At 69.8% G+C, this 56,869-nt stretch carries 51 protein-coding genes and 1 pseudogene (2 of these 52 only partly in view); 26 read left to right on the forward strand and 26 right to left on the reverse strand.

All coding sequences use genetic code 11. The features are described 5' to 3' along the window. The 5 genes from ACGFWI_RS17440 to ACGFWI_RS17460 form a co-directional block, all read right to left on the reverse strand. Positions 1-24 carry the 5' end (the start) of a class I SAM-dependent DNA methyltransferase gene (locus tag ACGFWI_RS17440; RefSeq protein WP_393906818.1) on the reverse strand. The gene continues 639 nt to the left of window position 1, outside the view, so the window shows 24 of its 663 coding nt (coding positions 1-24); the start codon lies at positions 22-24; its stop codon lies beyond the left edge, outside the window. 82 nt (positions 25-106) lie between these two features. Beyond that, the gene (locus ACGFWI_RS17445; protein ID WP_393906819.1) at positions 107-619 is read right to left on the reverse strand and encodes a hypothetical protein; all 513 of its coding nucleotides are present in this window, start codon (positions 617-619) and stop codon (positions 107-109) included. Positions 620-824: 205 nt separating this feature from the next. Further along, complete coding sequence (locus ACGFWI_RS17450; RefSeq protein WP_393906916.1) at positions 825-1,655, reverse strand: helix-turn-helix domain-containing protein; 831 nt, start codon at positions 1,653-1,655, stop codon at positions 825-827. Continuing rightward, positions 1,652-2,170, reverse strand: a complete 519-nt coding sequence (locus tag ACGFWI_RS17455; RefSeq protein ID WP_393906820.1) for a DUF6879 family protein — start codon at positions 2,168-2,170, stop codon at positions 1,652-1,654. The genes ACGFWI_RS17450 and ACGFWI_RS17455 overlap by 4 nt, the downstream gene beginning before the upstream one ends. Further along, a complete protein-coding gene (locus ACGFWI_RS17460; protein ID WP_393906821.1) occupies positions 2,160-2,357 on the reverse strand; it encodes a hypothetical protein in 198 nt (65 codons plus the stop codon). The genes ACGFWI_RS17455 and ACGFWI_RS17460 overlap by 11 nt, the downstream gene beginning before the upstream one ends. 389 nt (positions 2,358-2,746) lie before the next feature. Here ACGFWI_RS17460 and ACGFWI_RS17465 point away from each other — a divergent pair, with 389 nt between their 5' ends. From ACGFWI_RS17465 to ACGFWI_RS17475, 3 genes are read left to right on the forward strand one after another with little or no spacing between them, the layout of a single operon-like run. After that, the gene (locus tag ACGFWI_RS17465) at positions 2,747-3,490 is read left to right on the forward strand and encodes a hypothetical protein (protein ID WP_393906822.1); all 744 of its coding nucleotides are present in this window, start codon (positions 2,747-2,749) and stop codon (positions 3,488-3,490) included. Continuing rightward, a complete protein-coding gene (locus ACGFWI_RS17470; protein WP_393906823.1) occupies positions 3,487-4,167 on the forward strand; it encodes a DUF4166 domain-containing protein in 681 nt (226 codons plus the stop codon). The genes ACGFWI_RS17465 and ACGFWI_RS17470 overlap by 4 nt, the downstream gene beginning before the upstream one ends. Beyond that, on the forward strand, positions 4,164-4,802 hold the full coding sequence (locus ACGFWI_RS17475; protein ID WP_393906824.1) for a TetR/AcrR family transcriptional regulator: 639 nt from the start codon (positions 4,164-4,166) through the stop codon (positions 4,800-4,802). The genes ACGFWI_RS17470 and ACGFWI_RS17475 overlap by 4 nt, the downstream gene beginning before the upstream one ends. 196 nt (positions 4,803-4,998) lie before the next feature. Here the strand turns inward: ACGFWI_RS17475 and ACGFWI_RS17480 are convergent, their stop codons facing one another. Further along, positions 4,999-6,672 carry a fumarate hydratase gene (locus ACGFWI_RS17480; protein ID WP_393906825.1) on the reverse strand — a complete coding sequence of 558 codons (1,674 nt, stop codon included), beginning with the start codon at positions 6,670-6,672 and terminating at the stop codon, positions 4,999-5,001. 166 nt (positions 6,673-6,838) lie between these two features. Between ACGFWI_RS17480 and ACGFWI_RS17485 the strand changes: the two genes are divergently transcribed. Further along, positions 6,839-7,720, forward strand: coding sequence for a DUF1707 domain-containing protein (locus tag ACGFWI_RS17485; RefSeq protein WP_393906826.1), 882 nt, complete (start codon positions 6,839-6,841; stop codon positions 7,718-7,720). Between the two features lie 228 nt (positions 7,721-7,948). Then, positions 7,949-8,308: a WhiB family transcriptional regulator gene (locus ACGFWI_RS17490; protein WP_393906827.1), complete on the forward strand. Its 360-nt coding sequence runs from the start codon at positions 7,949-7,951 to the stop codon at positions 8,306-8,308. Positions 8,309-8,443: 135 nt separating this feature from the next. Here ACGFWI_RS17490 and glpX read toward each other — a convergent pair whose 3' ends face one another. Next, positions 8,444-9,475, reverse strand: a complete 1,032-nt coding sequence (glpX, locus tag ACGFWI_RS17495; protein ID WP_393906828.1) for a class II fructose-bisphosphatase — start codon at positions 9,473-9,475, stop codon at positions 8,444-8,446. A 236-nt stretch (positions 9,476-9,711) separates the two neighbouring features. Here glpX and ACGFWI_RS17500 point away from each other — a divergent pair, with 236 nt between their 5' ends. After that, a complete protein-coding gene (locus tag ACGFWI_RS17500) occupies positions 9,712-10,248 on the forward strand; it encodes a DUF4245 domain-containing protein (RefSeq protein ID WP_393906917.1) in 537 nt (178 codons plus the stop codon). 121 nt (positions 10,249-10,369) lie between these two features. Here the strand turns inward: ACGFWI_RS17500 and ACGFWI_RS17505 are convergent, their stop codons facing one another. From ACGFWI_RS17505 to ACGFWI_RS17520, 4 genes are all read right to left on the reverse strand, one after another. Next, positions 10,370-10,963, reverse strand: a complete 594-nt coding sequence (locus tag ACGFWI_RS17505) for a malonic semialdehyde reductase (RefSeq protein WP_393906829.1) — start codon at positions 10,961-10,963, stop codon at positions 10,370-10,372. Positions 10,964-11,216: 253 nt separating this feature from the next. Further along, positions 11,217-11,513, reverse strand: a complete 297-nt coding sequence (locus tag ACGFWI_RS17510) for an exodeoxyribonuclease VII small subunit (protein ID WP_393906830.1) — start codon at positions 11,511-11,513, stop codon at positions 11,217-11,219. 29 nt (positions 11,514-11,542) lie between these two features. Further along, a complete protein-coding gene (gene xseA / locus ACGFWI_RS17515) occupies positions 11,543-12,778 on the reverse strand; it encodes an exodeoxyribonuclease VII large subunit (protein WP_393906831.1) in 1,236 nt (411 codons plus the stop codon). Positions 12,779-12,940: 162 nt separating this feature from the next. Next, positions 12,941-14,398 carry an APC family permease gene (locus ACGFWI_RS17520; protein ID WP_393906918.1) on the reverse strand — a complete coding sequence of 486 codons (1,458 nt, stop codon included), beginning with the start codon at positions 14,396-14,398 and terminating at the stop codon, positions 12,941-12,943. Positions 14,399-14,482: 84 nt separating this feature from the next. Between ACGFWI_RS17520 and ACGFWI_RS17525 the strand changes: the two genes are divergently transcribed. Continuing rightward, the gene (locus ACGFWI_RS17525) at positions 14,483-15,514 is read left to right on the forward strand and encodes a 4-hydroxy-3-methylbut-2-enyl diphosphate reductase (RefSeq protein ID WP_393906832.1); all 1,032 of its coding nucleotides are present in this window, start codon (positions 14,483-14,485) and stop codon (positions 15,512-15,514) included. An 84-nt stretch (positions 15,515-15,598) separates the two neighbouring features. Next, on the forward strand, positions 15,599-16,486 hold the full coding sequence (ppgK, locus tag ACGFWI_RS17530) for a polyphosphate--glucose phosphotransferase (protein WP_393906833.1): 888 nt from the start codon (positions 15,599-15,601) through the stop codon (positions 16,484-16,486). Between the two features lie 61 nt (positions 16,487-16,547). On the opposite strand, the pseudogene ACGFWI_RS17535 reads toward ppgK, so the two are convergent. Further along, positions 16,548-17,066, reverse strand: a pseudogene (locus ACGFWI_RS17535) (DUF6542 domain-containing protein); the annotation flags it as partial. A 345-nt stretch (positions 17,067-17,411) separates the two neighbouring features. Between ACGFWI_RS17535 and ychF the strand changes: the two are divergent. Beyond that, positions 17,412-18,500 carry a redox-regulated ATPase YchF gene (ychF, locus tag ACGFWI_RS17540; RefSeq protein WP_393906834.1) on the forward strand — a complete coding sequence of 363 codons (1,089 nt, stop codon included), beginning with the start codon at positions 17,412-17,414 and terminating at the stop codon, positions 18,498-18,500. 333 nt (positions 18,501-18,833) lie between these two features. Here the strand turns inward: ychF and glpK are convergent, their stop codons facing one another. Beyond that, a complete protein-coding gene (gene glpK, locus ACGFWI_RS17545) occupies positions 18,834-20,348 on the reverse strand; it encodes a glycerol kinase GlpK (protein ID WP_393906835.1) in 1,515 nt (504 codons plus the stop codon). 39 nt (positions 20,349-20,387) lie between these two features. Next, complete coding sequence (locus ACGFWI_RS17550) at positions 20,388-21,155, reverse strand: IclR family transcriptional regulator (RefSeq protein WP_393906836.1); 768 nt, start codon at positions 21,153-21,155, stop codon at positions 20,388-20,390. 164 nt (positions 21,156-21,319) lie between these two features. On the opposite strand from ACGFWI_RS17550, the gene ACGFWI_RS17555 reads away from it, so the two are divergent. Further along, on the forward strand, positions 21,320-21,730 hold the full coding sequence (locus tag ACGFWI_RS17555; RefSeq protein ID WP_393906837.1) for an ATP-binding protein: 411 nt from the start codon (positions 21,320-21,322) through the stop codon (positions 21,728-21,730). 284 nt (positions 21,731-22,014) lie between these two features. Here the strand turns inward: ACGFWI_RS17555 and ACGFWI_RS17560 are convergent, their stop codons facing one another. Then, complete coding sequence (locus ACGFWI_RS17560; RefSeq protein ID WP_393906838.1) at positions 22,015-22,755, reverse strand: carbonic anhydrase; 741 nt, start codon at positions 22,753-22,755, stop codon at positions 22,015-22,017. A gap of 298 nt (positions 22,756-23,053) precedes the next feature. On the opposite strand from ACGFWI_RS17560, the gene ACGFWI_RS17565 reads away from it, so the two are divergent. Beyond that, positions 23,054-23,989, forward strand: coding sequence for a class I SAM-dependent methyltransferase (locus ACGFWI_RS17565; RefSeq protein ID WP_393906839.1), 936 nt, complete (start codon positions 23,054-23,056; stop codon positions 23,987-23,989). Here the strand turns inward: ACGFWI_RS17565 and ACGFWI_RS17570 are convergent. Beyond that, the gene (locus tag ACGFWI_RS17570; RefSeq protein ID WP_393906840.1) at positions 23,986-24,735 is read right to left on the reverse strand and encodes a PIG-L deacetylase family protein; all 750 of its coding nucleotides are present in this window, start codon (positions 24,733-24,735) and stop codon (positions 23,986-23,988) included. The genes ACGFWI_RS17565 and ACGFWI_RS17570 overlap by 4 nt on opposite strands. Before the next feature lie 330 nt (positions 24,736-25,065). Here ACGFWI_RS17570 and ACGFWI_RS17575 point away from each other — a divergent pair, with 330 nt between their 5' ends. From ACGFWI_RS17575 to ACGFWI_RS17600, 6 genes are all read left to right on the forward strand, one after another. Next, positions 25,066-25,818: a GntR family transcriptional regulator gene (locus ACGFWI_RS17575; RefSeq protein WP_393906841.1), complete on the forward strand. Its 753-nt coding sequence runs from the start codon at positions 25,066-25,068 to the stop codon at positions 25,816-25,818. A gap of 246 nt (positions 25,819-26,064) precedes the next feature. Continuing rightward, positions 26,065-27,756 carry an APC family permease gene (locus ACGFWI_RS17580; RefSeq protein ID WP_393906842.1) on the forward strand — a complete coding sequence of 564 codons (1,692 nt, stop codon included), beginning with the start codon at positions 26,065-26,067 and terminating at the stop codon, positions 27,754-27,756. A 232-nt stretch (positions 27,757-27,988) separates the two neighbouring features. After that, positions 27,989-28,168, forward strand: coding sequence for an SPOR domain-containing protein (locus ACGFWI_RS17585; protein WP_129248180.1), 180 nt, complete (start codon positions 27,989-27,991; stop codon positions 28,166-28,168). Positions 28,169-28,219: 51 nt separating this feature from the next. Continuing rightward, a complete protein-coding gene (locus tag ACGFWI_RS17590; protein WP_393906843.1) occupies positions 28,220-28,642 on the forward strand; it encodes a (deoxy)nucleoside triphosphate pyrophosphohydrolase in 423 nt (140 codons plus the stop codon). Between the two features lie 279 nt (positions 28,643-28,921). Next, on the forward strand, positions 28,922-29,383 hold the full coding sequence (locus tag ACGFWI_RS17595; protein ID WP_393906919.1) for an ATP-binding protein: 462 nt from the start codon (positions 28,922-28,924) through the stop codon (positions 29,381-29,383). 278 nt (positions 29,384-29,661) lie between these two features. Then, entirely contained in the window at positions 29,662-32,220 is a 2,559-nt protein-coding gene (locus ACGFWI_RS17600; RefSeq protein WP_393906844.1) for a SpoIIE family protein phosphatase, read from the forward strand. Positions 32,221-32,267: 47 nt separating this feature from the next. On the opposite strand, the gene ACGFWI_RS17605 is transcribed toward ACGFWI_RS17600, so the two are convergent. From ACGFWI_RS17605 to ACGFWI_RS17620, 4 genes are all read right to left on the reverse strand, one after another. After that, positions 32,268-33,065, reverse strand: a complete 798-nt coding sequence (locus ACGFWI_RS17605) for a succinate dehydrogenase/fumarate reductase iron-sulfur subunit (protein ID WP_393906845.1) — start codon at positions 33,063-33,065, stop codon at positions 32,268-32,270. Further along, on the reverse strand, positions 33,062-35,005 hold the full coding sequence (locus ACGFWI_RS17610) for a fumarate reductase/succinate dehydrogenase flavoprotein subunit (protein WP_393906846.1): 1,944 nt from the start codon (positions 35,003-35,005) through the stop codon (positions 33,062-33,064). The genes ACGFWI_RS17605 and ACGFWI_RS17610 overlap by 4 nt, the downstream gene beginning before the upstream one ends. Positions 35,006-35,039: 34 nt before the next feature. Next, positions 35,040-35,867, reverse strand: coding sequence for a hypothetical protein (locus ACGFWI_RS17615; protein ID WP_393906847.1), 828 nt, complete (start codon positions 35,865-35,867; stop codon positions 35,040-35,042). A gap of 107 nt (positions 35,868-35,974) precedes the next feature. Continuing rightward, the gene (locus tag ACGFWI_RS17620) at positions 35,975-36,274 is read right to left on the reverse strand and encodes a hypothetical protein (RefSeq protein ID WP_393906848.1); all 300 of its coding nucleotides are present in this window, start codon (positions 36,272-36,274) and stop codon (positions 35,975-35,977) included. Between the two features lie 403 nt (positions 36,275-36,677). Between ACGFWI_RS17620 and ACGFWI_RS17625 the strand changes: the two genes are divergently transcribed. The 8 genes from ACGFWI_RS17625 (at position 36,678) to ACGFWI_RS17660 (ending at position 47,598) form a co-directional block, all read left to right on the forward strand. Next, positions 36,678-39,101: an ABC transporter family substrate-binding protein gene (locus tag ACGFWI_RS17625; RefSeq protein ID WP_393906849.1), complete on the forward strand. Its 2,424-nt coding sequence runs from the start codon at positions 36,678-36,680 to the stop codon at positions 39,099-39,101. Positions 39,102-39,288: 187 nt separating this feature from the next. Further along, entirely contained in the window at positions 39,289-41,160 is a 1,872-nt protein-coding gene (gene typA, locus ACGFWI_RS17630; protein ID WP_393906850.1) for a translational GTPase TypA, read from the forward strand. A 141-nt stretch (positions 41,161-41,301) separates the two neighbouring features. Further along, on the forward strand, positions 41,302-41,634 hold the full coding sequence (locus ACGFWI_RS17635) for an antibiotic biosynthesis monooxygenase family protein (RefSeq protein WP_393906851.1): 333 nt from the start codon (positions 41,302-41,304) through the stop codon (positions 41,632-41,634). A 305-nt stretch (positions 41,635-41,939) separates the two neighbouring features. After that, a complete protein-coding gene (locus ACGFWI_RS17640) occupies positions 41,940-43,559 on the forward strand; it encodes an ABC transporter substrate-binding protein (RefSeq protein ID WP_393906852.1) in 1,620 nt (539 codons plus the stop codon). A 27-nt stretch (positions 43,560-43,586) separates the two neighbouring features. Continuing rightward, positions 43,587-44,510, forward strand: a complete 924-nt coding sequence (locus tag ACGFWI_RS17645; RefSeq protein ID WP_393906853.1) for an ABC transporter permease — start codon at positions 43,587-43,589, stop codon at positions 44,508-44,510. Then, a complete protein-coding gene (locus ACGFWI_RS17650; protein ID WP_393906854.1) occupies positions 44,503-45,495 on the forward strand; it encodes an ABC transporter permease in 993 nt (330 codons plus the stop codon). Before ACGFWI_RS17645 ends, ACGFWI_RS17650 begins: the two co-directional genes overlap by 8 nt. 11 nt (positions 45,496-45,506) lie before the next feature. Further along, complete coding sequence (locus tag ACGFWI_RS17655; protein ID WP_393906855.1) at positions 45,507-46,547, forward strand: ABC transporter ATP-binding protein; 1,041 nt, start codon at positions 45,507-45,509, stop codon at positions 46,545-46,547. Continuing rightward, complete coding sequence (locus tag ACGFWI_RS17660; RefSeq protein ID WP_393906856.1) at positions 46,534-47,598, forward strand: ABC transporter ATP-binding protein; 1,065 nt, start codon at positions 46,534-46,536, stop codon at positions 47,596-47,598. Before ACGFWI_RS17655 ends, ACGFWI_RS17660 begins: the two co-directional genes overlap by 14 nt. A gap of 68 nt (positions 47,599-47,666) precedes the next feature. Here ACGFWI_RS17660 and ACGFWI_RS17665 read toward each other — a convergent pair whose 3' ends face one another. From ACGFWI_RS17665 to ACGFWI_RS17685, 5 genes are all read right to left on the reverse strand, one after another. Then, positions 47,667-48,806, reverse strand: coding sequence for an ABC transporter ATP-binding protein (locus ACGFWI_RS17665; RefSeq protein ID WP_393906857.1), 1,140 nt, complete (start codon positions 48,804-48,806; stop codon positions 47,667-47,669). Between the two features lie 12 nt (positions 48,807-48,818). Continuing rightward, entirely contained in the window at positions 48,819-49,880 is a 1,062-nt protein-coding gene (locus ACGFWI_RS17670) for an ABC transporter ATP-binding protein (protein WP_393906858.1), read from the reverse strand. 11 nt (positions 49,881-49,891) lie between these two features. After that, positions 49,892-50,863: an ABC transporter permease gene (locus ACGFWI_RS17675; RefSeq protein ID WP_393906859.1), complete on the reverse strand. Its 972-nt coding sequence runs from the start codon at positions 50,861-50,863 to the stop codon at positions 49,892-49,894. Between the two features lie 140 nt (positions 50,864-51,003). Continuing rightward, positions 51,004-52,803, reverse strand: a complete 1,800-nt coding sequence (locus ACGFWI_RS17680) for an ABC transporter substrate-binding protein (protein ID WP_393906860.1) — start codon at positions 52,801-52,803, stop codon at positions 51,004-51,006. Positions 52,804-52,905: 102 nt separating this feature from the next. Further along, complete coding sequence (locus ACGFWI_RS17685; RefSeq protein WP_393906861.1) at positions 52,906-53,940, reverse strand: ABC transporter permease; 1,035 nt, start codon at positions 53,938-53,940, stop codon at positions 52,906-52,908. 485 nt (positions 53,941-54,425) lie between these two features. Between ACGFWI_RS17685 and ACGFWI_RS17690 the strand changes: the two genes are divergently transcribed. After that, complete coding sequence (locus ACGFWI_RS17690; protein WP_393906862.1) at positions 54,426-55,547, forward strand: hypothetical protein; 1,122 nt, start codon at positions 54,426-54,428, stop codon at positions 55,545-55,547. A 33-nt stretch (positions 55,548-55,580) separates the two neighbouring features. On the opposite strand, the gene ACGFWI_RS17695 is transcribed toward ACGFWI_RS17690, so the two are convergent. Continuing rightward, positions 55,581-56,869: the 3' portion of a prolyl oligopeptidase family serine peptidase gene (locus ACGFWI_RS17695; RefSeq protein ID WP_393906863.1), read on the reverse strand. The gene runs 892 nt beyond the window's last position; the window shows 1,289 of its 2,181 coding nt (coding positions 893-2,181); its start codon lies off the right edge, out of view; the stop codon is at positions 55,581-55,583.

Here is a 56,869-nt window from a genome sequence, read left to right on the forward strand (position 1 = left end):
GTCGAAGTTGTGCTGAGCGGCCAACGGGCTTCCTTCGGGGAGAGTTGAACGGGTGATTGGCCCCGCCCCTCGGGAGAGAGGGGGCGGGGCAACTATCGGGGTTTGGTCAGTGGCTGTCGGGAACCTTGTTGTCGCACGGTGAGCAGTCCGAGCCGTCCACGGACCACAGCTCCTCGTCCGGGTTGAACCCCTGCTCGCGGATCACGTCCGCAGTGCGGAGAACGAGACCGTCCCGGCGCCGCTCGATGAGGGGCGCGTGGTGCTTGTACCTGCCGCCGTTGTACAGCCCGCAGAAGGCGAAGTACACGGGGGTGTCGAGGATGATCTGATGGACCCCGATGTCTACCGTCTTGCCGACACCGAGATGAAATTCCGGCCGCTCCATGGCTGTGATCAGGTAGGCTACAGCGTTGCCGAGAATGCGTTCCGCAGTGTCGTCGAGCATGAGCGAGTTGTCCCGCTTGAGAAGCGCGATCTCGCGGTTCCACAGGTCACCCTCGGAACCGGGGCTCTCGAATACGTTGTAGGTGCACTCCTTGACGTGCGGACGTAGCGCGTTCAGTAGCGCCCGAGGATCGCGGTATGTCGTGTCGCTCGGGGCATCGAGCATGACGGTCATACTGGTTGTGGCCCCTTTTCTTGGGATGGGGTGAAACCCGCCCCGGCAGGCTCGACCTGTTCTCTTGGCCGATTTCGGGGCGTCGGGAAGGAGCGATATGCGAACTGGCCGTGCGCTCGTCGCCTTTGTGTCGCCCATGGCTGACTGCCTCCCCGGTTGATTCACTGCCGTGGCAAGCAATGGTTCCGTAGCGGGCGGACTCCGCCTAGCTGGTTTCCTGTTCGTGCAAGAAGCCGTCTCGGATGCTTTCGAGAACTGCGCGCATGGCGTCTCCAGCAAGCGCCATGGAAGCGAATCCCTTGAACTTGTGCACATACAGCGCAACATCTCTGGGCTCGGTCACGATGATCTCTGCGTGAACCGTCTCGATCGTGGCAGTCCTGTCATCCCGGATGACAAAGGAATGATTGGCTATGTCCTGCTGTCGCGCCGACAGGGGGACGATGCGAATGTCTATGTTGGGCAGTCGCGAAAGAGAGACCAGTCTGTCCAGCTGTTCCGCCATCCTGGCGGCTGACACGATGCGCCACCGCAGCGCAGGCTCAGTGATGACGAAGTGGAGTTCCTTGTTCGAGTCGTAGAGGGCCTGTTGCCGCTCTATCCGGGCACTGATTGTCCGGGTAAGCACGTCCTCGCCGAGGTCGTGCCGAGAGAGAATCGCTCGGATGTACTCGGGGGTCTGCAGCAGGCCAGGGATCAAAGCTGGCTGGAAGAGTCGCAGCAACGTCATTTGAGTCTCCAGCGCTCTCGTTTGCTGCTGCGCCTTATGCACCCCCATGCGCCGGACGAGGCGCCAAGCCGTGGCCTCTGTCGCTGCCGCTCTGACCGCCTCTAGATACTCCGCCTTGACTTCACTCGAAACGCCGATAGCCGTAAGAATCTGCTCAACGTCTACGACGGATGGAGCGGCCTTCCCCGTTTCGATCTTGCTCAGCTTGCTTGCAGACATGACAGCACTGCGGGCGACAGCTTTGGCTTCCTTTCCGGATGCTTGCCGTAGCGCCCGCAGCGCGGCCCCTAGTCTCTCCCTATTCACTCGCCGTACTTCGCCCACCATTCCGGGAGCGGGACGGCGTGAGCCATGGCTGTATCCCGGTACGTGCGGAACTCGTCCGCCCGTGCATCGGGGAGTATGCCTGCGCCGAGGAACGATCCATCCTCCGCATAGTTCATGACCGCTGGAGTCAGGCTGTCGAAGCACCAGAAGTCGGGAACCCCTTCCAGGGGGTTCGGTTGTTCGGTGGTGTCGAGGATGAAGAACTGTTCGCCGCCGGTCGCGTTCTTCTGATAGCCCCAGCCTAGTTCGAACCGCAGATACGGAGTCAGGGGTCGAGAGAGAATGTGAACGCGATAGACGCGCTTACCCCTGCTGGTGTGGGAACGGATCTCTGACACCCAGGCTTCGTTGTAGTTGGCCGGCTGAGGCTCCCCGGCGAGAAATGCCTGATAGGCATCCACATTTCCCGACCGGCTGTAGTCATCCAGGGTCTCCAGCCGGAATGCCTCTCGATGGAAAGCGTCGAACAGTTCGCCGAGAGTCTTAGGCACCACGAAGACCCTTCCGGACGAGGTCAAGTACAAGTTCTTCCGGGATCTCTACCACGGTTTCGTGTGCGGGAATCTGTAGGCCATGGTCGGCAGGGGTCTCGCCCTGCACCAGCAGGGTGCCCCTATCGGTGGCGTAGATGGTCGGGCAATCCTTCAAGTCGCAGGTACTCGCAAGCTTGGTGACCTTCATGGATTCCCTCCGTGGCCGCCCGCTCCGTCGTGGACGATGTTCGCGAGCAAGTGGTCAGAGGCGCAAGGGGTTCGAGTTTCCAGGACGGGAAATCGATGCTGCCGGTCATTGCTTCCTGACGGCCTTTGGGGCGCCTGCGAGATGGCTGAGCGGCTTGCTGGGGCGCCGGGCGGTGGCAGTCACCCGTGGGCGGGCCCGGTGAGAGCCGGAGCGGTGCAACGACAAGAGTCCCCGACGGGGTCGCCAGGGGCTCCGTACGGCCGGTTGTCCGTGCCTGATGCCTGGGCTGGCCCAACCTCCCGTCCGGGCACCGGACTTGAGCGACTGCTCAAAACGCTCTACGCTGCGTTTTGAGCAGTCGCTCAAACGTCTGGGGTGGAGGCAGTCGCATGGGGTTGTACGTGGAGGCGCGCATCCGCGCCGGGCTCGACGAGGTATGGGACCGCAGCCAGCTGCCGGACCGGCATCAACGCTGGGACCTGAGGTTCAGCGAGATCGACTATCTGCCGTGCGCGCCGGGGGAGCCACAACACTTCCGCTACGCCACCCGCGTCCTGCCGTTGCTCACGGTCGACGGCACCGGGGTCTCGGCCGGTGAACGCAACCGGCCCGACGGCACCCGGACTTCCGCCCTCCGCTTCTCCTCGGCACACCCGCTGTCGCTCATCGAGGAGGGCAGCGGCTACTGGCGGTACGTCCCGGACGGCGAGGCGCTGCGGTTCCTGACCGGGTACGACTACCGGCCGCGCTGGGGGCGCTTCGGCAAGGTCGTCGACCGGCTCCTGTTCCGGCCGCTCATGGGCTGGGCCACCGCCTGGTCCTTCGACCGGCTGCGGCTGTGGTGCGAGCGCGGGATCACCCCCGAGCGGTCGCTGCGCCACGCCCTCGCGGAGCTGTTCGTCCGTATCGCCGCCGTCGTCGCCACCGCGGCCCTGGCCCCCGTCGCCCCCGCCCCGGTCGCCGTACTCGCCGCGACCGTACCCGCCGTGGCCGCCGCCGCGCTGCTGCTGCCGCCCCTGCCCGTCACCCCCGCGGCCCGCCGCTGTCTGCGCCGCCCGCCGGAGCGGGCCGACGGACGCAGCGGGAGCGCCGCCGCCCCGACCGCCCTCCTCGCCACCCTGGAGCAGTCATGACCTCGATGTTCCAGCGCGCCCTGGGTGCCGACTTCGACCGGCTCCACCCGAAGGTCCGGCGACGCTTCTCCGTCGGGCTCGACAGCGGTGAGGCGTGCGTCGGGCGGGGCACGATGGAGCGGATCTGGCACGGCCGCAGCTTCGTCCGGCCCTTCCTGGCCCTCGGCGGCAGCCGCAACATCCTCGTCCCGCAGACCGGACGGGACATCCCCTTCGTCATCGAGAACGTCCCGTACGCCGACTCCTTCGGCCGCGAAACCGTCACCTTCGTGCGGACCTTCGCCTTCCCGCGCCGGCCCCGCCGCTTCGACGCGACCATGGTCTTCAGCCCCGAGCGCGGCTGCGTCGTCGACTACCTGGGCACGCACCAGCACCTCGCCACCGACCTGCACTTCACGGTCGACGACACCGGGGCCCTGGTCATCCGCTCCGGCGAGCACCGCTTCCGGGAGGGGCCGGTCGACGTCCGGGTGCCGGACCTGATCGGGGGCGATGCCGTGGTGCGCGAGTCGTACGACGAGGCGGCCGGGCGCTTCCGTATCCAGGTGCGGGTCGGCAACCGGCGGTTCGGGCCGCTCTTCGGCTACGAGGGGTCCTTCGACGCCGAGTTCGTGGACGTCGCCGAGCGCGGCGTACGCGCGGGGCTGCGGCCGGTGCGCGAGGAGGCGCGGGCGTGAGTGCCGACACCCGTACGAAACTGCTCGCCGGTGCGCTGCGGACGCTCACCGAACAAGGCCTCGCCAAGACCTCGGCCCGGAGCATTGCCACCGCCGCGGGAGTCAACCAGGCCCTGGTCTTCTACCACTTCGGCAGTGTCGACGAACTCCTTGCCGCCGCCTGCCAGTACGCCGCCGAGCAGCGCGTCGCGCTCTACCGGGAGCGTTTCGCCCGGGTCAACAGCCTGGCCGAACTCCTGGAGCTGGGACGGGAGCTGCATACCGAGGAACGCGCCGCCGGCCATGTCGCCGTCCTTGCCCAGCTCCTGGCCGGGGCCCAGACCCAGCCCCGGCTCGCCCCCGCGACCGTCGCCGGACTCGCCCTGTGGATCGAGGAGATCGAACAGGTGCTGGCGCGGGTGCTGGCCGGGACACCGATCTCCGCATTCGTGGACGTCGCCGGCCTCTCCCGGGCCCTCGCCGCCTCCTTCGTCGGCCTGGAACTCTACGAGGGCGTGGACCCGGACGGGGCGCTGGCAGCCCTGGACGCCCTGGAACAACTGTCCGGCCTGATCGGTGTACTGGAGGACCTGGGCCCGGTCGCCCAGCGGGCCGTACGCACCCGACTCCGGCGCAGTGCGGCGCGGCGGGGGTAGGCCGTGCTCAGGCCCCTTTACGGCATTTCTGACGTGGTGGACGCCCGCGGGCAAGGGACCTGAGGCGCAAGGGGTTCGAGTGTCCGGGACAGGACAGCGGGACCGGCCCGGACGCGGCGGCGTCCGGCGCGGTCCCGGGAGGCGGCAGAAGAGCCCCCGACGAAGCGTCGGGGGCTCTGTGGGTCCTGCGGGCGGGTCAGCTTCCCGAGCGCACCGGAATGCTCGTGAACGTGGGCGCCGGCGCCGGGTCCTGGAAGAAGTCGTTGCCCTTGTCGTCGACGACGATGAAGGCCGGGAAGTCCTCGACCTCGATCCGCCAGACCGCTTCCATGCCGAGCTCCTCGTACTCCAGGACCTCGACCTTCTTGATGCAGTCCTGGGCCAGGCGCGCGGCCGGGCCGCCGATGGAGCCGAGGTAGAAGCCGCCGTGCGTGCCGCAGGCGTCGGTGACCTGCTGGGAGCGGTTGCCCTTGGCCAGCATGATCTTGGAGCCGCCGGCCGCCTGGAACTGCTCGACGTAGGCGTCCATCCGGCCGGCCGTGGTCGGGCCGAAGGAACCGGAGGCGTAGCCCTCGGGGGTCTTGGCGGGGCCCGCGTAGTAGACCGGGTGGTTCTTCAGGTACTCCGGCATCTCCTCGCCGGCGTCCAGGCGTTCCTTGATCTTCGCGTGGGCGATGTCGCGGGCGACGACCAGGGTGCCGGTGAGGGAGAGCCGGGTCTTGACCGGGTGCTTGGTCAGCTCGGCGAGGACGTCGTCCATGGGGTGGTTGAGGTCGATGGCGACCGCGTCCAGGTCGGGGCCGGCGCCCTCGGTCAGCTGCTCCTCGGTGGTCTCCGGGAGGAAGCGGGCCGGGTCGGTCTCCAGCTGCTCCAGGAAGACGCCCTCGGCGGTGATCTTCGCGACGGCCTGGCGGTCCGCGGAGCAGGAGACGGCGATGGCGACCGGACAGGACGCGCCGTGGCGGGGCAGCCGGACGACGCGGACGTCGTGGCAGAAGTACTTGCCGCCGAACTGCGCGCCGATGCCGATCTTCTGCGTCAGCTCGAAGACCTTCTCCTCCAGCTCCTTGTCCCGGAACCCGTGTCCGGTGGGGGAGCCCTCGGCGGGCAGTTCGTCGAGGTAGTGCGCGGAGGCGTACTTGGCGGTCTTCATCGCGTACTCGGCGCTGGTGCCGCCGACGACGATCGCGAGGTGGTACGGCGGGCAGGCGGCCGTACCGAGCGAGCGGATCTTCTGCTCCAGGAACTTCATCATGGAGGCCTCGTTGAGGACCGCCTTGGTCTCCTGGAAGAGGAAGGACTTGTTGGCGCTGCCGCCGCCCTTGGCCATGAAGAGGAACTTGTAGGCGCCGCCGTCCGTCGCGTACAGCTCGATCTGGGCCGGCAGGTTGGAGCCGGTGTTCTTCTCGTCCCACATCGTCAGCGGAGCCATCTGCGAGTAACGCAGGTTCAGCTGGGTGTAGGCGTCGTAGATGCCGCGGGAGAGGGCCGCCTCGTCGCCGCCCTCCGTCAGGACCTGCTGGCCGCGCTTGCCCATCACGATCGCGGTGCCGGTGTCCTGGCACATGGGCAGGACGCCCGCGGCGGCGATGTTGGCGTTCTTCAGCAGGTCGAGCGCGACGAAGCGGTCGTTGGCGCTGGCCTCGGGGTCGTCCAGGATCTTGCGGAGCTGGGCGAGGTGCGTCGGGCGCAGGTAGTGCGAAATGTCGTGCATCGCCTCGGCGGCCAGCTTGCGCAGCGCCTCCGGCTCGACCTTGAGGAACGTCCGTCCGTCGGCCTCGAAGGTGCTCACGCCCTCCGCGGTGACGAGGCGGTACGGGGTGGTGTCCTCACCTACGGGGAGAAGGTCGGTGTAGGCGAATTCCGGCATCGAAGGTCATTCCTTACTCGGAGAGGTCCGGCTGGCATCTACGGCAGCGCCTCCACAGCGTAGAACCCTGGCGCGCGGACGCCGCTGTGAGGTAAGGCTCAGTCGGCGCGAGACCCGTCCCGTCGACCCCTGGTCGCGATCTATCGCGTTTCGGTACGCTGGGGCCGTGGATGCAGACAACGGGGGACGACCGGGCCCCGAGAACCCGCCCGGACCGCTTCAGAAGCAGGACCAGCGCCAGGAGCGACAGCCGGTGAACATGACCAAGCCCGCGTCCGCGCCGCCCGCGGTGGCCGAGGGCGACATCCGGGCGTCCGACGCGGACCGCGACCGGGTCGCCGAGACCCTCCGCGAGGCGCTGGCCGAGGGCCGGCTGGACCCGGAGGAGCACGCCGAGCGGATCGACACGGTCTACCGCGCCAAGACGATGGGCGAACTGGAGCCCGTCGTACGCGATCTGCCCGCGGCGGGCGCCGTCCGCGACCGGCCGGGCCCGGACGGATACGTCTACGGACCCGGCGCCCCGGTGCCGGACCAGAACCTCGTCGCGATCTTCAGCGCCTCGGTCCGCAAGGGCCGTTGGCAGGCTCCCGCGCGGATCAACGCCTTCGCGTTCTTCGGCACCGTCGAAATCGATCTGACCGAGGCGGTCTTCCCGCAGCAGCAGGTCCAGATCAATGTCACGGCCGTCTTCGGCAGTGTGGAGATCCGGGTCCCGGAGAACATCACGCTGCGCAGCAGCGGCTCTGGCATCCTCGGCAACTTCGAGGTCGAGACGCATGACGCCGAGGACGCCAACGCCCCGCAGATCCTGGTCAACGGCTATGCGGTGCTGGGCAGTGTGGAGGCCAAGCCCAAGCGCGGCGCCTGGATCCGCGATCTGCGCGACCGGCTGCGCGACGGGCACCGCGAGTTCCGGCACGAACTGCGTGAGGAGCGGCGTGAGCGGCACCACCAACTGCGCCAGGACCGGCACGAGTGGCATGAGCGGCTGCGTTCCGAGCGCCGCGAACGCCGGGACCGGTTCCGCAAGGGCATGGGTGGCTGAGGCGGCGGACGGCGATCAGTCACCGCACCGCGGCGGGTGATCTGACGGAGGGGGCGGCACCCGCGATTTTCTCGTTGTCGCACGATCGCCACGGTGTGCATAAGCGTGCGCACAGCGGGTAGGGCTGGTGCATCGTCTCTCGTACGGCTGCGGGGTGCGGAAAAAGGCCGTGCGCAGCGAGACGGGCAAGGGTGATTCTCGCGCCGAAGCCGTCGTCAGGAGTAGACCGTGCTGCTACCGCATCAGCCCCTGCAGGATGCCGCTGTCGTTCCGTCCCAGCAAGTGCCTGCTCGTGACGAGGCCGGCCCCTGGCATTCGGAGGCGGTGTGCCGCCGGGACGAAGCCGGGCTGTTCTTCGCCCCGTCCAAGGAGCCGACCGCCGCGCGGCTGGCCAGAGAAGAGGCCGCGAAGCGGGTCTGCGCCCGCTGTCCCGTGATGGTCGAGTGCCGGGAGCATGCGCTGCTCCAGCCCGAGCCGTACGGCGTCTGGGGCGGTCTGACCGCGGCCGAGCGCCGGGTCGTGCTGACCCGTCGGCGGCGCCGGGAGACCGAACTCCAGCGGGCCGCCCATATGCCTGCGGCCGGCTAGGCGGCCGCCCGAGCGGCTTCGGCCCATAGAGCGCACCCCAGGCGTATGGGCCACTTCGCCCCCGCCGGAGACTCTCCGACGGGGGCGAAGTGTGTGTACGGGCGGGCCGGTTGCACGGGCCGGCCGCGGCGCACGCTAGCTGGGGCGCTCGAAGTCCACCGAGCTGTACGCACGCAGCTTGGACAGCCGGTGCTGGGAGTCGATCTGGCGGATGGTGCCGGACTTGGAGCGCATCACCAGGGACTGGGTGTAGGCGTTCTCGGCGCGGTAGCGCACGCCGCGCAGCAGGTCGCCGTCGGTGATGCCGGTGGCGACGAAGAAGACATTGTCGCCGCGGACCAGGTCGTCGATCTCCAGCACCTTGTCCAGGTCGTGCCCGGCGTCCAGCGCGCGCTGCCGCTCCTCGTCGTCCTTGGGCCACAGCTTGCCCTGGAAGGCGCCGCCCAGACACTTCAGCGCACAGGCCGCGATGATGCCCTCGGGCGTACCGCCGATGCCCAGCAGCAGGTCCACGCCGGTGCCCTCGCGGGCCGCCATGATCGCGCCGGCGACATCGCCGTCGGCGATGAACTTGATCCGGGCCCCGGCCTCCCGGACCTCCTTGACCAGGCCCTCGTGGCGGGGCCGGTCCAGGATGACCACGGTGACGTCCTCGACAGCGGACTTCTTCGCCTTCGCGATCCGCTTGATGTTCACGGCCACCGGCGCCGTGATGTCCACGAAGTCCGCCGCCTCCGGGCCCGTGGCGATCTTGTCCATGTAGAAGACCGCGGACGGGTCGAACATCGAGCCGCGCTCGGCCACCGCCATCACGGAAACGGCGTTCGCCATACCCTTGGCGGTCAGCGTCGTCCCGTCCACCGGGTCCACGGCCACGTCGCACTCCGCGCCGGTCCCGTCTCCCACGCGCTCGCCGTTGTAGAGCATCGGGGCGTTGTCCTTCTCGCCCTCGCCGATGACCACGACGCCGTTCATCGAGACGGTGTGGATCAGGGCGCGCATGGCCTTCACCGCCGCGCCGTCCGCGCCGTTCTTGTCACCTCGCCCCACCCAGCGGCCCGAAGCCATGGCACCGGCCTCGGTGACCCGGACGAGCTCCAGGGCGAGGTTGCGGTCCGGGGCCTCGGGGCTGACCTCGAGTTGGGACGGGAGATGATGCTCGCTCATCGAGCGCACCTTTCTGAACGGCGACGGCCGTGAAGGAATGAGGGTGGCTGTGCGGGGGTGCGGGGGTTTCCCCCAGAGGCTCACAGTATCTCCAGGCCGCCAAAATGAGCAGAGGGCCCTTCGCATGAGCGCCCGCAGCGGAGCCGGTCACCTGGGTGTTTGCACAGGTGACGGCCTTGGCCGGGGGGCCTGTCGGGGCCGCGGCGGGCATGGGGGACCATAGGGGCGTGGCAGGTATGCGAGGCAGGCAAACGGTGCGGGACATGGTCCTGTCGCTGGCGGTGATCGGCGTTCTCGTCGGCGCGATCTACATCTTCATCCCGCACGACGAGAGCGCGGACGCGGCGAAGAACGCGGTCAAGACGGTCGACTACCGCGTCGAACTGATCACGGCCCGGCGGGCGGCGCCCTACCCGGTCGCCGCGCCTCAGGGGCTGCCCAAGACCTGGCGCGCCACCTCCGTCTCGTACAAGGCGAGCGAGGACGGCAAGGGCGGTGCCTGGCATCTGGGGATGCTCGACCCGGAGCAGGAGTACGCGTCCATCGAACAGAGCGACGCCCTGCCGCGGAAGTTCATCCAGGAGGTCACGCTCGGCGCGACCAAGGCCGAGGGGAAGCAGGCCGTCGGCAGCAAGAAGTGGGACCGCTACAAGGGCGACAGGTACAACGCGCTGGTCCGCGAGGAGTCCGGGGTGACCACGGTCATCACCGGCACGGCGCCCTACGGGCGGCTCGCCGACCTGGCTGCCGCGCTGGTGGCGAAGAAGGGCTGAACCGCGAAGACACCGATGAGGCCGCCGCACCCGGGAGGGTGCGGCGGCCTCATGCGTGGCGCCGGCGGATTCCCTGCGGGGCCGCTGTGCGACTCCCGCGGGTTTCCTGCGGGGCGCCCGCTCAGACGGAGGCGACGGCCTCGTCGAAGGACAGCCGAGGGGAGCGCGGGAAGAACGCGTCGGCGCCCGGCTTGCCGATGTTGATGACGAGGAACGACTTCTGCTTGCCGTCGCCGAAGAACTCCTTGTCGATGCCGGTGAAGTCGAAGCCGGTCATCGGGCCGGCGGCCAGGCCGGCGGCGCGGACGCCGACGATGAAGTAACCGGCCTGGAGGGTGGCGTTCTGGGTGCCGGCGACCGTACGGCCCGCGGCCTCGGAGAAGAACGTGTCCTTGATGCCCGGGGCGGCCGGGAAGAGCCGCGGCAGCTTCTCGTGGAAGTCCAGGTCCACGGAGAGGATCGCGGTCAGCGGCGCGCTGAGCGTCTTGGGGCCGTTGGCGCCCATGGCGTGGTTGACCAGGCGCGCACGGGCCTCCTGGGAACGGACCAGGGTTATCCGCAGCGGCGACTGGTTGAAGGCGGTCGGGCCGAACTTCACCAGGTCGTAGATGGCCTGGACCTGCCCGTCCGTCACCGGCTCGTCCGTGAACGTGTTGGCGGTCTGGGCCTCCCGGAACAGGAGGTCCTGAGCGGCGGCGTCAAGGGCGAGAGACATAAAGGCACCTCGGTGAGTGAGCTGGGGTTCAGGTTCTGATGGCACTGCAGACATTAGTGATCATGCAGCTGCTACAGGGGTGGTACGGGAAACCACTGTAATCCAGATAGATTAAGTTTCAACTAAAACGAGGGCGTTGTGAGACGGTTCACAGCGATTCGCCTCGCCCTCCGCGGTCGGAAATGACCGGCCCGGGACGGCTTCCCCCGGCGCGCTGCCCCGCTGCGCGCGGTCCCCCGATGTCGCTACGCCGCTACGCGCGCTCCGCCTCCGGTCCGTCCGGTGACTCCGCCAGTGCCGCGTCCAGCCGCGCCCGTGCGCCGTCCAGCCAGCGACGGCAGACCTTCGCCAGTGCCTCGCCGCGCTCCCACAGCGCGAGCGACTCCTCCAGGGTCGTGCCGCCCGCCTCCAGGCTGCGGACGACCTCGATCAGCTCGTCCCGTGCCTGCTCATAGCCCAGCGTGGAGTCCACCGACTCCACCCGGGCCGCCGCGCCGGCCGCCGCACCCTGCTCCGCGTCCGCCGCGCCATCCGTCTTCGCCTTCGCCATGTCTCCCACCCTAAGAGTCTGCCTTTGCACTATTCGGGGGGTGTGACGGCGCCCGGGACGCCGTCCACCCGCACCCTGAACTCGCCCTCGGCCACCCGGGCCCGCAATGCGTCGTCCGCTTCGACCTCGTCCGGTGAGCGCACCGCCGTTCCGTCCGGCCTCTGCAGGACGGCATAGCCGCGCTCCAGCGTCGCCCTGGGGGAGAGCGCGACCACCCGGGCCAGGGTGTGCGTCAGCTCCGAGTCGGCGCGGTCCAGCAGATGCCCCAGGGTCCGCCGGCCGCGCTCCAGCAGCGCCGTGACCTGCTCCTCGCGGTCCTCGACCATCCGCTGCGGCCGCTGTATGCACGGCCGCTGCAGCGCCGCGGCGAGCCCCCGCTCCTCCCGCTGCAGAAAGCCGTCGACGGCGCGCAGCGCCCGCTCCCGCAGCTGCTGGACCCGGGCCAGCTCCTCGCCCACGTCCGGTACCACCTTCTTCGCCGCGTCCGTCGGCGTCGAGGCACGCAGATCGGCGACCAGATCCAGCAGCGGGGTGTCCGGCTCATGGCCGATCGCCGAGACGACGGGCGTCACGGCCGCGCTCACGGCCCGCACGAGCTGCTCGTCGGAGAACGGCAGCAGATCCTCCACGCTGCCGCCGCCACGCGCCACGATGATCACGTCCACCTCGGGCAGCGCGTCCAGCTCCTGGACCGCCGCGACCACCTGCGGGACCGCATGCACCCCCTGCACCGGCACATTGCGCACCGCGAAACGGACGGCCGGCCAGCGGTGCCTGGCGTTCTCCAGGACGTCCCGCTCGGCGGCGCTCGCCCGGCCGCAGACCAGCCCGATCAGCTGCGGCAGGAACGGCAGCGGCTTCTTGCGGTCCGCGGCGAACAGCCCATCCGCCGCCAGCGACTTCTTCAACTGCTCCAGCCGGGCGAGGAGTTCACCGACCCCGACCGGCTTGATCTCGGCGGCCCGCAGCGACAGCTGGCCGCGCGGGGCGTACCACTCCGGTTTGGCGTGCACCACCACCCGGGCGCCCTCGCTCACCACGTCGGCGACCTTGTCGAAGACCTGGCGGTAGCACGTCACGCTCACCGAGATGTCGTACGACGGGTCGCGCAGGGTCAGGAAGACCACGCCCGCGCCGGGCCGCCGCGAGAGCTGGGTGATCTGCCCCTCGACCCACACCGCGCCGAGCCGGTCGATCCAACCGCCGATGAGCCGGGACACCTCGCCGACCGGGATCGGCGTTTCCGGGGACGTAGAAACAGCCATACGGGCGAGACTAGCGGCGGGCACTGACAGTGGCGGCGCTCGCGCGGTGCGTGGCCGGGCGGGCGGCGGTGCGGACGTCCCGCCGAGCCCGCCCGTACCCGTCAGGTTCGTACTCGTCAGTCCGTACCCGGCCCGCCCGTACCCGGCCCGTGCCCCGACCCGTCAGCCCCGCACGCCACCCGCCCGCGCCCGCCCCCGGTACTGAGTCGCCAGCACCACCAGCCCCACCACCAGCCAGGCCCCGCCCACGGCCTGTGCGGCCGCGGAGGCCTCGGCGATCACCGCGACCACCACCGCCAGCCCCAGCAGCGGCACCACCAGATGCCGCAGCACGCTCGGCGCCCCGGCACCTCTGCGGATCCAGAACCAGCCGATCACCGACGCATGCAGCAGCCCGAACGCGGTCAGCGCCCCCACGTTCACCACCGACGACAACTGGTCGAGCCCGTCGTCCCTGCGGGCCGCCCACACCGCCGCCACCAGCGTCACCAGCGCCGCGCCCAGCAGCGCCCGGCGCGGCACCCCGCTGCCCGCGTCCACCGTCGACATCGCCCCCGGCAGCCGCCGGTCCCGGGCCATCGCGAACAGCAGCCGGCCGGCCGCCGCCTGCCCCGCCAGCGCCGCGAACGCCGCGCCGATGGCTTTGCTCACCGCGACCAGGTCGTGCAGCCAGCGCCCCACCGCCGCGTCGACCGTGGCGTAGAAGGCGCCGCCCTGCTCCCCCGGCTCGGCCGCCAGCTCCGCCGCGCTCATCGGCATCAGCAGCGCCGCCAGATACGTCTGCACCGCGAACAGCACACCGGCCACCACCAGACAGCTGAGCACCGCCCGCGCCACCCGGTCCGGCCCGCCGGCTCCCGGGCCGCCCTTGTCGGCGGCCCTCGGGCCCTCGGCCTCCTCCGCGAACGACGCGATCGCATCGAAGCCCAGATACGACAGCACCGCCACCGACACCGCTGCCAGCACCGCCTGCACCGAGAAACCGCCCTCGCCGGTCAGCGGCCCGGCCCAGCCCCGCTGCGCCCCGTGCAAGATCAGCTCGACGACCGCCGACACCACGAACACCGCGAGCACCACGATCTCCATCGCCAGCACCGCGAGGCCCACCCGCGCCGCCGTCCGCACACCCCACAGGTTCAGCAGCGTCGTCACGGCCACCGCCAGCGCCGTCCACACCCACTGGTGCACGGACGGCACCAGCGCATGCAGCGCGATCCCGGAGAACAGATACGCCACCGCCGGAATCAGCAGATAGTCCAGCATCGCCATCCACCCGGCGACGAACCCCGCACCCTCGCCCAGGCCCACCCGGGCGTACGTGTAGACGGACCCGGCCTGCGGGGCGACCCGCACCATCTGGGCGTACGAGTACGCGGTGAATGCCATCGCGACGGTCGCGACGAGGTAGACGGCGGTGACCGCGCCGTGCGACGTGGCCTGCAGCGTGCCGAAGATCCCGACCGGCGCCATCGGGGCGATGAACAGCAGCCCGTAGACGACCAGATCCCGGAACGTCAGCGTCCGCCGCAGCGCACCGGGGTCGCCGGTGCCTTCGGCCCCGGTGGAGCCCGCTCCGTCGCCCGCCCCCTCGCCGCCCGTGCCGCCGACCGTGCCCGGCATCATGCCTCCTCGCTCCGTGCCGCCCTCAGTCTGGGACAAAGGCACGATCTTCCGGGGCGGTGGCACGGCTTTACGATGGGTCGCATGACTTCCTCGCCCAGCCCGACGCCCGCCGCCACCCCGGGCGAAGACGCTTCGCGCCGCAGCGGCCGGCGCAAGGTCCTGCTCGCCGCCCCCCGTGGCTACTGCGCGGGCGTGGACCGCGCCGTCATCGCCGTCGAAAAGGCCCTTGAGCAGTACGGCGCCCCCGTTTACGTACGCCACGAGATCGTCCACAACAAGTACGTCGTGAAAACCCTGGAGAAGAAGGGCGCCATCTTCGTCGACGAGACGCAGGAGGTGCCCGAGGGCAACATCGTCATCTTCTCGGCGCACGGCGTCGCCCCGGTCGTCCACGACGAAGCCAAGCGCGGCAAGCTCGCCACCATCGACGCCACCTGCCCGCTGGTCACCAAGGTCCACAAGGAAGCCGTCCGCTACGCCAACGAGGACTACGACATCCTCCTGATCGGCCACGAGGGCCACGAAGAGGTCGTCGGCACGAGCGGTGAGGCGCCCGAGCACATCACCCTCGTCGACGGCCCCGAGGACGTCGCCAACGTCGAGGTCCGCGATCCGGAAAAGGTCGTCTGGCTCTCCCAGACCACCCTCTCGGTCGACGAGACCATGGAGACCGTGGACGCCCTCAAGGGCCGCTACCCCAACCTCCTCTCGCCGCCCAGCGACGACATCTGCTACGCCACCCAGAACCGCCAGATCGCGGTGAAGCAGATGGGTGCCGAGGCCGATCTCGTCATCGTCGTCGGCTCCAAGAACTCCTCGAACTCCGTGCGCCTCGTCGAGGTGGCGCTGGGTGCGGGCGCCCGCGCCGCCCACCTGGTCGACTACGCCGAGGAGATCGACGAGGCCTGGCTGGAGGGCGTCGGCACGGTCGGTGTCACCTCCGGCGCCTCGGTCCCCGAGGTTCTCGTCCACGGCGTCCTGGACTGGCTCGCCCAGCGGGGCTACGAGGACGTCGAAACCGTCACGGCCGCCGAGGAGTCCATCGCCTTCTCGCTGCCCAAGGAGCTCCGCCGGGACCTGCGCGCCGAGGCCAAGGCAGCCACCGACAGCTGACCCCGCCGCTTCCGCTTCGCTCTCCGGGCCACCGGTCGGTGCATCCCGGGGGCGAGCGGCCCCGCCGACGCCTAGCCTTTTCCCATGAAGGTCTTCGGTGTGGACATCGGCGGATCGGGCATCAAGGGTGCCCCGGTGGATCTGGAGCGCGGCGAGCTCGCGGAGGAGCGCTACAAGGTGCTGACCCCGCATCCGGCTACCCCGGAGGCGGTCGCGGACGGCGTCAAGGAGGTCGTGGACCACTTCGGGTGGTCGGGGCCGGTCGGTGCGACCTTCCCCGGTGTGGTCACCGGAGGGACGACCCGTACCGCCGCCAATGTCGACAAGGGCTGGATCGGCAGGGATGCCGCGGCCATGCTCACCGAGCGGCTCTGCGGCGAGTCCGGCGGCAGCCCCGTCACCCTGCTCAACGACGCCGACGCGGCCGGCCTGGCCGAACTGCGCTTCGGCGCCGGCCGCGGCCGGACCGGCACGGTCATCGTGCTCACCTTCGGCACCGGCATCGGCAGCGCCGTCTTCACCGACGGCCGCCTCGTGCCCAACTCCGAGCTCGGCCACCTGGAGCTGCACGGCCATGACGCCGAGAAGCGCGCCTCCACCAAGGCCAAGGAGGACGAGGAGCTGAACTGGCAGCACTGGGCGCACCGGGTCCAGAAGTACCTCGCCCATGTGGAGATGCTCTTCTCACCCGAACTGTTCGTGATCGGTGGCGGGGTGAGCCGCAAGGCGGAGAAGTTCCTGCCGCTGATCGAGGGCATCAGCGCGGAGATCGTGCCGGCTCAGCTTCAGAACAATGCGGGGATCGTGGGGGCCGCGATGGCTGCGTACGCCGCTCGGGCTGGCGAGCCACCTGCCGTGGACGGTTCGGCCGCGGCTGTCCCCGGTCGGGCGTCCGCGTCGGCCGGTCCTGCGGACCGCGCGCTCCGCTCTGCGGTCGACTCGCCGGTCGGCTGGCCCGACGCCGGGCGATGATCAGCACCCGGCGGACGATCGCGAGCAGCGCGCAGACCAGCGTGCCGGCATAGAGCCAGCCCGCGTTCAGCGCGAGGACGGTGAAGACGCCCATCAGCAACCCGTCGAACCCGCCCGCGCCGCGCTGGATCGGCAGCGCACCGAGCGTGAACGCGATCGGCAGCGTGACCGGCGCGATGACCAGGTCGTACGGCCTGACCCACAGCGCGGCGCCGATGCCGACCAGCAGATAGCAGACGCCGTACAGGGTCTGTGCGCCGCCGAAGAGCAGCCGGTCCAGGAAGGCGAAGCCCAGCAGCGCCAGCGTCGCCAGCAGCCAGCAGCCGAGTCCGGTGAGCTTGGCCGCCGGCATCCGGCGCCGCGGGGCGGGCGGCGGGGAAGGCGCGGGGCGCTGCGGGCGCGCCCGGTACACGGTGGCGGACGCCAGGCCCTGCGGTGGGGCAGGGGTGCGTCCGGGGGCCGCGGAAGCGGGTCCACGGGCGGGCGCGCGGGCCGGCCCGGCCGGTGCGCGACCGCGCGCCGCGGCATGGACGACCGCCGGTGCGGATGCCGGTACGGACGCGAACCCGGAGGCCCGCATCGCGGTGAGGAAGTCGTCGTCGGGATCGGGGGCCACTGCCTCCGCGGGGCGAGGGAGCCGGGCGTCCTGGCCCACGGGCGGACCTGCGGACCGCGGCGGGCTGTGCTGGGGGGTGCGCGCTTCGTGTTGCTCCACTCGGCAACGGTAGGCCGCTAAGTGGGATTAACCGGTTACGGGACACGCCCTTTGGGCCGAGCTCGGTGCGGATTCGTTCCGGGCCCGGAGCCGGACGGGGCAGGGCCGGTCCCGGTGGCGGCGGCTGGGGCCCGGCCGCCCCGTAGACTGGTGGATCGGCCCTCCCGGGGCCGTGCCCACCACCTCTCGCTCGGAAGTCGAGTCGCCACCGTGTCGCTCACGATCGGAATCGTCGGTCTGCCGAATGTCGGCAAGTCGACCATGTTCAATGCCCTGACCAAGAACGACGTGCTGGCGGCCAACTACCCGTTCGCCACCATCGAGCCGAACGTCGGCGTCGTCGGCGTCCCCGACCCGCGTCTGGCCACGCTGGCCGAGATCTTCTCCTCCCAGAAGATCCTCCCGGCAACCGTCGACTTCGTCGACATCGCGGGCATCGTCCGCGGCGCCTCCGAGGGCGAGGGCCTGGGCAACAAGTTCCTCGCGAACATCCGCGAGTCCGATGCGATTTGCCAGGTCATCCGCGCCTTCAAGGACGAGAACGTCGTCCACGTCGACGGCAAGGTCTCGCCCAAGGACGACATCGAGACCATCAACACCGAGCTGATCCTCGCCGACCTCCAGACCATCGAGAAGGTGCTGCCGCGGCTCCAGAAGGAGTCGCGCATCAAGAAGGACGTGGCCCCGAAGGTCAAGGCCGTCGAGGAGGCCAAGGCGATCCTGGAGAGGGGCGACACCCTCTTCGCCGCCGGAATCGTCCAGGGCTCCGGCAACGAGGAGCTGCTGCACGACCTCCATCTCCTCACCACCAAGCCCTTCCTCTACGTCTTCAACGTCGACGAGGACGAGCTGACCGACGAGGACTTCAAGAACCAGCAGCGCGCCCTGGTCGCCCCCGCCGAGGCGATCTTCCTCAACGCCAAGCTGGAGGCCGACCTCGCCGAGCTGGACGACGACGAGGCCCTGGAACTCCTCCAGTCCGTGGGCCAGGAAGAGCCCGGTCTCGCGACCCTCGCCCACGTCGGTTTCAACACCCTCGGCCTGCAGACCTACCTGACGGCCGGCCCCAAGGAAACCCGCGCCTGGACCATCAAGAAGGGCGCCACCGCCCCCGAGGCCGCCGGAGTCATCCACACCGACTTCCAGAAGGGCTTCATCAAGGCCGAGGTCATCTCCTTCGCCGACCTCGTCGAGACCGGCTCGGTCGCCGAGTCCCGCGCGGCCGGCAAGGCCCGCATGGAGGGCAAGGAGTATGTGATGCAGGACGGCGATGTGGTGGAGTTCCGCTTCAACGTGTAGTGCCCGCCCTGGCATCGACATAGCGCTCTGGAAAATGTGCAGGTCAATCGGGGTCGGCCTCCTTCGAGGCCGACCCCGCTGTCGTGCCGGTTGCTGAATTCGCGGTGGATTTCCTGACGTATCGTCACCCGTCGTCATCCCTGGTCGTCCGTACCGCTGCCGGATCGGCGGCCGGCGGGGCGTCAGCGGGATCGGGTGCGTCCGTCCGGATTCCGTCGCGGGGGAGCGAAGGCTGATGGCGCGGACGTGGGTCGTCTTCCCGGAACGCCGGTCGCGGTGGCTGCTGACATGGCCGGTCGGTGACCGGTTCGACCGCGCCTTGGGAGACGGTCGTCAGGGTGGGTTCGGTGGCGTGATCCAGCTGAGTGAGCGCTCGACCGCCCGCTTCCAGTTCTCGTACTCCGACTGCCGCCGCTGGGGGTCCATGTCCGGCAGCCACTGGGCGGCCCGGTGCCAGTTGCGGCGCAGGACCTCCAGGTCGGGCCAGTAGCCGGCGGCGAGCCCGGCGGCGTAGGCGGCGCCCAGGGAGACCGTCTCGACGGCCATGGGGCGCACCACGGGCACGTCGAGCACGTCGGCCAGGAACTGCATGAGCAGGTTGTCGGACGTCATGCCGCCGTCCACCTTGAGCACCTTCAGGGCGAGCGAGGAGTCGGCGTTCATGGCGTCGACCACCTCCCGGGTCTGCCAGCCGGTGGCCTCCAGCACGGCTCGGGCCAGGTGCTCCTTGGTGATGTACGAGGTGAGGCCGACGATGACACCGCGGGCGTCGCTGCGCCAGTGCGGCGCGTACAGGCCGGAGAACGCCGGGACGATGTAGCAGCCGCCGTTGTCCTCGACGGTGCGCGCGAGGGTCTCGATCTCGGGGGCGCTGCTGATCAGACCCAGCCGGTCGCGGAACCACTGGACCAGCGCGCCGGTGACGGCGATCGGGCCTTCGAGTGCGTAGACCGCGGGCTGGTCCTCGATCTTGTAGGCGACGGTGGTGAGCAGCCCGTGCCGGGACCGTACGAGCTCGGTGCCGGTGTTGAGCAGCAGGAAGCTGCCGGTTCCGTAGGTGCACTTCGCCTCGCCGGGGGCGAAGCAGGTCTGTCCGAACAGCGCCGCCTGCTGGTCACCGAGTGCCGCGGTGATACGGACACCCGGGAGGACGGAACGGGCGGTTCCGTAGATCTCGGCGGAGGAGTGGATCTCCGGGAGCATCGGGCGGGGGACCCCGAAGAAATCCAGTAGCTCCTGGTCCCAGTCGAGGGTGCTGATGTTCATGAGCATGGTGCGGCTGGCGTTGGTGACGTCGGTGAGGTGCATACCGCCGGCCGGCCCGCCGGTGAGGTTCCAGATCAGCCAGCTCTCCATCGTGCCGAACAGCACCTCGCCGTCCTCGGCGCGCTGCCGCAGCCCGTCGATGTGGTCGAACAGCCAGCGGATCCGGGGGGCGGAGAAGTACGTGGAAGGGGGCAGGCAACAGCGCCGGAGGAAGAAATCGTCCCCAGGCCGGTCTCTGAGCTCCTGGACCAGCGGAGCCGTACGGGTGTCCTGCCAGACGATCGCCCTGCCCAGCGGGACGCCCGTGCGCCGGTCCCACAGCACGGTCGTTTCGCGCTGGTTGGCGATCCCGACGGCGGCGACTTCAGCGGGGCTGACATCGGCGTGGGAGAGCGCCTGCGGGACCACGCGCTGCAGGGTGTGCCAGATCTCGACGGCGTCGTGCTCCACCCACCCGGGCCGGGGGAAGTGCTGCTGGTGTTCCCGCTGGGCGACCGACACCAGCCGCCCCTGGTGGTCGAACAGGATGCATCGGGTGGAGGTGGTGCCCTGGTCGATGGACAGCACATACCGCTCAACCATGATCAGCCTTCCGTTGCGGGTGCACGAGGGCGGCGGGGCTCACCAGCGGGAGGCCCCCAGATCTCTGGAGATTGCCCGGGCGGCGTGGCGGACCTGGGTGACCAGGTCCGGCTGCGGGACCCCCTTGGAGTCGCAGATCCGCTCGACCGTGCCGGAGACGCCGATGGCGCCCACGACCAGGCCACCGTGGCCCCGGATCGGCGCGGCGACGCCGGCCTCGTCCGTGATCATCTCTTGTACTTCGGCGGCCCACCCGAGCTCCCGGACCTCGGCGAGCGCCCGGGTCAGGCGCTCCGGGGCGACCAGGGTGTGCCGGGTGTACGCCTCCAGCCCGGCCTCCACGGTCGGCTCCAGGGGCACGCTGCCGAAGGCCAGCAGCACTTTGCCGAGCGAGGAGGCGTGCAGGGGCAGCAGCGCGCCCACGTCCAGGGTCTGGAGGGTGTCGTCGGGGCGGAAGACGTGGTGAACGATGAGCACCTTGCCCTCCAGGGGGGTGCCCAGGCGGACCGCCTCCCCGCTGCGGGCGGCCAGGGCGTCGGCCCAGTTGATGGAGCGGGACCGCAGCTCGTTCACGTCGAGGTAGCTGGTGCCCAGGTGCAGTAGCGCGGCCCCGAGCTGGTACTTTCCGGTCGCCGGGTCCTGCTCGACGAAGTCGATGTTCTGCAGGGTGCGCAGAATGCCGTGGGTGGTGCCCTTCGCCAGTCCGAGCGACGCGGCCACCTCGCCGAGTCCGAGTCGACGGGGCCCGCTGGCGAGCAGACGCAGAATTGCCGCCGCCCGTTCGATCGACTGGACCGGGCCGGCCATGAGGCAATCGTAGTCCCGCGGTCGGCATCTGCCGAAGGGATGGCTCCTCCACAGGCAGGCGTTCGGTAATGCCGACCGGTGTTCATTGACCCCCTCCGCCGTCCCCCCATAGCGTCCTTTTCAAGCCCGGCGTCCAGCCGGTAAGGGGCCTCGGAGGAGGCGGCATGACGGCACAGCTTGACGCGGTGGTTCGGGAGGCGGCCGAACATGTCTGCCCGCTTCCGCACATCCCCGAGGCCGTCTCGGTCGTGCGCCGGCGGGTGCGTACGGTCCTGGCCGACTGGAACCTGGCCCCGGACCTCGCTGAGGACGCCCTCCTCGTGATCTCGGAGCTGATCACCAACGTGGTCGTCCATGCCCTGCCGCCGGCGGAGCTGCGGCTGTCACGGGTCGGGGCCGCCCTGCGCGTCGAGGTCACCGACGCGGGGCCCGCGGCGGCGGACGGGCGGTCGCCCGTCGAGCCCGCGGACGAGCACGGCCGCGGGATCGGCATCGTCACCGCCCTGTCGGCCCGGTGCGGCACGCTGTTCCACGCGGGCGGTGTCACACGGTGGGCCGAGCTCCTCGCGGCGTGAGCCGGTAGGCCCCACGGCCGGCCCGGGTCAGCGCACGCACGACGAGGCGTTTGCGGGCGGCGTTCCCCGTCCACGGCGGGCGGGACCACCGCTCCAATAGGCGGCGGTGATCCGCTTGAGGTGGTCCGGCAGATGTGCAGGCCGGAAGGGGCCGGGCTCGATCGAGCCCGGCCCCTTCCGGGTCTTCCGTGCCGAGGTGCCGGCCTTCCGCGGCGGGGTGCCTCGGGGAGCGGTCGCGCTCGTGCCCAGCGGCCTGAGCGCGCTCGTCCGGCCCGTCGGAGCGGTCAGTACGGGGCGCCGGTGAGGATTTCCACCTTGCCGGTGTCGAGCGAGTAGTAGGCGCCGACCACGGCAAGGGTGCCCTTGCGCACGAACGGGGCCAGGTCCCGGTTGGAGCGCAGGTCGGCCGCGGTCAGCGTGACCTGGGCACGGGCCATGGTGTCGACCGGGTCGGCACCGCCCTTCCGGACCGCCTGGTCGTACGCCGGCCGCAGCGCCCTGGCGATCGCCTCCAGGTTGCCGGGCAGCGCTTCGCCGCCGCGGAGCGACTTGTACGCCGCCTCGACCGCGCCGCAACGCTGATGCCCGAGGACCACGATGAGCGGTGTGCCACTGGTCATGGGCCCGTACTCCACGGAACCCGTGACCACCGGGCCGACCGCCTCCCCGCCCGTGCGCATCACATAGAGGTCGCCCAGCCCGGTGTCGAAGAGGAGTTCCGGCGGCACCCGGGAGTCGATGCACGCGAGGACCGAGCCGAAGGGCTCCTGTTTCTGGGACACGAACTCGCGCCGGTCCGGATCCCGGTCGGGGTGCTGGAGGTCCCCGCTCACCCAGCGCTTGTTGCCTTCGATCAGGCGCGTGAAGGCCGCTGCGGGCGTGCTGGGCCGCGGCTGCGGCTGCGGCGAAGCGCTGGCCGCCACCGTGGCGACGCTCTTCGATGAGCACCCCGCAAGTGCGGCCGTGGCGACGGCAAGTCCGCCGGCGAGCAGAGCTCTGCGATCCGGATGTCTCGCTCGGTCCATCGGTCGTTCCCCTCAGTCCGCTGAGATCCGTGCGTACGTCTTGGCCAGGGCGATTGTTCAGCGCGGCGGGGGAGCTCGACGGTAGGCGCAAGCGGGCACGGCCCGCTGTGCCACCGACGGCCCACAGAATCGGTCCGGTCGGCGGCGCCCCGCCTGTGCTGCCGCGGTGTGCACCGGGCTCCCGGCGTAGCATCAAAAAGCGGGCAAGGGGGATGAAAAGAACCAACAGGGCAATGCGGCCGGTGGCGGCAGGGTGTGCCCGCGTCGCGCCGTTCTCCGGGGGCGGGAGGCGACCGCGATGACGGAACGGTCCCAGGACCCGGTGCGCCAGGAGGAGTTCGCGGGCCGGATGATCCAGGTGCTGAACGACTCCTGTCTGGGGCATCTGTGCAGCCTCGGCCATCGGGCGGGGCTGTTCGATGTGATGTCCGCTCTGCCGCCGTCGACCAGTGCGCAGATCGCCGGGGCGGCCGGGCTGGAGGAACGCTACGTACGGGAGTGGCTCGGCGGGATGACGGTCGGCGGCATCGTCGAGTACCCGCCCGAGGACGACGGCTACCGGCTCCCGCCCGAGCATGCGGCCGCACTGAGCAGGGACGCGGGACCGGACAACATGGCTGCCGTGATGCAGTACTTGGCGATGATGGGCGATATCGAGGACGAGGTCCTGTCGGCCTTCCGCGCCGGCGGCGGGGTGCCGTTCTCGTCGTATCCGCACTTCCAGGAGCTGCAGGCCGAGGAGACGGCGCGGGTGTACGACGCCGCGTTGGTCGACACGATCGTGCCGCTGGTGCCGGGGCTCGCGGAGCGGCTGCGCGCGGGCATCGACGCCCTGGACATCGGTACCGGGCAGGGGCACGCCGTCAATCTGCCGGCCCGCGCCTTCCCCGCCGGCCGGTTCCTGGGCAGGGACATCTCCGAGGCGGGCATCGGCGCGGGACGCGAGGAGGCCGCGCGGTGGGGGCTGGGCAACGCCCGCTTCGAGGTGGCCGACACGGCCGAACTGACCGGCTCCTACGACCTGATCACGGCCTTCGACGTGATCCATGACCTGGCGCGTCCGGCACGTACGCTGGCCGCCGTCGCGGACGGGCTGCGGGACGACGGGGTCTTCCTGATGGGCGACTCCACGACCGCCCGCGGCCCGGCCGACTCCGCGAACGCCCGCGCCGGCACGCGGCCGGGGCGTCACCAACGCCGGGACGGCCCCAGGATGCGCAAAGACGCCGCCTAGCGGGGAAAGAGCTGGAAGAGCGTGGCGGGGTGGCCGCGGTAGCGTTCGCCGCCGGCGCGCAGCATCTGCTCGATGAAGGTGCGGGCGTAGGTGTGCGGGTCCTGTTCGGCGCCGCGCAGGCCCCTGATGTACGCGCCGTGTGCCGCCAGTGAGGCGACCGCGCGGTCGATGCCGGGGCCGACCTCGGCGGCGTGCGTGGGGTGCGGCGAGCCCGCCACGGCCACCCAGCGGACGCCGTTCCAGGGCGCCAGGCCCTTCGCGCCGGCGAGCTCGGGGAACACCCATCGGTTGCCGGCGTCGCCCGCCGCGTCCAGGACGGCGCGGCCGACGACCCGGTGGTCCGGGGTGTTCCAGTGGCCGCCGCCCCATGTGTCGTGATGGTTGAGGGTGAGCAGCAGCTCGGGGCGGTGGCGCCGGACGGCCGCGGACAGATCGCGGCGCAGTGCCAGGCCGGGCTCGATGATGCCGTCGTGATGGTGGTCGAGGAACTCGACGGTGTGGACGCCGACCAGCGCGGCGCCGGCCCGCTGTTCGGCCTCCCGGACCGTGGCGGCCTCCGCCGGTGCGAGCCCGTCGATACCGGCCTCGCCGTGGGTGACCAGGAGATAGCTGACCTCGCGCCCCGCGTCGGTCCACTCGGCGATGGCGGCCGCTGCGCCGTATTCGAGGTCGTCGGGGTGCGCCACGACGGCGAGCGCCCGCTGCCACTCCCTGGGCATCGGGGAGAGCTGGGGTTCGGCGGGCATGGGATCCCTTCCTTCCCGTCCTGATACCGCGTGCCGCGTTCGGTGTGCCGGGTTCCTCCTGCTGCCTTCCGTCCGGCGTCTGCCGTTCCGGGCGTCGCTTCGAGGGTGCTCCCTTTTCGATCGTGACATGTATGGATGGCGGCTACCGGGTGGAAAGAAAGGGTGGGGTGGCGCGGGGTGGGGGTGCAAGGGCCTCTGGTGCCCGGTGTCGGCCGTTTACACGGGCTGAGCTGGGTTTCATCACATCAGGTGAATATTTGGCCCAAGGTTGCGGTTGGCAACGCGCGGTTGCCACGCTGTTGCTGACTGTCAAGCTGTTGGGAGGGGCATGTGCCTTTCGGTGAGCAGCCCGCGTACCTTCGCGTCGCCGGCGACCTGCGCCAGAAGATCGTCGACGGGGTGCTGCCGCCGCACACCCGCCTTCCTTCTCAGGCGCGCATCAGGGAGGAGTACGGCGTCTCGGACACCGTCGCCCTGGAGGCGCGCAAGGTCCTGATGGCCGAGGGGCTGGTCGAGGGCCGCTCAGGGTCGGGCACCTATGTACGCGAGCAGCCCGTCCCGCGCCGTATCGCCCGCGTCGGGTTCCACTCGGCCGGCGGCTGTACGCCGTTCCGGCAGGAGCAGACGGACGAGCGGGTGCGGGGCACCTGGGAGTCCAACAGCGAGCAGGAACCGGCCGGTTCGGCGATCGCGGCCCGGCTGCGCGTCCCGCAGGGCGCCAGGGTGATGCGGACGCGCTATGTCTTCCGGGCGGAGGGGGAGCCGTCGATGCTCTCGACCTCCTGGGAGCCTCTGGAGGTGACCGGGCGGACGCCCGTGATGCTGCCGGAGGAGGGGCCGCTGGCGGGGCGCGGGGTGGTCGAGCGGATGGCGGCCATCGATGTGGTGGTGGACAACGTCGTCGAGGAGGTCGGGGCGCGGCCGGCGCTGGCGGAGGAGGCCATGACGCTGGGCGGGGTGCCCGGCCATGCGGTGCTGGTCGTCTCGCGGACGTACTACGCGGGCGGCAGGCCGGTCGAGACGGCCGATGTCGTCACCCTCGCTGACCGGTACCGGATCGCCTACCACCTGCCGGTGAAGTAGCCGGCAGGTGTTCGCCCCTCCCTGCGCGCGTTGCGATGGACGCCCTGTGGGAGGCCGTGGTTCTCGGATTGATGTCCCATTTGCCTCGCTCTGTTGGCAAATGGTGGCTAGATCTTGATGTTGGAAAGATCACACAGTCTCAACTGGGCGGCTGTTTTGGGCAGCTGTGGGAAGCCGATCTCCCGAATCGCTCTTACGATGGCGAAGTTTGTGCACGGCACGGGGGAAGACCAGGAGACCAAGCACGTGAGCACGACGAAGACCCCGAGCGCGGAGCAGGGCTCGCACTCGAATTACCGTCGGTCCCTCGGGACCATCGCCCTGACCGCCACGGGTCTCGGGTCCATCATCGGCTCCGGCTGGCTCTTCGGAGCCGAACGCGCCGCCGCCATCGCCGGCCCGGCCGCGATCCTCGCCTGGATCATCGGTGCGCTCGTCGCTCTCACGATCGCGCTCACCTACACCGAACTCGGCTCGATGTTCCCGAAGGCCGGCGGCATGGTCCGCTACGGCCAGTACTCCCACGGCTCGCTCGCCGGATACCTCGCGGCCTGGGCGAACTGGATCGCGATCGTCTCGGTCATCCCGGGTGAGGCCACCGCCTCCGTCCAGTACATGAGTTCCTGGGACTTCGGCTGGGCGCATGCGCTCTACGACGGCAAGGAGCTGACCGGCACCGGCGTCGGGCTCGCCAGCATCCTGCTGCTCGTCTACTTCTTCCTCAACTGGTTCGCGATCTCGCTGTTCGCGAAGACCAACACCGCGATCACGGTCTTCAAGGTCGTCGTCCCGGTGCTGACCGCGACCGCGCTGATGGCGGCGCACTTCGACACCAGCAACATCGTCCACCACGGCGGCTTCACCCCCAACGGCTGGAGCTCGGTCTTCACCGCCGTCGCCGTCTCCGGCATCGTCTGGGCCTACAACGGCTTCCAGTCCCCGCTGAACATGGCCGGTGAGGCCCGTAACCCCGGCAAGTCGCTGCCGAAGGCCGTCATCTGGTCGATCGTGATCGCGCTGGTCATCTATGTCGCCCTGCAGGTCGCCTTCCTGATGGCGGTGCCCGCCGACAAGCTGGCCGCCGGCGGCGGCTGGGCCGGTCTCGGCTTCAACTCGCCGCTCGCCGACCTCGCGGTGGCCTGGGGCCTGAACTGGCTGGCGCTGCTGCTGTACGCGGACGCCTTTGTCTCGCCGTCCGGTACCGGCATGATCTACGCCGCCACCACCTCGCGCATGATCCACGGCGTCCAGGAGAACGGCCATCTGCCCGGCATCTTCGGCAAGGTGGACAGGAAGACCGGTGTGCCGCGCCCGGCGCTGCTGCTCAACCTCGCGATCGCCTTCCTGTTCCTCGCGGTCTTCCGCGGCTGGGGCTCGCTCGCCGAGATCGTGTCGGTCGCCACGGTCATCTCGTACATCACCGGCCCCGTCGCGGTGATGTCGCTGCGTCGGCTGTCGCCGGACCTCACGCGCCCCGTCAAGTTGCGGGCGATGCCGGTCATCGCGCCCATCGCCATGATCTTCGGTTCGCTGGTGCTGTACTGGGGCCGCTGGCCGCTGACCGGCAAGGTCATCCTGATCATGGCCGTCGGACTGCCGGTCTGGGCCTGGTACGAGATCGGCAAGCCGCTGACCCAGGGCCGCAAGCCGTGGGCCGAGCTGGGGCCGCACCTCAAGGCCGGTGCCTGGATGGTGGCGTATCTGCTGGTCATGGCCGCCGTTTCGTACCTGGGCGGCAAGGACTTCGGCGGCAAGGGTTATCTGCCGGAGGGCTGGGACATCGTCCTGGTCGCCGCGATCGGTCTCGCCTTCTACTACTGGGGCGTTCGGAGCTCCTGGCGTAACCCGTCGCTGGTCCGGGCCGAGGCCGAGATCCAGGCCGCGGAGAAGGACGACGCCGCGGAGGCCGAAGCGTCCAAGGAGTCCGTCGGCGCCTGAGCCGCGACCGCACCACCTCGTACATCGCCCGAGTTCCTCGGGTCCACCGGCCACTCGCAGGCCGCTTCCGGTACGCCGGGGCCCGCGGGTGGCCGGTTCGGTACCTCTTTGTGTAAATCCATATCCGCTGAGTAAAGGTCGGGCGTAGGGTCGGGCATATGCGGATTGCGTTTTCGGCATCAGCAGACCAGGGGCGTGCGACGGCGCGCTATACGGCGGATGGAGGGGCGCAATGACCGAAGGTGGAGCCGTGCTCCCCTGGCTCGTCATCCGCCAGGACGAAGGCGGCAACCGGTATCGCGTGGGCCGCTATGCCACCCGAGCGGAGGCGGAGCGGGTGGCCGACCGGCTCGGAACGCGCGGCCACCAGCAGCTTTATGTGGTCGAGAAGGCCGACCGGGCGACGACCTGAGGGGCGGCGAGCGAGAAGCGGGACGAGGGCGGGGGACGTAGGCTGCCGCGCATGACGACCGTGCGCGTAGTGGTGGGCGGAGCGGTGTGCGAGCGCGGGCGGCTGCTGGCCGCACGACGCAGTGCACCGCCCGCACTGGCCGGCCGCTGGGAGCTGCCCGGCGGCAAGGTGGAGGACGACGAGTCACCCGAGCAGGCGCTGGAGCGCGAGCTGCGCGAGGAGCTGGGTGTCGAGGCGGCGGCCCTGGAGCGGATTCCGGGGGAGTGGGTGCTGCGGCCCGGCTATGTCCTGCAGGTGTGGACGGCCCGGCTGGTGTCCGGGGCGCCGCGGCCCCTGCAGGACCATGACGAGTTGCGCTGGCTGCTGCCCGGCGAGGAGTCCCAGGTCGACTGGCTCGACCAGGACCGCCCGGCGGTGGCCGAGGCGATGCGCCGGCTGGCGGCGACGGCCGGGGCGCCGGGCGTACGGCCGTAGCCGCCGCCCCGGGCCGTAGGCGGCCCGCACGCGCCCGTGCGCGGCCCGCGCCGGCTCGCGCGCCCGTGAGACCGCGCGCTGCCGTGCCCCTTGCCCGTACGGCCTCCTTCGGCGCACCTGCGCGCTCGCCCGTCTTTGCCGCTCCGCCGTAGCGCGCCGCTATGTTTCATTTGTGCCACAGTGCACCGTTGCAGGCGGTACTGAGGCATGGATATCGGGTATGTCCTGATTGACCCCCTCGACGCAGACAAGACGACGGGGATGCCATCGGGCTGGGATGTGATCGGCGTGGGCGAGAGCGCAGCGGCAGGGGTCCCGGAGCCGGACCCCGGGACCGTCCGCAGGCGCGCCAAGGCCTCCGGTCCGCCCACTGCCGAATGGAGTTTTCCGGCCGATCCCGGGGCGGTGCGCACGGCCCGCAGGGCGGTCCGGCGGGTGCTGGCCGACTGGGGGCTGAACGGCGCTGCCGATATGGCCGTACTACTCGTGAGCGAGCTCGTCACCAACTCCCTGCGTCACGCCAGCGGGCCGATCGGTGTCCGTATGGTGCTCCTGAACACCGACGGGCTGCTCGTCGAGGTCTCCGATCCGCTGCCCGACCCGCCGCAGGAGCGCGACGCCGCTCCCGATGACGAGGGAGGCCGTGGGTTGCAGCTGGTCGCATGCAGTTCGCGGCGCTGGGGGACCCGTCGCGGAAAGAGTGGCAAGACAGTGTGGTTCGAGCTGTCGGTGGCTGGTTAGGAGACAGGTGGGTCCTGATCGTTGCCAATTCATCGACATCCTGTAGATGGGCTGCGATCGAGACTGTGCTGTGATCGTGAAGACCGTGTTCCGGATCGCCGAGGTGCTGGATACTCAGGCGAGTCCGGTCCGGGCACGATGAGCTGGAGGGGACGGGGCTCGTGAGCGAGATGTCATCTGGCGGGGCAGAACCCGCACAGGCCGAGGGGCAGGGCGGTGCAGACGGCTCCGGCGACCCAGGTGGGCGTCCGCACGCGCGCGAACCGCACGGTCCGCCCGTGTGGCAGAGCAGCCGGCCCGGATCGATCTATGACTACATTCGCGTGGCCTCCTTCTCGCTCGGCCCCGACGGGCGGATCGCCCAGTGGAGCGAGCGGGCGGAGCACATGCTCGGCATTCCCGCGCGCTACGCCCTCGGCAAGGACCCCGTCGAGGCGTTCGTCCCCCGCGAGTTGCGGGCGACCGGGCGCCGCAAGGTGTCCGAGATCCTCGACGGCCGGGAGTGGACCGGTCTGGTGCCCTACCGCAAGGAAGAGGGCGCGGACGCCGACGGGCTCGCCGAGATCTATGTGATGCCGTCGCGCGACGAGAACGGTGAGCGGGCCGCGGTCTGTCTCGTCGTCGATGTCCGGGCGCTGCGCGGCATCGAGACCGACCTCGCCGCCTCGCAGGCCGTTTTCGGTCAATCTCCCATGGGCTTCACCCTGTTCGGCACGGATCTGAAGCTGCTGCGGGTCAACGAACGGTTCGCCACCGTCTTCGGCGGCCCGGCGAGCAAGTACCGCGGCTGCGGGCCGCACGACTTCCTGCCGCGCTCCGAGGCCGAGCGGATGAGCGTCGCGCTGCGCCGCGTCCTGGACACCGGCGAGCCGGTCGCCGAAATGCAGTTGGTCGGGTTGGCGCCCGGCGAGGACGACCGCCGCCGCTGGTCGGTGTCGCTCTACCGGCTGCACGGCGCCAGCGGCCGCCCGATAGGCGTCGCGGCACTGGCCGCCGATGTGACCGGCCGTCGCCGGGCGGAGCGCGAGGCCGCCAACGCCCGGCGCAACCTCGCCCTGCTCAATGAAGCCGGCGCCCGGATAGGTAACTCCCTCGATCTGGAGACGACCGCCCGCACCCTCCTGGACGTCGCCGTCCCGCAGTTCTGCGATCTGGCCTCGGTGGACCTCTATCAGGGCCTGCTGTCGGGTGACGAGGCCCCGCCGGGCATGAGCGACGGCAGCGCGGAGCTGCGCCGGGTCGCCTTCGCCAGCGCCGTGTCGGACGCCCCGCTCGCCACCGCCCCCGGTGTCCCCGGGGACGCGCCCGGCCCGGTCGCGGTCGGCGCCGTCCACCGCTACCCCTTCAACTCCCCCTGCGCGGGCGCCCTGCGGACCGCCCATGCACAGATCATCCCGGGCCGGGAGAGCGACGACGGGCCGGAGCTGGGCGCGGTGGTGCACTCCACCCTCGCCGTCCCGATGGTCGCCAGGGACACCGTCGTCGGACTGGTGCAGTTCTCCCGTACGAAGGGCAGCGAGCCGTTCGGGGAGCGCGACACCGCGCTCGCCGTCGAGCTGGCCGCGCGCGCCGCGGTCTGTATCGACAACGCCCGCCTCTACCGCCGTGAGCACGAGCGCGCACTGATATTGCAGCGCAGCCTGCTGCCGCCCGGCGACCCCGAGGCGGCCGGTCTGGACATCGCCTGCCGCTATCTGCCCGGCACCACCGCCACCGAGGTCGGCGGCGACTGGTTCGACGTCATCGAACTCCCGGGCCACCGTACGGCGCTGGTGGTCGGCGACGTCATGGGACGCGGGCTGCGCGCCGCCGTGGCCATGGGTGAACTGCGCACCGCCGTACGGACCTTGGCGCTGCTGGACCTGGAGCCGGCCGAGGTGCTCTCGGCGCTGGACGAGATCGCCCGCGGGCTCGGCGGTGACGGCGACGGCAGGTCGTCCACCGCGCGCTCGGCCCGCAGCCGGTCCGAGGGCGCGGGGGAGCCGCGGCGCTCCGCCCGTACCGCCGATCTCTCCGAGGTCTACCTCGCCACCTGCGTCTACGCCGTCTACGACCCGATCACCCGGCGCTGCACGATCGCCAACGCCGGACATCTGCCGCCGGTGCTGGTCGAGGACGGCGAGGACGCGCTGCTGCTCGACGTACCGCCGGGGATGCCGCTCGGCGTCGGCGGCGAGCCGTTCGAGGAGATCGAGGTCGAGCTGCCGGACGGTGCGCTGCTGGCGCTCTACACCGACGGCCTGGTGGAGTCTCGCCACCATCCGCTGGAGGAGGGGCTGCAGGCGTTCCGGACGGCTCTCTCGCACGCCGACCGCCCGCTGGAGGACGCCTGCGACCAGGTCCTGAGCGCCATGGACACCTCGCACGGCGAGGACGACATCGCGCTGCTGATGGCGCGGGTGCACGGGCTGCCCAAGGACGCGGTGGGCGACTGGAGTCTGGCGCCGGAGGCCCGTTCGGTGGCCCGCGCCCGCGAACTCGCCCGTGACCAGCTGACGGACTGGGATCTGCAGGGGCTGGTCGACACCACGGAGCTGCTGGTCAGCGAGCTGGTGACCAATGCGCTCCGGCACGGCCACGGCGAGATCCGGCTGCGGCTGCTCCTGGACCGCACGCTGGTCTGCGAGGTCTGGGACGCCGATCTCGCCCAGCCGCGCCGCCGCCGCGCCCGGGACACCGACGAGGGCGGCCGCGGACTGCAACTGGTCGGCCTGCTCAGCCATGGCTGGGGCAGCCGCCGTACCCCGCGCGGCAAGACCGTGTGGTTCGAACTCGCCCTGCCGGACGGGGAGTCGGTGGCGGTGGACCCGGCGGAAGCGCTGCTGAGTCTGTTCTGAGGACGCGGGCGGGGCCCGGGGACGCGCCCCGGGCCCGCCCCGCCCGGCTATTCGCTACGGCGCCGGATCTTGTTCCCGAGCCACACCAGCGGGTCGTACTTACGGTCCGCGGCGCGCTCCTTCAGCGGGATCAGCGCATTGTCGGTGATCTTGATGTGCTCGGGGCAGACCTCGGTGCAGCACTTGGTGATGTTGCAGAAGCCCAGGCCGTGCTCGTCCTGCGCGGTGCGCTTGCGGTCGATGCCGGACTCCGGGGCCGCGTCCAGCGGATGCATATCGAGCTCGGCGATCCGCATCAGGAAGCGCGGACCGGCGAAGGCTTCCTTGTTCTCCTCGTGGTCCCGGACCACATGGCAGGTGTCCTGGCACAGGAAGCACTCGATGCACTTACGGAACTCCTGCGACCGGCTCACATCCTCCTGCTGCATGCGGTACTCGCCGGGGGCCAGCTCCGGCGGCGGTACGAAGGACGGGACCTCGCGGGCCTTGGCGTAGTTGAAGGACACATCGGTGACCAGATCGCGGATGACCGGGAAGGCCCGCATGGGCGTGACGGTGATCGTCTCCGTACGGTCGAAGACCGACATCCGGGTCATGCACATCAGCCGCGGCCGCCCGTTGATCTCCGCGCTGCACGAACCGCACTTGCCGGCCTTGCAGTTCCAGCGCACGGCGAGATCGGGTACCTGGGTCGCCTGGAGGCGGTGGATGATGTCCAGCACCACCTCGCCGTCGTGCACCTCGACCTTGAAGTCCTCCAGGTCCCCGGCGTCCGTGTCGCCCCGCCACACCCTGAAGTGCGCCTGGTAGACGCCGGACTGCTGCTCTTCCTGCGACACGCTCACCGGCTCAGCTCCTCGTCGGTCAGATACTTCGCCAGCTCGTCCTTCTCGAAGAGTTCCAGAAGGTCGCGGCGGATCGGCGGGGTCTCGCGGCGGGAGAGCCGGATCTGGCCCAGCGCCGCGTCGGCGGCCCGCGCATCGCCCTGCGGGTCGGCGACTTCACAGACCAGATTGATGTTGCGCCAGGTGCGGTCCATCGCCGGATGGTCGTCGCGGGTGTGCCCGCCCCGGCTCTCCTCGCGTTCCAGCGCCGCCCGCGCCACACACTCGCTGACCAGCAGCATGTTCCGCAGATCGATGGCCAGATGCCAGCCGGGGTTGTACTGCCGGTGCCCCTCGACGCCGGCCCGCCGGGCCCGTACCCGCAGATCGGCCAGCCGTTTCAGGGCCTCGAACATCTCGCTTTCCTTGCGGATGATGCCGACCAGGTCGTTCATCGCCTGCTGGAGCTCTTGGTGCAGGGTGTACGGATTCTCCGCCGGGCCCGGCTCGCGACCGGTGTCCGCCTCGACGAGCTCGGCGCTGAAGGGGCGCAGCGCCTCGGCCTCCGCCGCGTCGATCTGCAGTGGGTCGACGGCCGGCCGTTCGGTCTGCGACGCCGCGTACTCGGCCGCGTGCAGCCCCGCCCGGCGGCCGAAGACCAGCAGGTCGGACAGCGAGTTGCCGCCGAGCCGGTTGGAACCGTGCATCCCGCCGGCCACCTCACCGGCCGCGAACAGGCCTGGTACGCCGGTCGCCGCCGCGGTGTCCGGCTCCACGGCCACCCCGCCCATCACGTAGTGACAGGTCGGGCCGACCTCCATCGGCTCGGCGGTGATGTCCACATCCGCCAGTTCCTTGAACTGGTGGTGCATGGACGGCAGCCGACGTTTGATCACCTCGGCCGGCATCCGGGTGGAGACATCCAGGAAGACCCCGCCGTGCGGGGAGCCGCGGCCCGCCTTGACCTCGGCGTTGATGGCGCGCGCGACCTCGTCGCGGGGCAGCAGTTCGGGCGGGCGGCGGTTGTTGTCCGGATCCTCGTACCAGCGGTCGCCCTCGTCCTCGGTCTGGGCGTATTTCTCCTTGAAGACGTCCGGGATGTAGTCGAACATGAAGCGCTTGCCCTCGCTGTTGCGCAGCACCCCGCCGTCGCCGCGGACGGACTCGGTCACGAGGATGCCCTTCACCGACGGCGGCCAGACCATGCCGGTGGGGTGGAACTGCACGAACTCCATGTTGATCAGCGGCGCTCCGGCCAGCAGCGCCAGCGCATGCCCGTCGCCGGTGTACTCCCAGGAGTTCGAGGTCACCTTGAAGGACTTGCCGATACCGCCGGTGGCCAGCACCACCGCCGGGGCCTCCAGCACGAAGAAGCGGCCGGACTCCCGTTCGTAGCAGAAGGCGCCGGAGACCTTGCCGTCCGTCTTGAGCACCCGGGTGACCGTGCACTCCTGGAAAATCTTCAACCGGGCGTCGTACGCGCCGAACTCCCGCTCGTCCTCCTGCTGCAGCGAGACGATCTTCTGCTGGAGGGTGCGGATCAGCTCCAGGCCCGTACGGTCGCCGACGTGCGCCAGGCGCGGATACTCATGGCCGCCGAAATTGCGCTGGGAGATCCGGCCGTCCGCGGTGCGGTCGAAGAGCGCGCCCCAGGTCTCCAGCTCCCACACCCGGTCCGGGGCCTCGCGGGCGTGCAGCTCGGCCATCCGCCACTGGTTGAGGAACTTCCCGCCGCGCATGGTGTCCCGGAAGTGGACCTGCCAGTTGTCGTGCTCGTTGGCGTTGCCCATGCTGGCGGCGATGCCGCCCTCGGCCATCACCGTATGCGCCTTGCCGAACAGGGACTTGCAGATCACGGCCGTCCGCATGCCGGCCTCGCGGGCCTCGATGGCGGCACGCAGCCCGGCGCCGCCGGCGCCCACCACGACCACGTCCCATGCCTGCCGGTCCACATGCGCCATCAGAGGGCACACCTTTCCTTAGGAGATGCTGTTATCAGAAGAAACGCGGGTCCACGATTGCCCCGCTGGCCAGCAGGAAGACATAGAAGTCGGCGACGGCCACGCTGATAAGCGAGGACCATGCGAGCAGCATGTGCCGCTCGTTGAGCTTGCCGACCCAGCCCCACAGCCGGTAGCGCACCGGGTGCTTGGAGAAGTGCCGCAGCCGGCCGCCGACGATGTGCCGGCAGGAGTGGCAGGAGAGGGTGTACGCCCAGATCAGCACGATGTTGGCGAGGAACACCAGGGTGCCCAGGCCCATATGGCCCCAGGCGTAGTGCTCGTCGCGGAAGGTGAGCACCGTGTCGTAGGTCAGCACGCCCGCGACCAGCAGCGCGAAGTAGAAGAAGTAGCGGTGGATGTTCTGCAGGATCAGCGGGAAGCGGGTCTCACCGGTGTACTTCTTGTGCGGCTCGGCGACCGCGCAGGCCGGCGGCGAGGCCCAGAAGCCGCGGTAGTAGGCCTTGCGGTAGTAGTAGCAGGTCAGCCGGAAGCCCAGCGGGAAGATCAGGATGAGCAGCGCGGGGGACAGGCCCCACCAGCTGCCGAAGATCTCCCAGTTGGGGCCGCCACGCATGGTGTGGCAGTTCTCGGCGAGGCAGGGCGAGTAGAACGGCGAGACATAGGGCGCGTGGTAGTAGTCGGCGTTCGCGAACGCCCGCCAGGTCGAGTAGACGATGAACGCGAACAGCCCGGCGGCGGTGCCCGCGGGCGCCAGCCACCAGCGGTCGGTGCGCAGATGACGGGCGGGGATGGCGGCGCGCGAGGTGGAGTGCACACCGGTCGCGGGGGCTGGTGGGGAGGGTTCGGTGCCAGTGGCCAACGTCGGTCTCCGTGAAGGGCGCTCCGTCGGGGCGGGGGCGGCGAAGGCACCGCCGGGGCGGGGCGGGACGGGTTGAGGGGCGGACGGCGGGTCTCTTGTCTATGTCGTCAGGGCGCGTGGCCGTTCCTGGAGCCGAGACCTTCGTCCTCGGCGTCGGTCCACAGCGCGGAGTTGTAGGGGGCGTCGGGGATCGTCACCATCTCCTCGATGACGGCTCCCGGACGGCGGGGCGGACCGGTCGCCACACTCTGTTTGAGCAGGGTGAGGCTTTCGCGCAGATGCTCCGCGTCGCTGCGGACCCGGCGGATGTCCAGACCGGCGTCGAGCTGCGCCTCCAGCCTTCCCACCGACCGGACCAGGCCGTCCAGGCTGCGTTCAACCGCCGTCAATTCGTCCTGAAGGGACATAACGTGCCCTCACTTTTGAAGGTGTGGTGGGCGATCTCATGCGCCCGAGAGTGTCGCGCGTCACAGTAGGCGTTGGGAAGGGGTCGGGCGTGATTACGACTCGAACCGGTGCGTTTCGGCAACCATGCGCCTCGGCGTAGGTCGAACGCCGATACGGGAACGGCAGGTACACGGAGCTGCCCGCACTCGCGCGCACCCCGTTTCCGGCCCCCTCAGGGGCCCTGTGTTGGGCCGGGCGGGTGGCCTTGGGGTACTGGCCGACGTGTCGTGCGGCCGGTCCGCACAGGGTCGCTTTCAGTAGGGGTGCCATAGATGTGATGAGCCGCAAAGTCGGCCGAACGTGGTGCGCCGGTCAGGCCCCAGGCGGCGAGCGGCGGCGCGGGTGAGCCCGGAGGTAACCGTCATGACCGACCACGATCACCCCTCAGGCAGTCGCGCGGCGTGCCGCAGACGCCGCTGCGCCGCGCTTGTCGCGGCGGGGGTGCTGCTCCCGCTGCCGGTCCTGACCGGATGCAGCGACGCGGCCCGGGAGACGTCCATCGCGACGTCCCAGGACATCGCCCCCGCGCCCCGCGGCGAGCTGAAGAACGGCGGCACCCTGCGCTGGGCCGTCGATTCGATGCCCGGCACGCTGAACGCCTTCCAGTCCGACGCCGACGCGACCACCACGCGGATCGCCGGCGCGGTGCTGCCCAGCATGTTCACCGTCGACGCGAACGGCAGGCCGCAGCGCAACGCCGACTATCTGGACGCCGCGGACATCAGCACCCGCGACCCCAAGCAGATCGTCACGTACAAGATCAACTCCAAGGCGCGGTGGAGCGACGGCAGGGCGATCACCGCCGCCGACTTCATCGCCCAGTGGACCGCGCTGCGCGGCAAGGACAATGCGTTCTGGACCGCCCGCAACGCCGGTTACGACCGGATCGGCAAGGTCGAACAGGGCGCGGGCGCCCACGAGGTCAAGGTCACCTTCGCCCGGCCCTATGCGGACTGGCGCTCCCTGTTCACCCCGCTCTACCCCAAGAGCGTCATGGCCGACGCCGACGCCTTCAACGACGGTGCCCGCGAGCAACTCAAGGTCGGCGCCGGGCCGTTCCTGGTCCAGAAGCGGGACGCCGAGGAGAAGCGCGTCGTCCTCGTACGCAACCGGAAGTGGTGGGGCGAGCCCGCCATGCTCAAGAAGATCGTGCTGGAGTCGCTGCCCGGCGACAAGCGGGCCGCGGCGCTCGCCGACGGGAGCATCGATGTCGCCGCGGTCGACCAGGTCGCCGCGAAGCGGGTCGCCACCGCCCGCCGCGCCGCATCCGGCGCACCCAAGAAGTCCGGCGACGGCAACGCGGGCCCGCAGGGCGAGGGGAAGCGGGCCCGCCGGTCCGACGCCAAGACCGTCGCCACGCAGAACGCCGTCCTGCGCGGCTACACCATCCGCAAGGCCCTGGAGCCCGCCTACACCCAGCTCGCCCTCAACGGCAGCAGCGGGCCGCTGGCCGACGACCGGGTGCGCCGCGCGGTGGCCCGTGCCATCGACCGCCAGGCGCTCGCGGACACCGTCCTCAAGCCGCTCGACCTGCCGTCCAGGCCGCTCGGCAGCCATCTGCTGATGGCCGAGCAGTACGGCTACCAGGACCACAGCGACGCGCTCGGCGGCCAGGACACCGGGGCGGCCCAGGCGCTGCTCGCGGAGGCCGGCTGGAAGAGCGACGGCGCCGACCGCCAGCAGGCCGGCGAGAAGGCGGGCGCACCGGCGCCCGACGCGGAGCGCGCCGCCGACGAGGACGAGAACGGCTTCGACCCGTCGGAGGACCGCGACGGGGACGAGTCCGCCGGTGACCGGCCGGACGGCGGCTTCGACGCCGATGCCGATGCCGATGCCGACGACCGCAACCCGGCCCGCTCCGGCCGCGGCCACGCCGCCCCGCCCGCCAAGGACCACGAAGAAGGCGTCAGGCCCGCCGCCGCCGAGGCCCCGCTGTCCTTCAACGGCGCGGTCGGCTCCGAGGTCCAGCAGGCCGCCCTGCTGCGGCAGAGCGCGTCGTTCTACAAGGAGGCGGCCGCCGGCGAGAAGGACGAAGCGGACGGTGACACCGAGTCCGCGGCGTACGCCAAGTACAAGCGGTACGCGAAGCGCGCGGCACAGACGCTCGGCGCGGCCGAGCTGATCGAGACCGGACAGGGCCCGAATCTGCCGGGGTCCGGCGGTCACCCGGGCGCCCGGCACGCGGCCATCGAGCGGCCCGCCGACGCGGCGGCGGCACCGCGGCCGGCCGGCCACCAGGGAGCCCGGGTCGCCGCCGTCAAGAAGAACGGCAGGCCGCTCACCCTGCGCTTCGTGCTCCCCGACGGCGCCGGCTCCGCGCAGCTGCGCACCGTAGGGCGGCGGATCGCCGAGATGCTCGGCAAGATCGGCGTACAGACCTCCATCCAGCGGGTCTCCGACGCCAGCTACTTCCAGGACCACATCGCCTCCGGCGACTACGACCTGGCGCTGTACTCCTGGCCCGGCACCGCCTACCCGGCGACCGACGCCCGGCCGATCTACGCCAAGCCGCAGCCCGCGCCCGACGGCTCGCTGACCGTCGAGCAGAACTTCACCCGGGTCGGCAGCGACCACATCGACCAGCTCTTCGACCAGGCCGCCTCCGAGCTGGACGAGGGCGCGGCGCACACGCTGGTGGAGCAGGCCGACGCCCGGATCTGGGCGGCCGCCGGGTCGATTCCGCTCTACCAGCGGCCCGAGCTGGTGGCCACGAAGAAGTCGCTCGCCAACATCGGCGCCTTCGGCTTCGCCACGCCCCGCTTCCAGGACATCGGCTACCAGAAGTAGCAGGACTGGCGTTCTGGCGAATAAAAGGTAAGAAACCGCAGGCCAGAGGGCATATGTACGGGCTGCGGCGGCCAATGCCGCCGCAGGCCCGTACGATGGGGTGAGGCCGTGGCTTGGTTATGCCCGGCAGGCGCGCGTACCGAATGGACGCGTCGCCACCCACGATTCCGGGAGAAGCGCCGCCAGTATGCCCACGCGCCACGACATTCGTAACGTAGCCATCGTCGCCCACGTCGACCATGGGAAGACGACCCTCGTCGATGCCATGCTCAAGCAGGCCGGTGCGTTCGCCGAACACGCCGCCGAGAAGCTCGACGACCGGATGATGGACTCCAACGACCTGGAGCGTGAGAAGGGCATCACGATCCTCGCCAAGAACACGGCGGTGAAGTATCACCCCAAGGACGGCGGGGACCCGATCACGATCAACATCATCGACACCCCCGGCCACGCCGACTTCGGTGGCGAGGTCGAGCGCGGTCTGTCGATGGTGGACGCGGTCGTCCTGCTGGTCGACGCCTCCGAGGGCCCGCTCCCGCAGACCCGCTTCGTGCTCCGCAAGGCCCTCACGGCCCGGATGCCGGTCATCCTGTGCATCAACAAGACCGACCGCCCCGACTCCCGGATCGACGAGGTCGTCAACGAGACCTACGACCTCTTCCTGGACCTGGACGCGGACGAGGACCAGATCGAGTTCCCGATCGTCTACGCCTGCGCCCGTGACGGCGTCGCCTCGCTGACCAAGCCGGAGGACGGCACCGTCCCCGCCGACAGCGAGAACCTCCAGCCGTTCTTCACCACGCTGCTGGAGCACATCCCGGCGCCGGAGTACGACGAGGACGCCCCGCTTCAGGCCCACGTCACCAACCTCGACGCGGACAACTTCCTCGGCCGTATCGCGCTGCTCCGTGTCGAGCAGGGCGAGCTGAAGAAGGGCCAGACCGTCGCGTGGATCAAGCGTGACGGCACCATGGCCAACGTCCGCATCACCGAGCTGATGATGACCGAGGCGCTCACCCGCAAGCCCGCCGAGAAGGCCGGCCCCGGTGACATCTGTGCGGTCGCCGGTATCCCGGACATCATGATCGGCGAGACGCTGGCCGACCCGGAGAACCCGATCGCGCTGCCGCTGATCACGGTCGACGAGCCGGCCATCTCGATGACCATCGGTACGAACACCTCGCCGCTGGTCGGCAAGGGCGGCAAGGGCCACAAGGTCACCGCCCGCCAGGTCAAGGACCGCCTCGACCGCGAGCTGATCGGTAACGTCTCGCTGCGCGTGCTGGACACCGAGCGCCCCGACGCCTGGGAGGTCCAGGGCCGTGGTGAGCTGGCGCTGGCGATCCTCGTCGAGACCATGCGCCGGGAGGGCTTCGAGCTCACCGTCGGCAAGCCCGAGGTCGTCACCAAGGAGATCGACGGCAAGACGCACGAGCCGATCGAGCGGCTGACGATCGACTCCCCCGAGGAGCACCTCGGCGCGATCACGCAGCTGATGGCGTCCCGCAAGGGCCGTATGGAGACCATGACCAACCACGGTTCCGGCTGGATCCGCATGGAGTGGATCGTGCCGTCGCGTGGCCTGATCGGCTTCCGTACGGAGTTCCTGACCCAGACCCGCGGTACGGGCATCGCGCACTCCCTCTTCGAGGGCCACGAGCCGTGGTTCGGCGAGCTGCGCACCCGCCACAACGGTTCGCTGGTCGCGGACCGCTCCGGTTCGGTCACGCCGTTCGCGATGGTCAACCTCCAGGAGCGCGGCGTGATCTTCACGGAGCCGGGCACCGAGGTGTACGAGGGCATGATCGTCGGTGAGAATTCGCGCTCCGACGACATGGACGTGAACATCACCAAGGAGAAGAAGCTCACCAACATGCGTGCGGCTTCGGCGGACACCACCGAGAACGTCGTCCCGCCGCGCAGGCTCTCCCTGGAGCAGTCGCTGGAGTTCTGCCGCGACGACGAGTGCATCGAGGTCACCCCGGAGACGGTCCGTATCCGCAAGGTCGTCCTGGACCAGAAGGAGCGCGGCCGCACCGCGTCGCGCGCCAAGCGGTAACACCGACGCCGTTCCGGGCCGGGCAGCCGGTCCGACGTGATGGGGCGCCCCTCCGCGTGAGGGGCGCCCCATTGCTGTGCCGTGCGAGCGCTACCGGGCCTCCGCGACGGCGATGTCAGTGGTCGGCGGCAGACTGGCGGTATGACAGCAACGACGCAGATCGAGGCCGGGCGCGAGATCGCCACGCTCATCAATGTGTTCACCGTGGTGCCGGAGCGGCAGGCGGAGTTGGTGGCGGTGCTGAGCCGGGCCACCGAGGAGACGATGAAAGACCGGCCGGGGTTCATCTCGGCGAACATCCACGCGAGCGCGGACGGCGAACGGGTCGTCAACTATGCGCAGTGGGAGAGCGAGGAGCACTTCCGGGTGATGCTGGCCGACCCGGCGGCGCAGGAGCACATGACGCAGGCCGCCGCGCTGGCGGAGGGGTTCGATCCACGGCTGTACGCGGTGGAGTCCGTGCACCACATATAGGGATCTGCCGGCGCCGTCTCGGGGATGTCCCCAGGGGGCCCGTGGCGGGCCGTCCGTGGCGGCCCGTCCGTTCGGGGCCGTCCCCTCGGGCTCGCCTGCCTCGGGGGCGGCGCCGGGGCCTCACCCGGTTCCGTCCCCGTGCCCCTCACCGTCCCCCCGCCGTTCCCCCTCCCGTTCCTTCCCCGCTCGGGCATCCGAGGGGTTTCTCAGGTCTTCGGAGCAGTGGCGGTCGTCGCCGAAGTGCGGTACGTCCCCCTTTGCGATCTTATGTGGGCTAGGCATGATCCCGGACCTGAGGAGGCGTCATGCGGAGAGCCACGCGCGCGAAGTGGGGCGGATGCGCCGTCGCCGTCGCCCTCGTGGCCACGGCATGCGGGGGCGGGGCCGGTGCAAGCCGTTCCGGGGTGATCAGCTCGTCCTGGGGCGATCCGCAGAATCCGCTGGAGCCGGCGAACACCAATGAGGTCCAGGGCGGCAAGGTTCTGGAGATGCTGTTCCGCGGGCTCAAGCGCTATGACCCGAAGACGGGCGCTGCGGAGAATGTGATTGCGGACCGGATCGAGACGTCGGATTCGAAGAATTTCACGGTCACGCTGAAGAAGGGCTGGACCTTCAGTAATGGCGAGAAGGTCACCGCCAAGTCTTTCGTGGATGCCTGGAATTATGGTGCGCTGCTGAGCAACAAGCAGAAGAACGCGGCGTTCTTTCAATATATTGACGGCTTCTCGAAGGTGCATCCGGACAGCGGGAACCCCCGGGCCAAGACCCTGTCGGGGCTGGTGGTGATGGACGACCGGACCTTTACCGTCAAGCTCAACCAGAAGTTTTCCAGCTGGCCGGACACGCTGGGCTACTCGGCCTTCATGCCGCTACCGCAGGCATTCTTCCGGAATCACGACGCCTGGATCCGCAAGCCCGTCGGGAACGGGCCGTACCTCGTGGACTCCTACGAAAAGGGGTCCGTGCTGCGGATGCGGAAGTGGGCGAAGTATCCGGGTGACGACCCGGCGCACAACGGCGGTATCGATCTGCGGGTCTATACGGACAACAACACCGCCTATACCGATCTGCAGGCCGGCAACCTCGATCTGGTCGATGATGTGCCCGCCGCGCAGCTCAAGCATGTGAAGACGGACCTCGGGGGGCGCTATATCAATCAGCCGGCCGGGATCATTCAGACCCTGACCTTCCCCATGTACGACAAGAGGTGGAACCACCCGGGCGCGGAGAAGGTGCGGCGCGGCCTCTCGATGGCGATCGACCGGGACCAGATCACCCGGGAGATCTTCCAGAAGACCCGGACGCCCGCAACGGACTGGACCTCGCCGGTGCTGGGCGCGGACGGAGGCTACAAGGCGGGGCTGTGCGGCGATGCCTGTGTGTTCAACGCGGCCAGGGCAAAGCAGCTGATCAAGGAGGGCGGCGGCATTCCCGGCGGCAGGACGATGCTCACGTACAACGCCGATACGGGGTCCCACAAGGACTGGGTCGACGCCGTCTGCAACAGCATCAACAAGTCGCTGGGGGACGACAACGCCTGTGTCGGGGACCCGGTCGGGACGTTCGCCGACTTCCGGAACAAGATCACGGCCAAGCAGATGACCGGGCCGTTCCGGGCCGGCTGGCAGATGGACTATCCGCTGATTCAGAACTTTCTGCAGCCGCTGTACTACACCAACGCCTCTTCCAATGACGGCAAGTTCAGCAATCGCACCTTCGACAAGCTGGTGAACGAGGCGAATGCGGCAACGGACACCGGTCAGGCGGTCGCGAAGTTCCAGGACGCGGAGAAGATCCTCGCCCAGCAGATGCCGGCCATTCCGCTGTGGTACCAGAACGGCAGCGGCGGCTATTCGGACCGGATCAGCAATGTGTCACTGAATCCGTTCAGTGTGCCCGTCTACAACGAGATCAAGGTCAACTGACTGCGGTGTGAGGGAGGTTGACGCTTCATGGGACGCTATGTGATCCGGCGGCTGCTCCAGATGATCCCGGTGTTCATCGGCAGCACATTCCTGATCTTCTTCATGGTCTATGCGCTGGGCGACCCCGTGGCCGCGATGTTCGGCGACCGGGCCCCCGACCCCGCCACCGCCGCGCAGATCCGCCGCGATCTCTTCCTCGATGAGCCGCTGTGGAAGCAGTATGTGCATTACATGGGCCAGATCTTCCAGGGGAATTTCGGCACCGCGTTCAACGGCCAGTCGGTCACCGAGCTGATGGCCTCCGCCTTTCCCGTCACGCTCCGGCTGACCATCGTCGCCATCGTGATCGAGATGGTGGTGGGCATCGTGCTGGGGGTGTTCAGCGGGCTGCGGCGCGGCCGGGACATCGACACCACGGTGCTGGTCCTCAGCCTCGTCGTGGTGTCCATCCCGACGTTCGTCAGCGGCTATCTGCTGCAATTCCTGTTCGGGGTGCAGTGGGGCTGGGCCGCGCCGTCCGTGGCTCCGGAAGCGCCACTGAACGAACTCCTGCTGCCGGGGCTGGTGCTGGCGCTGGTCTCGCTCGCCTATGTGACCCGGCTGACCCGGACCTCGATCGCGGAGAACGCCCGCGCCGACTACGTCCGTACGGCCATCGCCAAGGGCCTGCCCCGGCACCGGGTCATCACCCGCCATCTGCTGCGCAATTCGCTGATCCCGGTGGTCACGTTCATCGGCACGGACATCGGCGCCCTGATGGGCGGCGCGATCGTCACCGAGCGCATCTTCAACATCCACGGCGTCGGATTCCAGCTCTACCAGGGCATCCTGCGGCAGAATTCGCCGACCGTCGTGGGCTTCGTGACCATCCTGGTGCTGGTCTTCCTCCTGGCGAACCTCCTCGTCGACCTGTTGTACGCCGTCCTCGACCCGAGGATCCGCTATGCCTGAGTCCTACGTCCCGAAGGAAGCCATCGGCCATGGCGACGGCGGCCCCGCCGCGCTGGCCATCGGCGAGGCGGAGTCCCTGGAGCGACGGCCCGGTGCCGCCCCGCCGGGCGCCGGCCCAACCGGCGCAGAGCCCCTCGGCAAGCCCCGCAGCCTGTGGAGCGACGCCTGGCACGATCTGTGCCGCAACCCCGTGTTCGTGGTCTCCGCGCTGGTCATCGTCTTCCTGGTGATCATCGCGATCTGGCCGCAGCTGATCGCCACCGGCAACCCGTACCGCGCGGACCTCGCCAAGGCGCAGCAGGGCTCCCAGCCCGGCCACCCCTTCGGCTTCGACACCCAGGGCCGGGACGTCTACACCCGGGTGGTCTACGGGGCCCGTGCCTCCATCACCGTCGGTGTCTGCGCCACGACCGGTGCGGCGCTGCTCGGCAGCCTGCTGGGCGGGCTGGCCGGCTTCTTCGGCGGCTGGGGCGACACCCTGCTCTCCCGGCTCGCCGATATCTTCTTCGGCATCCCGGTGATCCTCGGCGGCCTGGTTTTTCTCTCCGTCGTCACCAGCACCACGGTCTGGCCCGTGGTCGGCTTCATCGTGCTGCTCGGCTGGCCGCAGATCTCCCGTATCGCCCGCGGCTCCGTCGTCACCGCCAAGCAGAACGACTACGTCCAGGCCGCACGGGCGCTCGGCGCGGGCAACGGCCGGATGCTGCTGCGGCACATCGCACCGAACGCCGTCGCCCCGGTCATCGTCGTCGCCACCATCGCGCTCGGTACGTACATCGCGCTGGAGGCGACGCTCTCCTACCTGGGCGCGGGCCTGAAACCGCCCACCGTCTCCTGGGGCATCGACATCTCCGCGGCCTCCACGTACATCCGCAGCGCACCGCACATGCTGCTGTGGCCCGCGGGCGCGCTGAGCATCACGGTGCTGGCGTTCATCATGCTCGGCGACGCGGTGCGCGACGCCCTCGACCCCAAGCTGCGCTGAGGAGCCGGAAGATGACGAACCACGAGGCGGAGCCCGGGCCCGCGGGCGCCGCGACGGCCGTCGCCGAACCCCCGCTGCTCGACGTCCGCGATCTGCGGGTCGAGTTCCGCACCCGGGACGGCGTGGCGAAGGCCGTCAACGGCGTCAGCTACCACGTCGCGCCAGGGCAGACGCTGGCGGTGCTCGGGGAGTCCGGCTCCGGCAAGTCCGTCACGGCACAGGCCGTGATGGGCATTCTCGATTCACCGCCGGGGTTCGTCACCGGCGGCGAGATCGTCTTCCAGGGGCGCGATCTGCTCACCCTGCGCAAGGACGAGCGGCGCAAGATCCGCGGGGCGAAGATGGCGATGATCTTCCAGGACGCCCTGTCCGCGCTGAATCCGGTCCTCACCGTCGGCGCACAGCTCGGGGAGATGTTCCAGGTCCACGAGGGGATGTCCCGTAAGGAGGCCCGCGGCAAGGCCGTGGAGCTGATGGAGCGGGTCGGCATCCCCGCGGCCCGACAGCGGGTGGGCGACTATCCGCACCAGTTCTCCGGCGGGATGCGCCAGCGCATCATGATCGCGATGGCGCTGGCCCTCGGCCCCGAGCTGATCATCGCGGACGAGCCGACCACGGCGCTGGATGTCACCGTCCAGGCGCAGGTGATGGACCTGCTCGCGGAGCTGCAGCGCGAACTCACCATGGGGCTGATTCTGATCACCCATGACCTCGGGGTGGTCGCGGACGTCGCGGACACCATCGCGGTGATGTACGCGGGCCGGATCGTCGAGACCGCCCCCGTCCACCAGCTCTACAAGGCGCCCGCGCACCCGTACACCCGCGGTCTGCTGGACTCCATCCCGCGGCTGCACCACAAGGGCCGGCCGCTGTACGCCATCAAGGGCCTGCCGCCCAACCTGACCGCCATTCCGCCGGGCTGCCCCTTCCACCCGCGCTGTCCGCTGGCCCAGGACGTCTGCCGTACCGACCTTCCGCCGCTCTACGAGGTCGGACCCGGCCGGGCCAGTGCCTGCCACTTCTGGAAGGAGACCCTCGATGGCGCACGGTGACGAGGGCGCCCCGGCGGTCGCCGCCGGGGAACCGATCCTGGAGATCCGCGATCTGGTCAAACACTTCCCGCTCACCCGGGGCGTGCTCTTCAGGAAGCACGTCGGCGCGGTCCAGGCCGTCGACGGTGTCTCCTTCGACCTCCGCAAGGGCGAAACGCTCGGCATCGTCGGCGAATCGGGCTGCGGCAAGTCCACGGTCGCCAAGCTGCTGGTCGGCCTGGAACGGCCGACGGCGGGCCGGATCCGCTACCGGGGCGAGGACATCAGTGCCCTGTCCGGCCGGGCGCTGAAGGCCGTACGGCGCAACATCCAGATGGTGTTCCAGGACCCCTACACCTCCCTGAACCCCCGGATGACCGTCGGCGACATCATCGGTGAGCCGTACGAGATCCACCCCGAGGTGGCCCCCAAGGGAGACCGCCGCAGAAAGGTCCGGGAACTCCTGGACGTGGTCGGGCTCAACCCCGAGTACATCAACCGCTATCCGCACCAGTTCTCCGGCGGACAGCGCCAGCGCATCGGCATCGCCCGCGGCCTCGCGCTGCGCCCGGAGATCATCGTCGCCGATGAACCGGTCTCCGCGCTGGATGTCTCCGTCCAGGCCCAAGTGGTCAATCTGCTGGAGCAGTTGCAGAACGAGTTCGACCTGTCGTACGTCTTCATCGCCCACGATCTGTCCGTCGTACGGCATATCTCCGACCGCGTCGCGGTGATGTACCTGGGCCGGCTCGCCGAGATCGGCACCGAGGAGCAGATCTACGACCACCCCACCCACCCGTACACCCAGGCCCTGCTGTCCGCCGTGCCCGTCCCCGACCCGGACGCCCGCACCCACCAGGACCGCATCCTGCTGGCGGGCGACGTCCCCTCGCCCGCCGCCCCGCCCTCCGGCTGCCGCTTCCGCACCCGCTGCTGGAAGGCCCGGCAGCTGTGCGCCGACGTCGTGCCGCCACTGGACGTGCCCGCGGAGTTCCGGGAGGCGGCGGGACCGGCCGCGCACGACTCCGCCTGCCACTTCGCCGAGGAGCGGCAAGTGGTGCCGAGCGAGTGAGAGAAGCCGGAGCCCGCCTCCCGTAGGGGAAGCGGGCTCCGGCTTCGAGCGGCGGCTGCGGCGGCCGTCTAGTCGGTCTTGCCGACCTCGCCGGCCGCCTCGACGTCCTCCATCGCGGCCAGCGCCGGGTCGAGGATGATGTCCTCGTCCCGGGCCGCGGTCGTCGGCTCCTCGGGGAAGTGACAGGCCGTGAGATGGCCGGCCTTGTTCCCGGTGATCTGGACGAGTGGCGGCTCCTCGGTCGCGCACTTGTCCTGCGCCTTCCAGCACCGGGTACGGAACCGGCAGCCGGAGGGCGGGTTGACGGGGGAGGGGACGTCACCGGCGAGGCGGATGCGCTCGCGGTCCTCCTCCTCGCCTTCCACCAGCTTGGCCTCGGGCACCGCCGAGAGCAGGGCGTGGGTGTACGGGTGGCGCGGCCGGTTGTAGATCTCGTCGCGGGCACCCACCTCGACGATCTTGCCGAGGTACATCACCGCGACCCGCTCGCTGAAGTGCCGCACGATCGCCAGGTCGTGGGCGATGAACAGGAACGCGATGCCCAGCTCACGCTGCAGCTTCTGGAGCAGGTTGACGACCTGCGCCTGGATGGAGACATCGAGCGCGGAGACCGGCTCATCGGCGATGATCAGCTTCGGCTCCAGGGCGAGCGCCCGGGCCACGCCGATGCGCTGGCGCTGGCCGCCGGAGAACTCGTGCGGGAAGCGGTTGTAGTGCTCCGGGTTGAGACCGACGGTCTCCAGGAGCTCACGGATCCGCTTCTCCCGGCCACCGGGCGGGTTGATCCCGTTGATCTCCATCGGGCCGCCGATGATGGTGCCCACCGTCTGCCGCGGGTTCAGCGAGGCATACGGGTCCTGGAAGATCATCTGGATCTCGGAGCGGATCGGCGCCAGTTCCTTGCGGCCGGCGTGCGTGATGTCCTGCCCCGCGTACGTGATCTTGCCGGAGGACGGCTCCATGAGCCGGGTGAGCAGCCGTCCGGTGGTGGACTTGCCGCAGCCCGACTCGCCGACCAGGCCGAAGCTTTCGCCGGCGTGCACGGTCAGGTCGACGCCGTCGACCGCCTGGACCGCGCCGACCTTCCGCTTGAACGGGAATCCGCCGTAGATCGGGAAGTGCTTGGTGAGGCCCTCGGCGGTCAGCAGCGGCTCGCCCGGGACGGGCGCGGCGTCGCGAGGCGCCGGGAGGGTGACGTTGTCTGTCATGGTGGTCGCTCCCTAGCCCAGCCGGGGCTTGATCTGCTCGGTGAAGAGGGTCTGTTTCTGCTCGGCGCTCAGGTGGCACGCGGCGGCGCGCCCCAGCTCCAGCAGCGGCCGCTCGTCGGTGCAGCGCGCACCGCCGACCTCGCCGGTGAAGCCGCAGCGCGGATGGAAGGCGCAGCCGGAGGGCGGGTTGAGCAGGCTCGGCGGCGACCCGGGGATCGGGTGCAGCGCCTCGCTGACGTCCGAGGAGAGCCGCGGCATGGAGCTCAGCAGGCCCCAGGTGTACGGGTGCCGGGGCTGGGTGAGGATCTCCTTGACGGAGCCCCGCTCCACCGCCCGGCCCGCGTACATCACCAGCAGGTCGTCCGCGGTGTTGGCGACCACGCCGAGGTCATGGGTGATCAGGATGATCGCGGAGCCGAACTCCTGCTGCAGGTCCTTGAGGAGGTCGAGGATCTGCGCCTGGACGGTGACGTCCAGAGCGGTGGTCGGCTCGTCCGCGATCAGGAGCTGGGGGTTGCAGGCCAGCGCCATGGCGATCATGGCGCGCTGGCGCATACCGCCGGAGAACTGGTGCGGATAGTCGTCCACCCGCAGAGTCGGCTGCGGGATACCGACCTTGGTCAGCAACTCGATGGCGCGCTGCCGGCCCTCGCGCTTGCTTGCGCCGGTGTGCTTCATGAACGGCTCGGCGATCTGCCGGCCGACCGTGTAGTACGGCGACAGCGCGGTCAGCGCGTCCTGGAAGATCATGGCCATCTTGTTGCCGCGGAGCTTTTCCAGGGTCTTCTCCCGGGCTCCGGTCAACTCCTGGCCGTCCAGGACGATTTCGCCACCGATCTCGGTGGCCTTCGGGTTGTGCAGCCCCAGGATCGCGAGGTTGGTCACCGACTTGCCGGAGCCCGATTCGCCGACGATGCCGAGGGTCTGGCCGCGTTCCAGATCGAAGGAGAGACCGTCGACCGCCTTGACGATGCCGTCCTCGGTGGAGAACCGCACATGCAGGTCACGGACGGACAGGAAGGGGTCGGACCCGGCCGGCACCGTGGTGCCTTCGGTCTTGGTGAGTGTGGTCACTTCAGGCTCTCCTAGGACAGGCGCACGCGCGGGTCGATGAAGGCGTACGTCGCATCCACGATGATGTTGAACACCAGGATCAGGGCGGCGCTGAAGATCAGCACGCCCATGACCATGGGCAGATCGAGGGTGGTGACGGAGTCGATCGCCAGGCGGCCGATGCCCGCCAGCTGGAAGGTGAACTCGGTGATCATCGCGCCGCCGAACAGCGAGCTGAGGTCCATGCCGAGGATGGTCACGATGGGGATCAGCGAACCGCGCCAGGCGTAGCGCAGGAAGACGTACGAGCTGGACATGCCCTTGGCCTTGGCCGTCCGGACGTGTTCCTCCTGCAGCTGCTCGATCATCGTCGAGCGGGACATACGGGTGTACTGCGCGGTGAAGATCGTCGACATCACGATCCAGGGGATCAGCAGTCCCATGAACCACCCGGCGGGGTTCGAGGTGAAGTCCACGTACTTGGGGGAGTCCAGGAGACCGCTGTAGACGAACAGACCGAGCGCGATCGGACCGAGGATGTAGATCTGCGCCGAGCTCAGCACCATCGAGACGGAGGTGAGCACCTTGTCCAGGGCCGAGCCGCGCTTGTAGGCGGCCAGCAGGCCGGTGCCCAGACCCACGGTCAGGAACACCGCGGCACCGCCGATGGCCAGCGACGCGGTGGTGGGCAGCCGGTCGAGCAGCGTCGAGAACACGTCCTGCTTGGTGGCGAAGGAGTAGCCGAAGCACGGGGCGCTGCAGTGGCCGATGGAGTAGTCGCGGCCGGCGAAGATGCCGACGAGGAAGTCCCAGAACTGCGTCGTCAGCGGCTTGTCGAGGCCGAGGTTCTGATGGATCAGCGCGATGTTGTCCGCGGTGCAGTTCTTTCCGCAGGACATCGTTGCCGGGTCACCGGCACCGAAGAACATGAAGAAGGTGAAGGCGCTGAGCAGAAAAAGGATGACAACAGCGCCGAACGTCCGGCGAAGTAGGAATTGAAGCATGGCAGTTCGCTGCTCTCAGGACGGCGGCGGCTGTGGGCGTGAGGGGTGGGTGGGAAGGCCCCGGAGGGCGCGCGTTCCGCCGTGTGCGCGCCATCCGGAGTGCCTTCGTCAGGTGGTGGCCTGGTGGGCCACCGCTGCAGCTACTTCTTCAGGTACAGGGTGTTCGGGTCGAGGTAGCTGACGTCCAGGTTGTAGCGGACGCCACCGACGTTCGAGCCGTACAGCTGGAGCACCTTGGTGTAGAAGGCCGGTGCGGCCGGGTTGACCTTCTCCACGATGTACTGGTGCAGCTTCTGCCACTCCGCGGTCGCCTTCTTGACGTCGGCGATCTTCGAGATCCGGGCGATCTCGGAGTTCACGTGCTTGTCGTTGATGTGGGAGTAGTTGGAGGCGCCGTCCTGGATGGTGGTGCCGTCGTACGAGGGCGGGATGACCGTCGAGGCGTCCGGCCAGTCCTGGCCCCAGCCCGTCATGTAGATGTCGAAGCCGTTGTCGACCTTGCCCATCTGCTCGTACCAGGAGGCCGCGTCGACCTCCTTCTTCTGCACGTTGAAGCCGGCCTTGGTCAGCGCGTCCTCGATGGCGACGGCTTCCTTCTGGCGCGACTCGGTGTTCGAGAAGGCGTAGACGAGCTTCATGCCCGTCTTGCCGGCCTCCTTGAGGAGCTTCTTGGCCTTCTCCGGCTCGCCGTTGGGGTGCGAGAGCTTGCCGTAGGGGTCGTAGCCCTTCTTGTAGCCCGCCACGGTCGGGGCGAGCAGACCGCCGGCGATCTCACCGCCGTAGCTGCCGCCGTTGAGCCGGACGAGCTGCTGGTCCGGCAGCGCGTAGGTGATCGCGTCGCGGATCTTCTTGTCCTTGAGGCGGTCCATGTTGAAGTTCATCTGCCAGACGTAGGGCTGGTAGCCCTGCACCATGCGCTTGCTCGCGCTCCGGTTGTCCAGCACGTTCTTCGTCAGCGTCGGGTCGACCGAGTTGGTGAAGCTCACCGCGTTCTTGGCCTCACCCTGGTCGGCCATCAGGCGCTTGGTGGAGTCCGACGCCTGGTGGTTGAAGGTGATGTTGAAGCCGTCCGGGTACTGGTGGTGGACCGGGTCCGTCTTCGCGTCCCAGTTCTTGTTGCGCACCAGCTGCATGGACTTGCCGGACTTGAACGCCGCGATCTTGTACGGGCCCGAGGTCACCGGCTTGACGTCGTAGGCGTCCTTGGTGTCCTTCGCACTGTCCGGGACCGCGCTGTAGCCAGGCATCGTCAGCGCGTAGGGCAGCTGCGAGTTCGGCTGCTTGAAGTGGAAGATGATGGTCTTCGCGTCCGGCGTGTCCAGCACGCTCTTGGGCAGGTGGTCGCCCTTGTACGGACCGTCCGGCAGCGCCTTGCGGTACGTGGTGCCGGCGCCCGACAGCCAGGTCTGGATGTAGGTGGGACCGTCGGTGATGAACTTGGCGTAGAGCCGCTCGATGCTGTGGCGGATGTCCTTCGAGGTGATCGGCGTACCGTCCTCGAACTTGATGCCGTCCTTGAGCGTGTACTTCCAGGTCTTGCCGCCGTCGGACATCTGGCCGGCGTCGGTGGCGAGGTCGCCCACGACCTTGGCGTTGCCCTTGTCGTCCTGCTTGAAGCTGGTCAGGCCGCGGAAGATCAGCTGGGACAGCGCCTTCATGTCGCTGACGTACATCTGGCCCGGGTCCAGGTGGTTGTAGCTGTCACGCTGGTAGACGCGGAGGGTGCCGCCGGAGTGGGCGCCCTTGACGGCGACCGCCGGGCCGGTGGAGTCGGAGGTCGTGCCCATCGGGATCGCCTTGGCCTGGGAGGCGGCGTCCTTGTCGGTCTGCGACTTGCTCTCGTTGGAGCCGCTGCCGCCGCTGCAACCGGTGAGCGCGAGCGATCCGGCCGCGAGGGCCACGATCGCCGCGCGTGCTCTGCGCGTAGATAGTGCGTTCATGGGTTTCCAAGCACCTGCCTGTCAGTTGGTGTCCAGATGTGCTGTCTGACGCATCCCGGGCGGGCCCGGCAGGGGTGACAGCAAGCCCCCTCAAGTGGACGATCAGCGCCCGGACTTGGGATCGAAGGCGTCGCGTACCGAATCTCCGAGCAGGTTGAAGCAGAGCACGAAGATCACCATGGCCACGGCGGGGATGAGCAGGAACGCAGGGTCGTTCTCGTAGAAGCGCGCACCTGCCTGGAACAGCGCACCCCAGTCGGGGGTCGGTTCGACGATGCCGACGCCCAGGAAGGACAGGCCCGCCTCCGCGGTCACGAAGAGGGGGAGCATGTAGGTGCCCTGCACCAGCACGGGAGTGACGACGTTCGGCAGCAGCTCCTTGCGGATGATCCGCCAGGGCGAGGCGCCGGTGATCTTCGCGGCTTCGACGAATTCCCGCTCCCGCAGGGAGAGCACCTGTCCTCGCAGCAGCCGGGCCAGACCCATCCAGCCCAGGGACCACTGCACGATGATCAGCGCACAGACCCGCACATAGGTCGGGGTCTCGTCGCCCGGCGGCACGAAGAGCGCCACCACGACCGGCATGAACGCCACAAAGGTCAGCTGGCTCGGGAAGGCCAGCAGGAAGTCGATCACCCGGCTGAGGAAGTAGTCGGTCCTGCCGCCGATGAAGCCGGCGGTGATGCCGATGATGATGCCGGTGACCACGGTCAGGAGGGTCACCGCGACCGAGATGCCGAGCGACATTCTCATGCCGTAGATCAGCCGCATGAACACATCGCGGCCCAGCTGCGGCTCGATGCCGAACCAGTGCTCGGGGGAGATCCCGCCGTTGGTGCCCGCCGGGTATCCGAACTCATCGAGGAGATTGGGATCGTCACTGCCGTAGAGCGTGTACGGGTCCTTGCCGTACAGGGCGCTGATCACCGGGGCCAGTGCCGCGATGACGAAGAAGGCGAGCACGATGATCGCGCAGAGCATGCCGGTGCGGTCGCGTTTGAAACGCGTCCACATCAATTGGCCGGGGGAACGGCCGACGAGCTCACCGCCCTTGCCTGCCTTTTCCTTCTTCAGACCGTCGGGGCCAGGTCCTGGGGTGTCGGACGTGGTAGCCGCGGTCTGGGATGGACTTGTCATCGCGAAGTGCCCCCGCGCCGAGTTCTCTTGGAACATGAAGCGGCACCGAATGCACCGCTGGATGAGCGGACTTTCGCAAGTGATTTATGGCGGAGTCAAGGGGATCGGGTGTGCTCGTGAACAGGTCGTCTACTTCTTGAGCGAACATTACGCAAGTTGACGCCATGGCGTGCTTGACAGGTGGGCGGGATATACGGCATGGGGGACATATCGATACAAACGTCTTTAACATGAAGGCAACTTCACTGTCGCAACACCGATATACGGACGCGCCATGATGAACAACGTACGGCCGTGCGGGTGCCGTAGACCGGCCGGGACGCCAGGTGGCGTCCCGGCCGGTTGTCGTTTGCGGTCATTTCGTCCACCGCTCGCTGCGGGCTGTGTTGTCCCTGCGCCGGGTCTGGAGTAGACCTGCGGTAGGCACCCCCTCACCTGGGGGGTGCCAGGACCACCCAGTACATCGACACGGACGGGGGCTGGCCGTGTCCACAACGCGGGACGGCGTTCTCACCCGCGGCGCACGCGGCATCGGCGCGCTGGTCTGCTTGCTGCTCGCGCTGCTCACCGCGGGCTGGATCATCCGGGATCTGACGATCGCCCAGCACGGCGCGGATGTGGGGTGGACCTGGCTCGGCGAGGCACGCCGGCCGCGGGAGTTCACCGCCTGGGCCACCTCGGCGTTCGACCCCCTGCTGGTACTCGGGGCGCTCATCGTCGCGGTCGTCGCGGTACGCAGCGCCGTCACCCCGTCCGTGGCCGCGGGCGCGCTGCTCTCGCTGGCGGCCGTCACCGTACTGCTGCGGGTTCCGCTGGTGTGGATACTGGGCGCGGGCTGGCTCCAAGGGCTGGACAGCGGCCTCACCGAGCGGGCGCGGCTGACCGCCCTCACCCAGCTCGCCCTGGCGGTCGCGCTGATCGTGGTGGTCGTGGCGGGCCGACGGCGGGCCGGGGCGGGCCGGCACGCCGGTCACGGTGCGCGCGGGCTGCCGGCGGTGGCGTCCTCGGCGTACGGAGTGGTCCACGCGGTGCACTACCGGGCGGATCCCGAGCGGCCCGGCCGGCCGTACAAGGGGGCGGCCGTCGCCGCCGCCGTCTTCCTGGGCACCGCCGGACTCGCCGTGGCCGGCTGGGAGGTCCACTGGCAGGTGCGGCTCGGCGGGGACGTCTACCGCAAGGGGCTGCTCGGGGATGCGTCCGTCTTCCGTGCCCTGCTGCAGCCGCCGGTGCACTGGCAGGCGGTGGCGCTCGCGCTGCTGGCCCTGGGGGCCGCGGCCGCCCTGCTGCGCCGCGCGCCCTGGGCCCGGCCCGCGGGGGTGACGGCCGCGGCCCTGCTGCTCGTGCACGGAGCCGTGGCGCTCGTCTTCGCCCAGCGCACCGGCGAGCTCGGCCGCCTCACCGCGCTGCCCGTCCAGGCCCGGCTGGAGGTGGGCACCGCGGCCTTCGTGGCGGCCGCAGGACTGGCCGCACTGCTCGCTGCGGCCCGGCCCGGCGTACCGGAGGCCTCCCACGACGCGGACGGGGTGCTGGCGTACGGCTCCGCCCCGGGCGAGGCGCGGCCACCGCACGCCCCACCCCCGCCGTCCAGGCTTCCGCCCGGCTGGTGAGACGGCTCCCCGGTCCCCGCGACGGCTACGGCCTCAGGACGGCATCCCCAAGGACCGCTTGAGGAATTCGACCTGGAGCAGCAGTAGGTTTTCGGCCACCTGCTCCTGCGAGGCCATGTGCGTCACCCCGGACAGGGGCAGCACCTCGTGCCGGCGGCCCGCGGCCAGCAGTGCCGAGGACAGCCGCAGTGAGTGCGCCACCACCACGTTGTCGTCCGCGAGGCCGTGCACGATCAGCATCGGACGGTGCGGCTCCACCGCCCCGGACAGTCCCTCATCCGTGATCAGCGAGTTCGCCGCATAGACCGCCGGCTCCTCGTCCGGGTGGCCGAGATACCGCTCCTGGTAATGGGTGTCGTACAGGCGCAGATCGGTCACCGGCGCGCCGACCACCGCCGCATGGAAGACATCGGGGCGGCGCAGCGCCGCGAGCCCCGCGAGATAGCCGCCGAAGGACCAGCCGCGGATCGCCACCCGGTCCATATCGAGGGGAAAGGATCCGGCCAGCGCCTGGAGGGCATGGACCTGGTCGTCCAGCGCGTACTCGGCGAGCCGGCGGGAGACCGCCTTCTCCCAGGCGGGGGAGCGGCCCGGGGTGCCCCGGCCGTCCGCGACGATCACCGCGAACCCCTGGTCGGCGAACCACTGGGAGGTCAGATGGGCGTGGTGCGAGGCGACCACCCGCTGGCCGTGCGGACCGCCGTACGGGTCCATCAGCACCGGCAGCGGACCCTCGCTCTCCGTATATCCGGTGGGCAGCAGCACCGCGCACGGAATCTCGCGTTCCCCGGCCCGGACGAGACGGGGGCGAGCGGTCAGCACCGGCTCCTCGACGCAGGAGCCGATGGTGGCGAGGGTCTTCTCCCCGCCGTCGGGATTCAGCCGCACCACCTCCACCTGGGTGCCGGGCCGCTCCAGCGACGTCTGCGACAGCACGGTCACCGCGCCACCGCGCACCGCGGAGGACACGGTCGGATACGGGCGCTCGGCCACCCGCTCCCAGCCACCCTGGTCACCGCTGCCGCGGAACCAGGCGCGGTAGACGCCGATGTCATGCATCTCGGTGCCGCTCGCGGAGAAGAGGACATCGTCCTCACCGATGTCCAGAACGGCCCGGACGTGCAGCGGCGCCCCGGTCAGCGGGCGGTCGCCGACGAACAGTTTGCGCGCGCCGCCCTCGTCCGAGATCCGCACCAGCCGGCCGTCCGGCGTCCAGGCCGGCGCCCCGGGGAACGGCTCGACCCACGCCTCGTCCTCCTCCTCGTGCACCGTCCTGGTCCTACCGGTCGCGGTGTCGACGGTCAGATAGCGCTGGTCGCGCT

Origin of the sequence: Streptomyces sp. NPDC048434, from assembly GCF_043200375.1 — a bacterium.
Classification (GTDB): domain Bacteria; phylum Actinomycetota; class Actinomycetes; order Streptomycetales; family Streptomycetaceae; genus Streptomyces.

Coding starts and splice junctions, on each gene's coding strand:
- ACGFWI_RS17560 (WP_393906838.1), bottom strand. CDS start 22,755: ATGGACCGAGCGAGACATCCGGATCGCAGAGCTCTGCTCGCCGGCGGA.
- ACGFWI_RS17505 (WP_393906829.1), bottom strand. CDS start 10,963: ATGTCTCTCGCCCTTGACGCCGCCGCTCAGGACCTCCTGTTCCGGGAG.
- ACGFWI_RS17590 (WP_393906843.1), top strand. CDS start 28,220: ATGACGACCGTGCGCGTAGTGGTGGGCGGAGCGGTGTGCGAGCGCGGG.
- ACGFWI_RS17550 (WP_393906836.1), bottom strand. CDS start 21,155: ATGGCCGGCCCGGTCCAGTCGATCGAACGGGCGGCGGCAATTCTGCGT.
- ACGFWI_RS17645 (WP_393906853.1), top strand. CDS start 43,587: ATGGGACGCTATGTGATCCGGCGGCTGCTCCAGATGATCCCGGTGTTC.
- ACGFWI_RS17665 (WP_393906857.1), bottom strand. CDS start 48,806: ATGACAGACAACGTCACCCTCCCGGCGCCTCGCGACGCCGCGCCCGTC.
- ACGFWI_RS17470 (WP_393906823.1), top strand. CDS start 3,487: ATGACCTCGATGTTCCAGCGCGCCCTGGGTGCCGACTTCGACCGGCTC.
- ACGFWI_RS17500 (WP_393906917.1), top strand. CDS start 9,712: ATGCGAGGCAGGCAAACGGTGCGGGACATGGTCCTGTCGCTGGCGGTG.
- ACGFWI_RS17660 (WP_393906856.1), top strand. CDS start 46,534: ATGGCGCACGGTGACGAGGGCGCCCCGGCGGTCGCCGCCGGGGAACCG.
- ACGFWI_RS17675 (WP_393906859.1), bottom strand. CDS start 50,863: ATGCTTCAATTCCTACTTCGCCGGACGTTCGGCGCTGTTGTCATCCTT.
- glpK (WP_393906835.1), bottom strand. CDS start 20,348: ATGGTTGAGCGGTATGTGCTGTCCATCGACCAGGGCACCACCTCCACC.
- ACGFWI_RS17655 (WP_393906855.1), top strand. CDS start 45,507: ATGACGAACCACGAGGCGGAGCCCGGGCCCGCGGGCGCCGCGACGGCC.
- ppgK (WP_393906833.1), top strand. CDS start 15,599: ATGAAGGTCTTCGGTGTGGACATCGGCGGATCGGGCATCAAGGGTGCC.
- ACGFWI_RS17520 (WP_393906918.1), bottom strand. CDS start 14,398: ATGCCGGGCACGGTCGGCGGCACGGGCGGCGAGGGGGCGGGCGACGGA.
- ACGFWI_RS17445 (WP_393906819.1), bottom strand. CDS start 619: ATGACCGTCATGCTCGATGCCCCGAGCGACACGACATACCGCGATCCT.
- glpX (WP_393906828.1), bottom strand. CDS start 9,475: ATGAGCGAGCATCATCTCCCGTCCCAACTCGAGGTCAGCCCCGAGGCC.
- ACGFWI_RS17585 (WP_129248180.1), top strand. CDS start 27,989: ATGACCGAAGGTGGAGCCGTGCTCCCCTGGCTCGTCATCCGCCAGGAC.
- ACGFWI_RS17565 (WP_393906839.1), top strand. CDS start 23,054: ATGACGGAACGGTCCCAGGACCCGGTGCGCCAGGAGGAGTTCGCGGGC.
- ACGFWI_RS17685 (WP_393906861.1), bottom strand. CDS start 53,940: ATGACAAGTCCATCCCAGACCGCGGCTACCACGTCCGACACCCCAGGA.
- ACGFWI_RS17555 (WP_393906837.1), top strand. CDS start 21,320: ATGACGGCACAGCTTGACGCGGTGGTTCGGGAGGCGGCCGAACATGTC.
- typA (WP_393906850.1), top strand. CDS start 39,289: ATGCCCACGCGCCACGACATTCGTAACGTAGCCATCGTCGCCCACGTC.
- ACGFWI_RS17610 (WP_393906846.1), bottom strand. CDS start 35,005: ATGGCGCATGTGGACCGGCAGGCATGGGACGTGGTCGTGGTGGGCGCC.
- ACGFWI_RS17640 (WP_393906852.1), top strand. CDS start 41,940: ATGCGGAGAGCCACGCGCGCGAAGTGGGGCGGATGCGCCGTCGCCGTC.
- ACGFWI_RS17635 (WP_393906851.1), top strand. CDS start 41,302: ATGACAGCAACGACGCAGATCGAGGCCGGGCGCGAGATCGCCACGCTC.
- ACGFWI_RS17650 (WP_393906854.1), top strand. CDS start 44,503: ATGCCTGAGTCCTACGTCCCGAAGGAAGCCATCGGCCATGGCGACGGC.
- ACGFWI_RS17480 (WP_393906825.1), bottom strand. CDS start 6,672: ATGCCGGAATTCGCCTACACCGACCTTCTCCCCGTAGGTGAGGACACC.
- xseA (WP_393906831.1), bottom strand. CDS start 12,778: ATGGCTGTTTCTACGTCCCCGGAAACGCCGATCCCGGTCGGCGAGGTG.
- ACGFWI_RS17460 (WP_393906821.1), bottom strand. CDS start 2,357: ATGAAGGTCACCAAGCTTGCGAGTACCTGCGACTTGAAGGATTGCCCG.
- ACGFWI_RS17465 (WP_393906822.1), top strand. CDS start 2,747: ATGGGGTTGTACGTGGAGGCGCGCATCCGCGCCGGGCTCGACGAGGTA.
- ACGFWI_RS17625 (WP_393906849.1), top strand. CDS start 36,678: ATGACCGACCACGATCACCCCTCAGGCAGTCGCGCGGCGTGCCGCAGA.
- ACGFWI_RS17680 (WP_393906860.1), bottom strand. CDS start 52,803: ATGAACGCACTATCTACGCGCAGAGCACGCGCGGCGATCGTGGCCCTC.
- ACGFWI_RS17525 (WP_393906832.1), top strand. CDS start 14,483: ATGACTTCCTCGCCCAGCCCGACGCCCGCCGCCACCCCGGGCGAAGAC.
- ACGFWI_RS17570 (WP_393906840.1), bottom strand. CDS start 24,735: ATGCCCGCCGAACCCCAGCTCTCCCCGATGCCCAGGGAGTGGCAGCGG.
- ACGFWI_RS17510 (WP_393906830.1), bottom strand. CDS start 11,513: ATGGCGAAGGCGAAGACGGATGGCGCGGCGGACGCGGAGCAGGGTGCG.
- ACGFWI_RS17620 (WP_393906848.1), bottom strand. CDS start 36,274: ATGTCCCTTCAGGACGAATTGACGGCGGTTGAACGCAGCCTGGACGGC.